Genomic DNA, 57,671 nt, shown 5'->3' with positions numbered 1-57,671 from the left:
ACCCCGCGCCTGACCCGGCGGCAACGGACGACTCGGGCACCCCCACGTCCGACGACCGCCCCCGCACACCGGGCGAGGAAACCCCGCGCGCACAGGACGACGGGCAACCGCGAAAGCCGGAAGACCAGCGGACGCACACCCCCGGCGAGGACCAGCCCCGCACGCCCGACGACGGGCGACCGCGCACGCCTGACGAAGAACGGCCGCGCACGCTCGAGGAGAGCGACCGGGACGCTCGGCCACGGGACGACGACCGGCCCCGTGGTGAGGGCGATCCCGAAACGGCCCGTGACCGGTCGGGCGACGACGGGTCGGCGATGCCGCGCGGGGACGTGCCGCCAAATCTGCCAGGCCCCCTGCACGAGGTCTGGCGCGGCAGCCAGGAGACTCCCTCGGGGCGTACCTTCCTCGATCCCGGCGACCCTCGGCGGGGTGGCGCCCGCCACATCGCCCCCGACCCCCGCCGGTTCATGGTCAGCGGGAACGGGGATCACGGCGGCCTGATCGTGAACGGCCGCCGGCTGAGCGTCAGCGAGGTCGCCGACCTCGTCCGCAACGACCCCGGCTGGGACGGCCGTGACGTCCTGATGCTCTCCGACCGCATCGGTCAAGGTGACGTCCCGGCCCGGCTCGCGCAGGAGCTCGGCGTCCGCGTCATCGCACCGACCGGGCACATCGGGATCGATGGGAACGGGCGGATCGGGTCGAGCGGCTGGGCGACGCACGATCCGGCACCCGTTCCGCCGGCAGGCGGTCCGGTGCCCACCCCCGTCCACCCGGCGGCCGGGCAGAGCCTCCCGGCGCACGATCCGCGTCCAGGCCATGTGGACCCGGACGGTGTGCGCCGTTTTGACACCGACTCAGATGGGGCCGCGTACGGCGAGAACCATCTGGCTCACGTCTACAACAACCTGCCCCCGGAACTGCAGAACGCGCTCAGGTGGTACACGCGGCAGTCAATGCCCAACCTGTATCTGCGTCCGGGCGCGGACCTCGCGGGTAACCTGCAGCACCTGACGGACGAGCACTCGCGCCTTTGGCACATGGTGCAGCTCAACGACAAGAAGGTCCCGAGCCTCGCGGACGTGGAACGCATGGCGGCGCGGCCGGACCTCCAGCCGCATCAGCGCGACATCGTGAACCAGGTGCTGCACTCCCCCGACCCGGGGCGCCGGCTCAGCGAGATGGTGAGCGCCGCGAGGCACCGGCGTTTCCTGCGCGGCTACTTCGGCGAGCAGCCGACCGTCGAGGCCTTCAACCGCCGGATCGGCGAGCTGGACCGGGCTCTGGGCCAGCCGCTCCCGGAGGCCGTCCAGGCCACGCGCGGGTTGCACGACATCGACTTCCTGCGCGCCCTCGACGGCGGCGCGCTCGCCGGACGGGATCCGTCCTGGCTGGTCGGCACCACGCAGACGGAACCGGGCTACATGTCGACGTCCCTCGGCGAGAACCCGGCCGTCGTCGACAACAACCCGTTCGAGTACCGCATTCGCATCAACCTCCCGGAAGGCGCGCACGGCGTCTGGATGGGGACCAACAGCATTTACCCGGACCAGCGGGAACTGGTCCTGCCACGCGGAACCCGGTACCAGATCACCAATGTCGTGCAAACGGGCTTCGACAGTCTCGGACGCGCGACCTGGGACATCCACGCCACCGTCCTCCCGCCCGGCTCTCCTGGCACTCCGGGTACAGGCGCGGGGACGACCTCACACGCAGGCCCATCCCCACACCCCGCTTACACGTCACCGGCAACGCCCCACGGCACGGGCCCGGTCCCCAACAACCCCTACGCCACGCCGACAGCCCCGGCTCCGAACCCCATAGCCGGAGCCCCAGCCCCAGGCATCCCTGGCACCCCCTCACCGGCGACCGCGCCCCACACACCGACGACCGGAGCCCCAAGCCCCGGCCCCGCACCCCACACACCCACCACAAGCCCACCAAACAGCACCCCGAACACACCCGCGCCCGGCGTCGGCCCAGCACCCCACGCACCCACCACCGGCACGCCATCCCCGAGCACCACTCCCCATACGACCGGAGCCCCAAACCCCGGCACCGCAGCCCACACACCTGCGGCGGGCGTGCCGGGCAGCCCCTCGCACACGCCCACATCTGGCGCCCCAAACACGCCCCACGGAACCGCGCCCAACCCCCCGAACCCCACCCCGGCACCCCATGCACCCGCGACCGGCGCGTCCTCCCCAAGTGCCGCGCCTCACACGCCTTCAGCGGGCGTGCCGGGTGGTGCCTCGCACGCACCCATGCCCGGTGCTCCAAGTGCGCACCACGTACCCGCGACCAACAGCCCCACCCCGCACACGCCGCCTCATGTACCTGGGGTCGCGCCCCACACTCCGGCCAGCGGCGCACCCGGTGCGGGCCCTGGGCCTCACGTGCCCTTGGCCGGAGCCCCAGGTACGGAAACGGCACCGCATGTGCCGGGTGCGGCTCCGCATCACCCGGCGTCCAACCCTCCAGCGACCCCGCACGACTCAGGGCCCGTCCCGCACAACCCGTACGCGACGTCGCCCGGGGCAGGGACGCCGCCGCACCGGCCGCCCTCGACCCCCCACCATCCCGCCGGAGGGACCTCCGACCCCGGCGCCGCACCACATCACCCCGCGTTCAACCCTCCGACTCCGCACGGCGCGGGTCCCGTGCCCCACAATCCGTATGCGACGCCGCCAGGCGCGGGTACCGCGCCGCACCATCCAGGGGCCACGCCGGACGCGCCGGGCACACGTCCTCATACGCCTGCCGCCCCAAGCCCCGGCGCGGCGCCCAACGTGCCGTTCACCACCGGGCCCGTTCGCCCCGAGACGACGCCGTCCGCCCCTGGAGCGCCACCGACGCACCTCGCCCACGACCCGGCGGCCCCTCCGCACGGCGCGCCGGTCGCGGACGGTCCCTCCGGAGCGCCTCGGCCCGGCGGCGCTGGTCTCGCCACGACGCCGCACGGGGCGTGGAGCGCGCCGCTCCATCCCGGTCCCACTCCGCCGGGCGGGGCGGGGGCGCCGCACACCAACGCGCCCGGCACGAACGCCCCCGGTGGTACCACGCATCGGAGGAGCGGCCCGTTCTTCGAGGCGCCCCACCAGACGTCCGGGACGCCCCGTCCCGACCATGGGCATGACGGCGGGGCACTGGCGCACGGCGTGCCCGCCGGTCTTCCCGAGCACCTGCACGACCTGTACCGCCTCAGCGAGCGCACGCCCGGCGGGATGTCGCTGTACGGCGAGGACGACGCGCCGATGCGGGACCTGGCGCGGCGCGTTCCGGCCGATCCGCACCGGTTCATCCTCGACGCGCACGGCGGGCCGGACGGCCTGCTCGCCGGCGGGCGGCCGCTGAGCGTCGACGACGTCGCCGAGCTGGTCCGCCACGACCCGACGTGGGACGGGCGGGAGGTGCTGCTGCTGTCGTGCCGCACCGGTGAGGGCGATTTCGCGGCGCAACTCTCCCAGCGGCTCGGCGTTCCGGTCACGGCGCCGACCGGGCGTGCCTGGTCCGACGGCGACGGCAACGTGTACGCCTCGTCCGGCCGCCCCGGGCCGGACGGGCGGGAGCGGCCGACGATCCCGCCGGACGGCACCTGGCACACGTACCACCCGGACGGCACCAGGACCCCCGCCGGGCAGGACGGGTACGCGCCCGGCCACGAAAGCACCCGGGACGACCCGGACGCGCCGCGAGCCGGTGCCGGGCACGCGGCGCCGCGCGGTCCCGATCCGGACGCCGATCCGCTGCCGGGCGAGGTCCGCGACGGGTTCCGGCGCTTCGCCACCAACGGCGAGGGCTCGAATTACGGGGAGAACCATCTCGGCCGGGTCTTCCATGATCTTCCGCCCGAGCAGCGGCGGGCGATCCTGGAATACACCCGCCATTCCTGGCCTTACAACGATCTCCTGCGCCCGGACGGCACCCTTGACATGGCGCAGGTGCGGCAGCGTCTCGCCGAATGGCATGACAGCGTGTACCCCGGCTGGTCGCTCTATGAGCTGACCGGCGGGCGCGTTCCGACCCTCGACGACATCTACGACGCCATCGGACGGGACGATCTGACCCCCGACCAGGAGCGGCTGATCACCGAGATCATGGACGACGCCGACCCGGGGGCCGCGCTCGACTACCACGTCCGGGAGGGGGCCGGCGACCGAGGGTTGATCACGGCGTCGTTCGGGCACTGGCCGACGCCCGAGGAGTTCGCGGAGCGGGTACGGCTCATGGACGCCGCCCTGGACCAGCCGCTTCCCGAGCCGATCGAGGTGCAGCGGGGGCTCCAGGACGTGAACTTCCTGCCGGGCTTCGACCCGGACAACCCGGACGGCCTGCTCGGGGCGCGCTGGACGGAGCCGGGCTTCACCTCGGCCGCGCTCGGCCGCGTCCCGCCCGAGCTCAACGGAATGCGGCCGCCCGTCTACCTCCATCTGGAGGTGCCGGCCGGGATTCGCGCGCTGTGGATGGGCACCGAAAGTGTTTATCCGACACAGCGTGAACTCGTGCTGGCGCGATTCCTCACTTATGAGATCACCGACGTCCGGCAGTTCGGTACCGCACTTCACCTTTACGCCCGAGCCATTCCTCCGGGCGACTGACCCGCTGTGGATATGATGGAAGCCATGACAGATCGCGGAGCCTCGGCCGGCTCCTATGCCCGCGATACCGACCAGCCCGTCCGGTATTACCCGATCACGCTGCGCGGGGAGACGGTCGGTTACCTGTGGGCGTCGGTGACCGACGACGCCGCGAGCTGCCTGCGGCGGCTGGCGAAGAAGGACGAGAGCCTGCGCGCCTACCGGGTGTGGGACGGGCGGCTGCGGGCGGCGAAGGCGCGGGGGCTGCGCCCGCTGGAGGCGCTGCGGCAGTGGGCGGGCGCGCCGGAGGAGGACGGTCCGGGGCGGCTCGACGACGGCGCGGGCGAACGGGAGGCCGCCGGTCTCGCGGAACTGCGCGAGATCGCCAATCCGGGTCATGCCGGTCCGCTCGATGAGCGGCGGCGCCGGAGCCGGTCGTCCGCCGTGCGGCGCGGGGAGCGTCCGCCGGTACCGGCGGGGCCCGGCCCCGGCGACTATCCGATGACGGCGGAGGGCGCGGTCCGTTACGTCCCCGTCAGCAAGGGCGGTGTGGTGCTCGGCTACCTGTGGGCGTCCGCTGCCGGTGACGCGGCGTCCTACGTCATCCGGCGGGCGGCGGGCGACGCCGGGTTCGACTCGGCGGTCCCCTGGCGGCGGGCGCTGCGCGCGGCCCGGGAGTCGGGGCTGACTCCACTGGAGGCGCTGGAGCGGGCGATCGGCACGCCGGAGGACGAGCGGGGCGGCGGCGTTCCGGCGGGCACGCCGGTCTCCGAGGCCCCCGGCCTGGCCGTCCTGCGGGACCTCGCCGCTCAGTGACCAGTGTCCGCCGCGCACCGGGCCAGGCTCGCCAAACCCGGAGCCAGACCCCGGTGACCTGCAGCGCAATAGACTTTCAGGGACAGGAGGATCACCAGCGATGACCCAGCCCTCCGCAGGTTCTCACGTCCCACGGCAGGAGCCCCACGCGCCGCGAAGCGGGTTCGTCCAGCGGATGAGGCAGGGCCTCGTTCAGGTCACAGGCGACCCACGGTCGTGGCCGGGCGCGGTCGGACACAGCGGGCCGGTGGTCCGGGGCAGGCCCGCAGCCGCCCGGCGCACGATCCGCGGCGGGGCCATGTGTACCCGGACGGCGTGCGCCCTTTCGACACCGACTCCGCATTCGTCCGGATCCTGAGGACATCATGAACGCCAACGGTCAGCACGGTTCCGGCGTCCCGGCGTCCCCCGGTCTTCCGGCGGCGCCGGAGAACGCCGACATCCCCTTCTCCGAGAGCGCTCCCCAGCGCGGCTACGACTCGGCGACCAGGAAGCCGGTCATCTATCTTCCGGTCGTCCTCGGCGGCGAGCCGATCGGTTACCTGTGGGCGGCCGTCACCGACCACGCCGCGGGCTTCGTCCGGCGCGCCGAGGCCCTGGAGCGGGCGTTCCGCGCCCCCATGGTCTGGGACGCGCGTCTCGACGAGGCGCACGAGCGGGGCGTCCCGGCCAGGGACGCCGTCCGCCGCTGGATCGGCGCCCCCGAGGACCCCGAGGCCGGAGCGATCCCGGCGGGCACCACCGAGCGGGAGGCCGCCGCGCTCGCCGAGGTCGATCTGCTGGCGAACCCGGACCTGCCGCCACCGGCCGGTCCGCTCGTCCAGGACGGCGAGTTCCCCGACGGCACCCCGGTGGACCGGGCGAAGGGCTGGGGGCCGCTGACCCTCTCGGTACCGCCGTCCTACGCGTCCGAAGCTCGTGGCCCGGTCCGCTATCTGACGGTCGTCCGGGACGGTGTCGTCCTCGGCTACCTGTGGGCTTCCCTAACCGGCGACGGGGCGTCCTACCTGGAGCGCCAGGACGCGGGCCTGGCGGGCGTCAACGCCGGTGTGCCGCTGATCCTCAAGCTGCGCGAGTCCTACGAGGCCGGGCTGCCCCCGCTCGACGCGATCCGCCGCTGCGAGGGCGGCCCCGTGGGCGTCGACGCCGAGGAGCGGGAGGCGGCGAGCCTCGGTGACCTCCGCGCGCTCGCCGCCGAGCACACCCAGTCGCTGCGCCTGACCTTCCCCCCGGTCGGCCCGGACGGCGCCGTCCCCGGCGGGCGGCCGCTGGTCCCGGAGGTGGAACGCGACGCCGTCCAGCGCTATCTGGAGGAGGCCCCCGTCGTCTACGAGGGCTCCGGCCCCGCCGCCGACCTCCGCGACCCCGGTCACGCCGCGGGCGTCCCGACCGAGTACCGCACCGACGGGACGTGGGTGTGGCCCGGCGGCGTCCCCTACTACCTGCGCGTTCACGGCGTGCCCCCGGAGGCGGACCTCCTCGCGCACATCCGCGCCAACGACCACCGGCTTCCCCCGCTGGGCGAACCCGACCTCGCCGCCGCCGTCCGCACCCTCGAATGGAACGGCATCCTCACCCCGCCGCCGGAATGAGTTACGGCCGTTCGGCCTTGAAGGACCGGTCGGCGCGCCACGAAGACCGGGGTGACCGCAAGCGCTTGACCCGCCCCCGGTCAAGCCCGCTCAGCCGTCCGACGCCCGCTCGGCGCGCCGACGCCGCAGGGCGCGGAACGCCTCGTAGGCGTTGAGGACCCTCTCCCCACCCTGCCGCATCTCGAACCGGACGCCGTCGTCCCCCTCGTAGGGCTGTCTATGGTCGAAGCCGCCGACGTAGATCTCACCGGGGACGCGCTCGGGGAACGCGTCGCAGTAGGGGATCCACGCTCCGGCCGACGTCAGCGCCTCGGGGTCGGCGCGCTGCCGCAGCCGCGCGCAGGCGTCACAGATGCTCGGACCTCTGCGCATGGTCGGCGTCCTTCCTGGTGTTCGTCCCGGCTCCGCGAGCGGACCGGTCTCCGAGATCTCGGGGTGTTCAATTTCTGTTCACCTGAACCCGGACTTCGGACGGACCGAATGGGTTGCGGCAGAGCAGACAAAGATCATATAAAGATCATTCCCTGTCCGTGATCGTGCACCGTCGCGGGCCCGGCCGACCAGAGGGGTCCTCGTGCACGCTGAGTGGCAGGCGCATATCGACGAGCGCCTGAAGGCCTATCACGAGGTGCGCGAGCGAATCCAGGACATGCAGGCCCGGCTTGAGACGACCGAGGCGGCGGCGGAGGCCGCCGACGGCCTGGTGAAGGTGACGGTCGACCGGCAGGGACGGCTGACCAACCTCGAACTCGACCCCCGGGTGTTCCGCAAGCTCGGCTCCGAGGAGCTCGCCGAAGCGATCATGACGGCGTCGAAGAACGCGTCCGGGCAGGTCGCCGAGCAGGTGCGCGCCGCGATGCGGGACCTGGTACCGGAGGGCACCGCCGAGACGGGCTTCGACCTCGGCAAGCTGCTGCCCGAACGGCCGGACGACATCGACGCCGTCCGCGAGCGCCTCGGGGTCCTGCCGCGATGACGGGCGGCGGCTATGTGAGGGTCAACACCGAGAGCCTCAGACGGGCGGGCGAGGGCTTCCACGACCGCGCCGTCGCGCTCGACGGGATCCTGCAGCGGCTCAACGCCGCGCTCGCCTCCGAGGGCGACTGCTGGGGCGACGACACGGTCGGCAAGCGGTTCGAGGAGAACTACATCGAGCCGCGCGACTCCACCCTGAAGATGTTCGGCAAGCTCGTCAAGGGGCTCGACGGCATCAAGGCGCGCGTGGACCAGATGGCCCAGAACTACCAGGTGGCCGAGGAAGCCTCCAGGCCGAAGTGAGCTGAGCCGTGGGTCTAGAGATACCGGACTCCGTCAAGTGGCTGGGGTGGGTCGTCGGTTCCGACTGGCCCGTGGGCGACGAGACGGCGATGCGCCGCGCCGCCCGCTTCTGGCTGGACGCGGCCACGGCCATCTACGAGCTGATCGATGACATGGCCGACAACGTCGGGGACGTCCTCAGCGCCCTGGACAGCGGGGCCGCGGACGAGTTCCGGCAGTACGTCGCGCAGTGGATCGACGACGACCCGCGGATGCTGGCCACGCTCGCCGAGATGTGCGAGGCGAACGGCGCGAACCTCAAGGACGGCGGGAACAGCGTCGAGTACGCCAAGTATCAGTGGATCTTGATGCTGATCCAGCTGGCGATCGATATCGCCATCCTGATAGCGCTGGCGTACGTGACCCTGGGCTCGTCCATGGCGGGCATCCCGCTCCTGGAGGCGGGCGCGCAGATCAGCTCGCGGAGCATTCTCCAAGACCTGCTGATGAGGCTCGGCGAGAACCTCTTCGGTTCGATGATGCGGGGCATGGTTTTCGGCGTTCTGCAGGGCGGTGGATTCGACATCCTCGCGCAGGGTGTCCAGATCGTGCGGGGGGACCGCGACGGCCTCGACCTGGAGATGACCGGCACGGCCATCGTCGACGCCGCGATCGGCGGCGCCCTCACCGGCGCGGCCGCCCACGTCCTCGAAAAGATCCCCGGTGTGGAGGGCGCCACCGCGAGCGCGGCCGGCAGCATGTTCAAGGGCATGGCGCGCGAGGCCGCGTCCGAGACGGTCGGCGGTCTGGCCGGCACCGTCGCGAGCGCCGTGATGCACGGCGACGAACTGGACGTGGACGACCTCGCCAAGGGCGCCGTCTCCGGCGCGGTCGGCGGCGCGGCGGGCGGCGGCAAGAGCGGTCTCCAGGAGTACAAGGCCCTCCCCCCGGGCGGCGAGTCCGGCTTGCCCACCGGTGACCCGACCACGGTCACGACGGTCACCCCGGTGTCGGACGACGACGTCTCGTCCCCGGAGGGCGCAGGCGCCCACGCCTCCGGCGACGGCTCGGGCGGCTCGCACAACGGCGCGAACACGGCAGGTGGCGGCACCCACAGCGGGAGCAACGGCACCGGCGGAGGCAACGGCGTCTCCTCCCCGAACACCAGCGCGCAAGGCGGCGGCCAGAGCGGCGGCGCCCACGCCGGCGGCGCGCAAGGCGGCGGCTCTCAGAACAGTGGCTCTCAGAACAGTGGCTCTCAAAGCGGTGGGGGCGGCGAGTCCACGCCGCGAATCCTCACCGGCGGGACGGAAGGCGGCGGCAACCGCGTCGCCACGCTCCTCGGCGACGGCGGTGGAACGAGCCATGCCCCGTCCTTGGCGTCCACGGCCCCCGAGGGCTCGTCCGCGCCGTCGGGCGGCAACCTCGGTGCGAACCCGGCGGCCTACGGCGGTTCGCCCTCGTCCTCCGGCTCCGACGGCGGCTCTCCCAACTCCTCGACGTCCACGAGTGCGCCGGCGGCAAGCGCGCCTTCGGCCAGTGCCCCCGCGAGCAGCCCCATACCGTCCGGTCCGGGCCCCACCACCGGCACCCCCATGAGCGGCGCCCCGGTGGGCGGCGCTCCCAGCGCGGGCAGCACCCCCTCCTCGGCCGGCTCATCCGGTGGTGCGCCGACCCCAAGCTCAGCGACCAGCGGCCCCACACCCAGCGGCTCGTCCGGCGCTCCCTCTTCAAGCGGCTCCTCGACCCCGGCTTCCGGCTCGCCGTCCAGTTCCGGTTCGACCCCTGCTTCCGGCTCGCCCTCCAGTTCCGGCTCGACCCCAGGTTCCGGTTCGAGCACGGGCGCCGGGAACCGCAGCGGCGGTACCTCGACGGTGGCGAGCGGCGAGGCCCCGGAGCTTCGTCACCCCGATGACTCGCCCGCCGTCCCCTCGGACGTCCTGACCAATGTGGCGCCGGGCATGGTGCCGAACGCCGACCCGGGCTTCGTCCCGCCCATCCCCGTGCCGGTGAACCCGATGTACACCGGCGGCGCCGCTCCGCCCTCAGGGTCGGGTACGCCGGGCGGCCGCCCGCCTGCGTCGTCCTCCACCGGACGGCCCGAGCCGTCCCGCACGCGGGAAGACGCCCGGAGCCCCCTCACCCAGGAATCGCTGGGCCTTGCCGCCCGGAGGACGATCCCGGCCGACCCGCCCCCGTCCGACCGCCTCGCTCCCCCAGACGACCGCCTCGCACCTCCGGACGACCGGGCGGAGCCCCCGGCCGGCCGTCCGGACGACCCGGCCGAGCGGACCACCGCCGAACCCGTCCGCGAGGCCGGCCTCTTCGAGGGCGACCCGGGCCTCGCCCCGATGGCGAACGTCGACGACCAGGGCCTCGTCGGCCGCCGGCACGACGGCACGCAGCAGGGCGAGGACGACGCGGCCGGGCAGCAGTCCGGCGAAGAGAGCGCCGCTCAGGACGACGACGCGGCCGGCGACATCGTGGAGGAGGCCGCGGCGGAGGCCGCGAGGGAGGCGACGGACGCCTCCGAGACCGAGGACGAGCTTCCCGAGGAGCTCGCGCAGGACCTCGCCGCCGCCGAGCGCGAGATCCAGGAGATCCTCGCGGGTCTGGGGGACGACGCGCCCGCCGTCGACTTCACGTCCCACCCGATCGCCCCGGACGCCGTGCGCGGAGTCGGCGAGGCCGCCCGGGAGCTCGCGGCGGACTATCCCGCGACGATGCGACAGCTCGGCCGCATCGGCTCCGTGCCCGACGCGGAATTCCGCCGCCTGCTCGACACCGACGACAACGGGGTCATCGCGGGGGCCGTGCACGTCGGCGACGAAGCCGGCGTCTACCTCAACGCGGACGCCTTCGCCGACGCCGCCCAACGCGCCGACCTCGCCGAGCTCGAACAGAGCACCGGCTACATCGTCCCCGGCGGCTCGTCCCCCGAAGGCGTCTTCACCCACGAGTTCGGCCACCAGCTGGGCTTCCAACTGCTGGACGACCCGCAGGCGGTGCGCGAGCTCAACCAGGCCGTCTCCGAGGTCCTCGGCATCCCCTACGACGCCACGCAACAGCACGACCCCCGCACGAAGGTACTGATCGACGAGGCCCTGTCCTACTACGGGTCCAGCCATCCGCACGAAATGCTGGCGGAGGCGTTCACCGAGTACCGGCTCGCAGAGAACCCGCGCACGCTTGCCCAGGCCGTCGGCGGTCTCATGGACCGCTATTTCCACGTGGCCGAGAACGCCCCGACCCCCGCCGCCTCGACCGATTCCGCGCCGGACGGCCGGAGCGCCGCCGACCCCACTCCGGTGACAGGCGATCGAACCGGTACCGAACACCCGCACACCCCGGCCGAAGCACAGGCATCCGCGCCCGAGGAGCCGGCGAACACACCAGAGAGCGAAGGGGAAACACCCCAGCCCGAGACGAGGTCTGAGGACACCTCTCCCCCGCTGGAAGAGGAAGCCCCTCGCACCCCCGAGGACGAACCGCGAGCAACGCCCGACGACGAGCCGCACGCACCGTCCGACGAGCGACCTCAGCGGACGCCGGAAGCCGAGTCCCAAGAACAGCCCGCCACACGCAGCCTGCGGCGCTCACCCGAAGCCGAACAACGCCCACCCACCGAGGACGGACGCCCTCCCCACCCCGACGACACCCGAACGCCCCCCGCGACACCACAGCACGGAACCCGCGCCCGGCCAGGCGACCCGCCCACTCCGGCGGAAGGCGGCACCAGGCCGACCGACACCACGCCCGTGCGCGAAGAGCCGCGCGGCGAGCATCCGGCCCCAAAGACGGACGAAGCCTCGCCCACGGCCCCGGACGCACCCAGTCCCGAACACCAGTCGGCGGACACCGTCCCCGAGGGCCTGCCGTCGCACCTGCACGAGGCTTGGCGCACCAGCGAGGCGACCCCCCACGGGCGCTCTTTCTACGACCCGGCCGACCAGGCGGGGCGGGAGAGAGCGCACAGGTTCGACGACCCCGACTACGTCGTCTACGCGAATGGAGACGCCGACGGCATCGTGGTGGGCGGGCAACGGCTCAGCGCCGCCGATCTCGCGACCATCATCCGCACCGACCCCAACTGGGGGGACCGTCCGGTCCGGTTGCACTCCGACAATGCGGGCGCAGGGCAGTTCGCCGACGACCTCGCCCAACATCTCGGCGCCCGTGTCCTGGCCCCGAGGAGTTCCCTCCGGTTCAGGGAAGGGGGCCGGAGGGTTCTCGCCAAGGGGTGGATCGAACACGAGGCGCGGAGCCCTGTCCCGCCGGGGCTCCCCACTGAGCTGCACCGCGTCTTCGAGCTCAGTTACCGCACCCCCAGCGGACGCGCGTTCTTCTCGCCGGACGAGGGCGTGTTGCGCCTCAAGAGCAGGCGCATCTCGGTCGGCCCCACCGTCTTCGTGATCGACGGCCACGGCGTCCCGTCGGGTCTGCTGGGCGGCGGACGAATCCTCACCAACGACCAAGGCGTCCCGTCGGCCCCGGCGGAAGGGGGGCGGATCCTCGGCGTCGACGAGCTCGCCATCCTCATCGAACATGACCCCGCCTGGGACGGCCGCCACGTGCTCATGGCCCCGTGCCTCACCGGCCAGGCCGACTACGCCGCCCGGCTCGCCGTGCGGCTCGGCGTGCCGGTGACCGCGGGAACCGACCTGGTATGGAGCGACAACACCGGCGCCACCTTCGTATCGTCCGGCTCGGCTGACAGCGGACCGACCCTCCCCGCGGACGGAGCGTGGAACACCCACTATCCGGACGGGACGGTCGTCCGCGCCGACGTTGACGGCTACCTGCCGAAGAACTTCGGGGACGACCCGGCCACCACTTCCACGCCGCCCCCGCCGGACAACGGCGAGGCGTCCGAAGTACCCACCGCGCCCCCTGGCGGGGAGGCCCCCGAGACGGCCGCGCCCCGGCCGGGCACCCCAGTCCCGGATGCGGACACCAATCCCCAAGACCCCCGCATCGGGTACGCCGCCGCCCACACACCCCCTCCCACCGACCCGCGCATCGCCTACGCCGCCGCCCACACACCCGCCCCCACCGACCCGCGCATCAACTGGAGGCGGCCGGACACCCCCGCGCCCACGACCGGCACGGGCACCCGCCCGAACGAGACGCAGTCCGGGGCCCGTCCGGAGACCCCCGCGACGCCACCGCACGGCACCGGCGTCCGGCCAGGCGACCCGCCCACACCGGCGGAAGGCGGCGCCAGACCGACCGACACCGCGACGACACCGTCCAGCGAGCGCACCGCCACCACGCCGGTGCGCGAAGAGACGCCCGGCGAACACCGGAACCCGCGGCAGGACGACGGGCCGGACGAGCCCGCGATGCGGGACCCGGCCCAGCGCGTCCCGGCCGACCGGTCTCCGGCCACGCCCACGACGACCGCCGCCACGCCACCACCCGCTGCACCGGACGCGCCCGTGCCGGACGGCGCGACGCCGCGTCCCACCCCGTCCACGCCACCCGTGATCGGAACAAGCGGATCACTCCCGGCCCCAGGGGCGCGCTCCGCCGACGACGCAACCGCCCATCCGTCCGGCTCGCACCCGCCTGCACCGGCCTTCGGGGGCGCCGCCGCGGACGCTCCGTCACCGGCGGCGCACCCGGACGGCGACGACTCGGCCACGACGGCCCAGCGCCCACCGAAGAGCCACCGGGAGGTGCGCTACACCGAACAAGCGACCGACGGCTCCCGCCTCGTACCCGCACTGCCGGATAGATTGCGCCCTTTCTGGGACAACAGCCGCTCAGGGGTTTCGGGACGACGCTTCGCCGGCCGGGACTGGGACCTCGACGACCGCACCGCGAGGCTCAGGCACGACCCCGACCGGTTCGTGGTGGTCGCCCACGGCCTTTCGGACACGGTACTGATCGACCGGCATCGCCTCAGCCCCGAAGACTTCGCCGTGCTCGTCGCCCAGGACGAGAGGTGGCACGGCCAAGAGATCCTGCTGGTGTCGTGCTACACCGGCGAGGCCGACTACGCCGCGCACCTGTCCCGGCTCCTCAACGCCCCCGTCACGGCACCGGCCGCTGTGGCATGGACCGACCTCCATGGCAACGTCTTCGCGTCGTCAACGACGAGAGACCGATTCGGAGAGAAGATCCCCGTCCTTCCTCCGGACAGCGTCTGGTACATCTACTACCCGGACGGCACGAGAGTCCTGTGCGACACCGCCGGCTACGCCCCCGGGCAACCGCGCGGCGCGTACGGCGAGGCCAACCCACCCGAACTCGCCGAACCGCGCGCCCGGGCGGAGGCCCCGGAAACTCGTCCGCCCACGCCCCGCCCACAACCCGAACAAACCGCGCGATCGCCCTTCCCCGGAACACTCACGCCCGGGCCGCCCGGCCGACCCCCGGCAACGACCACCCCCGCGCCCACGACGCCGGACAGCCCACCCCGCCGGCCCGGCGAACAAGCCACGGACGCGCACGAAGCCGCGAAGCCCGACCGGCCCGAACGACACGGGCAGAGCAACGAACCTCACACCGGCACGCCCAGCGAGCCCGTGCCCACCCCCGACCTTTCAGGCGACGTCCCCGCGGGCCTGCCGCCCGAACTCCACCAGGTGTACCGCGCCAGCGTCGAAACACCCTCGGGACGGGCGTTCTATGACCCGGCCGACCCCCGCGCCGAGCACTCCCAGAACATCCCCGCCGACCCGCGCCACTACGTCGTCAGCCTGGACGGCACGCCTCGGGGGATGAGCGCCGGCGACCAGCGCGTCACCATCGCCGAACTCGCCGACCTCATCCGCAACGACCCCAACTCGCTCGACCACGACGGCAACCCTCGCCCGGTCCTGCTCAACTCCGGCCACACCGGCATCACCGGCGAAGCCCGCGCACTGGCACGAGAGCTCAACACGACCGTCACGGCGCCGGGCGCCCACGTCTGGACCGCTCCCGACGGAACGATCTACGCGTCCTCCGAGATCACCCACCCCGGCGGACGCAAGAGTCCCGTTCACCCGCCCAACGGCACCTGGCGCGCCTACACCCCCGACGGCCCCGCCCTCGGACTCCCGCAAAAAGCCGGCAAAGACGGGTACGCCCCCGGGCACCACCCCGACGAACGCACTCCCACCACCCAGCAGGACACCGACCCCAGAACAGCACCGCCTGGGTCGTCCGACCCACCCCCACCAGGGGCCACCTTCGCGTCCGCAGCACCGGACGGCCCACCCCAGCGACCGGGCGAACGAGCCACCGACACGCACGAATCCGCCGAGCCCGCTCCCGCCGCCGTCCCGCACGAGAGTCACCCCATGGGCGATCCGGGCACCTCGCCGGCCGGGGGTGACACCGGGCCGACGTCCCGAACCGCGGGTTCGCCACCGGCCCCGGAAACCGCGGGCACGACACCGTCCACGCCCCGGGAGACCACGGCGGGTGCGCCGCCCGCCTCCGGGAAGGCGGCACCGCCGGATCACGGCGGCACCCCCGCGCGGTCGCGCCCCGCCGACGACGCGCCCGCCCAGCTCTCCGGCTCGCGCCTGCCGACGCCGGCCCCCGTGTCCACCCCGGGCGCCCCCACTCAGGAGGCGCACCCGCGCGGCCACGGCCCGGACTCGTTCGTCCGGGCCGGTGAGAGCCGCGCCGGACGGCTGTGGAGGCAGCGCGACACCTCGGCCAGTACGCACGACAACGCCAGGGCGGGCGGCCCGGAGGACCACGTCCCCGCGAAACTGCCGCGCAAGCTGCGCCGCATCTACGACGAGAGCAGGAAAACGAACAGCGGACGCTGCTACGCGGCCCAGAACACCCGTCTCGGTGAACACGCGGAGGCGTTGGGGGGCCATGACGACTGGTACGCGGTGATCGCCGAAGGATCTCGGGACGGCATGTTCGTCGGCGGGCGTCTGCTCAGCCTTGACGAGACGGCCGAGCTCATCCTCCACGACCCGCGTTCCCGAGACGACCGAGACATCCTGCTGATTTCGGACCACGCGGCAGCGGGCGACTTCGCCCAGCGGCTGGCGGAGCGGCTCGGTACCCCCGTCCTGGCCCCGCGTGACACGGTCTGGATCGACGATGAGGGATACGTCTACACGACGTCGATGGATCCGGAATCGAAACCCACCCTTCCTCCGGACGCCCTCTGGTACCGGCACTTCCCGGACGGCACGAGAGTCGCGTGCGACACCCTCGGTCACGCCCCGGGGATCACGCCTTACAAGTACGCCGAACCTGACTCGGCGCAGGGCACGCCGCACCGGCCCAGCGAGAGAGCGACGGACACGCCCGACCTCGGCGATCGCGGCCGTCCCGAATCACCCGACCCTTCAGACCGCATGCCCGAGGGCCTGCCGCCCGAACTGCACGACGTCTACACCGCCAGCACCGCCACACCCTCCGGACGTTCGCTCGTCCACGGGGACGAGCGCCTGGGAAGGTTCGCTCCGCGCATCCCCGCCGATGAGCAGCGGTACGTGCTCGTGGGCCACGGCGGCGAACACGGCCTGATCGTCAATGGACGCTGGCTCACCGGCGACGACCTCGCGACCTTCATCCGCACCGACCCCGACTGGAACGGCCGCGGCGTCGTGCTGGTCACCAACGAGGGATCGGCGAGGTGGGCCCAAGACCTGTCCGACAGGCTCGGCGTGCCGGTGACCTCACCCGACGGCGTGGCCTGGATCGACCACGACGGAACGGTCTACTCGACATCGAGGAACCCCTCCTCGGCAGGGGGAGCCGGGCCCCGCATCCCACCGCGCGGCACCTGGACCACCCACACCCCGGGGCAGGAACCCCAAAAGGCAGGCCAGAACGGCTACGCGCCCGGACACCACCCGGAAGAACGCGCCCGCACCGCCCGACCGGACAAATGGGCCCGGGCACACGACGACATTCCCCGGACGGACGGCTCACGGCCCTACAGGGGGGAAACCGCGGCGCCGGTAAGACTGCCCAGCTCCCTCATGCCGCCGGCCCCCGGCGATTCCCCGGTGCCGGACGGCTCACCGCACCAGCCGAGCGGGGACCGTTCGCAAGGACCCACCGAACCCGAGCGTCACGAGCATGGACTGCGCTGGGTGAGGACGGCCTCTCCAGAGGAGAGCCACAAGAGCCTGCCGCCCGAGTTGCGCGCGATGTACGACGCCAGCATCACCACGCCCGCAGGCCGTGCGCTGCACAACCCGCAAGCCCTGTCCTTGATCCACTCGGCGCAGGCCGTGCACGCCGATCCGCGGGTCTTCGTGATCGACCTTCACGGCAATACGAACGGTGTCCTGATCGAGGTCAGCCGCGCCGAAGACGGTGCCACCGTCAGGAAGCAGCCCACCCCCGGGGAGTTCGCCCAACTCGTCCGGGCCTTCCCGGAATGGGACGGCCGCGCGATCCATCTGGTCTCGTGCAGAGTGGGGCACGCCGACTGGGCCCAGTCCCTGGCCAGGGAGCTCGGCGTGCCTGTGACGGCGGCGACCCGCGACACCTGGGCCGACCTCTCCGGGATCGTCTTGTCATCGCCCGGCGTTCGGGGCCCTGATGGCAAGCAGGTGGCCAGCTACCCCTACACCGGCGAGTGGATCACTTTCTACCCCGGCGAGAACGATTGGCCCGTCCCGGTGGGCAGGGAGGGCTACGCCCCCGGATACCACCCGGAGGAACGCGCCCGCCACGCCCAGCCGGGCACCATCCCCGGCGGCGGCACGCACCATGTCGACAGCGCGGTTCCCCGAGCGGGCAACCTGGAGCCCGGCCCAAGGGATGCCTCCCCGCAGGACGGCACGCTCCCGCGCGCAGTCGACGGCGAGCCGGCGCAACGTCCGCAGACCACGCACACCAAGAACACCGAGCCCGCTCCGGCAGCGGCGAGGACACACCCCGACGGCAACGAAGACCTGCCCGCGACCGGAGACACCCCGCCCGACAGCACACCCGCAGACACCACGCCCCGTCCCGCGCCCCCGCCTGAGGAAACCAGAGCGCAGGCACCACCGCCGGCAGACGGGCCCCCTCCGCCCGGAGCCGAGACCACCAACGATTCGGCCACCGGCCCCGAAGAGGGCCCACGACCGGCCAGGAACACGCAGGCCGACGAAGCCGAGCCCCAGAACGACCGGACAACGTCACCGGACCCGCACACCGACCAACACGAGCCGGACGCCCCGAACCATGAGCCGGACACGCCCACGCCCACGGCACCGGACGCGCCCGTGCCGGACGGCGCGACGCCGCGTCCCGCACCCGAGCCGGACGACGCGGTCGCCAGGCCGGGCGGCTCAGGGGACCGCGCCCCCACGAACCTGCCGGACGGTCTGCGCGGCATCTACGACCAGAGCTGGTCAACGGACTCCGGACGCAGCTACGCGGCGCCGGACAGCCGTCTCGGCTTCGACGCGGGGGCGGTGAAGAGCGATCCTGACTTCTACACGGTGATCGCCGACGGATCTCGGGACGGCATGATCGCCGGTGGGCGTCCGCTCAGCGTTGACGAGGCGGCCGAGCTCATCCTCCACGACCCGAAATACCGAGCCGGCCAAGACGTCCTGCTGATTTCGGACCACACTGGCGCGGGCGACTTCGCCCAGCGCCTGGCAGAGCGGCTCGGTACCCCCGTCCTTGCCCCGGGCGAGACGGTCTGGATCGAGGCGAGTGGATACTTCTTCACGACGTCGATGAGGACGAGATGGAAGGAGCCCACCTACCCCCTAGACGCCCTCTGGTACCGGCACTTGCCGGAAGGCACGAGAGTCGCCTACGACACCGCCCGTCTCACCCCGGGGATCGAGCCTTACGAGTACGCCGCTCCTCAGTCAGCAGACGGCACGCCGCACCAGCCGGGCAAGGGGACGGCGGGCCGCGACGATCGCGGCGGTCGCGAATCGCGCGCCCCTTGGGCCCACATCCCCGAGGACCTGCCGCCCGAACTGCACGACGTCTACACCGCCAGTACCGCCACGCGGTCCGGACGTTCGCTCATCCATCCGGAGGGACGCCTGGGAAGGTTCGCCCTACGCATCCCCGCCCATGAGCAGCGGTACGCGCTCGTGGGCCACGGCGGCGAACACGGCCTGATCGTCAATGGACGCTGGCTCACCGGCGACGACCTCGCGACCTTCATCCGCACCGACCCGCGCTGGGAGGGCCGCGAAGTCCTCCTGGTCACCGACGAGGGATCGGCGAAGTGGGCCCAAGACCTGTCCGACAGGCTCGGCGTGCCGGTGACCTCACCCGACGGCGTGGCCTGGATCGACCATGAGGGTGCGGTCTACTCGACGTCGAGGAACCCCGACTCGCCGGGAGGGGCGGAGCCCGACCTCCCACCGCGCGGCAGCTGGACCACCCACACCCCCGGGCAGGAACCCCAAAAGGCAGGCCAGAACGGCTACGCGCCCGGACATCACCCGGACGAGCGCGTCCCCGCCGCCCGGCGCTTCAGGCCGGACACTCCGACGCCGGTCAGAGCGCCCCGTTCCCTCATGCCGGCGGCCCCCGGCGATTCCCCGGTGCCGGACGGCTCACCGCACCGGCCGAGCGGGGACCGTTCGCAAGGACCCACCGAACCCGAGCGTCACGAGCACGGACTGCGCTGGGTGAGGACGGCCTCTCCAGAGGAGAGCTACAGGAGCCTGCCGCCCGAGTTGCGCGCGATGTACGACGCCAGCCTCGCTACACCGGCAGGGCGTTTGATGTACAAACCCGAAGAGGTACGCCATATCCGCATGACGCATGCGGTGCCCGCCGAAGCGGAAACGTTCGCGATCTTCGTACACGGCAACCGGAACGGTGCCGCCTTCAAGGGGGAGCAGCCCACCCCCGAGGCGTTCGCGCAACTCGTCCGGGCCTTCCCGGAATGGGGGGGCCGCCCAGTCCGGATGCACTCGTGCAAGGTGGCCGAGGCCGATTGGGCCCAGTCCCTGGCCAGGGAGCTCGGCGTGCCAGTGACGGCGCCGACCCTTTTCGCCGTCGTCACCACTTACGGGATTGAGTACTCAGCGGACGCCCATCGAGGACCTGATGGCGCGCATGTGATCGATCCCGGCCCGTACAAGGGCGAATGGGTCACCTACTACCCGGGCGAGAACGATTGGCCCGTCCCGGTGGGCTGGGAGGGCTACGCCCCCGGACACCACCCAATCGAACGCGCCCGCACCGCCCTGCCGGACACCATCCCCGGCGGCACGCACCCCATCGAGGTCGGTCGAGCGGGCAACCTGGAGCCCGCGACCGGAGGCACCACCCCGCCCGACAGCACGCCGGCGAACCCCGCCACGCCGCAGCCGGCGCCCTCGCCCGACGGAACCGCACCGCAGACGACTCCCCCGCCGGGCACGCCCCACCCGCCCGTGTCCGAGACGGCCGCAACTCCACCGGCGTCCAACGAAGCCGTCCACGAGCCACGGGCCGGAGAGCCTCCCGCCGGTCCCAGCGACCCGCACCCGCCGGCACCCACGCCCGGGAACTCGGCCCCGGACGCTTCACCGCAGCGTGCGGCGGCGGCCGAGACGCCCGAGCCCACCGGGAGCCGCCGACGTGGATGGCGCTTTTGGAGGAGGGACTCCTCTACCGAGACGCACAGCCCGTCCAGGGCCCCGGTCGATCCTTCTGGCGGCATCCCCGAGGGCCTGCCGCCCGCGTTGCACGACCTCTACGGCGCCAGTCACGTCGTCCCTTCCGGGCGTGCCCTGTACGCGCCCGGCGACCCGCCGCTGGACTTCTCACACCGCATTCCCGCCGACCCGCAGCGGTACGTGCTCACCCTGCACGGCAACGACAGCAGCACGATGGTGGGGGAACGGGTCCTCTCCGTCGAGGAACTCGCGGACATCATCCGCAACGACACGAGCTGGGACGGCCGCGAGGTCCTCCTGAACTCGTGCCGCACGGCGTCCATCGCCCAGGAGCTGGCGGTGGCGCTCGGGGTGCCGGTGACGGCGCCGACCGACGACACCTGGACGAACAGCGCCGGGGAGATCTGCTCATCGTCAGCGATCACGCTGCCCGATGGTGACACGATTCCCACGTTCCCCCCGGACGGCAGGTGGGTCACCTACTTCCCGGATCCGTCGACGGCGCCCGTCTACGCGAGCGGGAACGGATTCGCGCCCGGACAGCGCCTGGCCACGCCCAACGATGCGGGCACGGGTCCTGGGGACGATGCGCGACCGGGCAGGAACGCGCAGGGTGACGACATCGCCCACGAGAACGACCGAAGGATGTCACCGGAGCCGCCCGTCGGCCGGCACGAGCCGGACGCGCCGAAGGACGAGCACGGCGCGACGCCCTTCCCCGACGCCGCCGAGCCGCGCACCCCGGACCACGGTCCGGAAACGCCACCGGCCACGGCCCCGTCCCGAAGCGCCGAACCACCGCTCACCACCGAGCCGGTACCGACGCGCACCTCTGAACCGGCGCAGGCCCCCGACCCAGCGGGCGCCACTGAGCCGACGCCCGTAAGCGAACCGACTCACGCCGCCGAACCGCCGCTCAGCACCGAGCCAACGCCGACGCCCACGTCCGGCCCGGCGACACCGGACGCTCCCCCGCACCCGCCGGGCGACACGGAGACCGGCCCGCACGATCTCGCCGGACCCGACGACCGCGGATGGCCTCAGAAGGAGGCCCCCGCCAACGCGCACGGCGACCCCGGGTCCGACTCCGACCTTCCACGTGGCACCCCCGAGGACCTTCCGCCCGAACTGCAGGAGCTCTATCGCACCAGCCTTCCCTCACCCGCCGGACGTGCGCTGATCGATCCCCTTGACCCCGTTTGGGACCCTTTCCTGCTGATCCCCGCCGATCCACAGCGGTATGTGCTCCTCGTCCACGGCGAGCGCGACGGGGCGGTCATCGGCGATCGGTTCTTCACCATCGAGGAGCTCGCGCAGATCGTCCGGCATGACCCGAACTGGGATGGCCGCGAGGTCCTGCTGGTCTCGTGTGACTCGGGTGTCTTCGCCCGGGACCTGGCGCTGGCGCTCGGTGTGCCGGTGACCGCACCGCTCACCCCTGCATGGGTCAGGGACGACGGGATGGTGTACTCCTCGTACGAGTACACCCATCCCAATGGGAGGACCCTCCCCGTATTCCCGCCGAACGGCGCCTGGGTGACTCATCCGCCGCACGTGAGCGGCAACTTCTTCTACACCGGCAAGGCCGGGTACGCCCCCGGACACCACCCGGACGAACGCGCCACCGCAGGCGGGCGGGACGGCGCCCCTGGGAGCGACTGGCGTCTCGGCAACGGCATGGGCGACGACGGCACCCTTCCAGCCGACGGTGAACACCGCGAGGCCACCGGGCCCGAACCTCTCAATCCGGACACCCTGCCGACCGCAGAGCCGGGCCAGACCGCCCGCATCGAACCGGACACCGCCCCCGTCCGGCCGGACGAAGCGCACCCACCGGCACCCACGCCCGGAGAGGCGCCGGCCGAACCCGTGTCCGGGGCGACCGGATCACTGCCGCACACGTCCGGGACGGTGACACCGGCGCCGCATGCCACCGAGTTCCCGTCCTCCGCGGACGACGCGCACACCGGGCGCCGGAGGCTGCGGCTGCGGCGGCCCGAGCCGGAACGCTCCCATGACGTGCCGGGCGGCCCGATGCAGCCCCCACGGAGGTTGCCGCGCGCACTGCGCCGAATCTACGAGGAGAGCAGGGAGACCTTCGGGGGACGCGACTACGCGGGCCCGTACGTAGGCCGGCGCTCCTGGGAAGTCCCGACTTTCGGGAGCGACGCCGTCAGGTACGTGGCGAGCGTCCACGGCAATCCGAACGGCGCGGTGTTCGACGGCAGGCCGCCCGACCCGGCAGAGGCCGCCCAGCTCATCGCCTTCGACCCGCGCTGGGACGCCCGTGAGGTCCTCCTGGTGTCGTGCTACACGGGCAATACCGCCTACACCACGCAACTGGCGAGGCTTCTCGGAGTCCCTGTCACGGCTCCGGCTCCTTCCAGCTGGGTCACCCCTGAAGGCGACATCTTCGCGTCGTCCAGGCGGTGGGACGAGGAGACGGAACAATGGGTTCCCAGTGTGCCGCCGGACGGTGCCTGGTACACCCACCACCCGGACGGCACGATCGTCCGCTGCGAGACCGGCGGGTGGGCCCCCGGACACGGGCGGGACCCGAATCGCCTGCCCGACTCCTGGCGCGGCATCGAGATGGACACCCCGAACACGCGGCCGGACACGCCACCGACCACGGCTCCGTCCCGAACCACCGAACCACCGCGCACCATGGAGCCGCCCCGGCTGGACTCCACCCGACCGGAAACACCGCGCACCTCTGAGACGGCGCACGCCACCGAACCGGCGCAGACCGGCGAACCGACCCGCGCCCCCGAAACCCCGAGCACCTCAGAACCCCTGCGAACCGCCGAGCCGACACCGGACGCTCCCCACCACCGGCCCAGCGGCCCGGAGACGGACACACGGGAACCGGCCGAGCGCCCCCGTCGTTCCGGGCGCTGGCAGAGGGACGAGCCCGCGACCGGGTTCCGCGATGAGCCCGTCTCCTTCCCCACCCCGCCGGTCGATGTGCCCGAGGGTGTGCCCGACCACCTGCGGGACGTCTATGGCGCCAGCCGCGAGATCCCGTCCGGGCGTTCGCTGGTCGAGGCCGGGGACAACGAGTGGAGGCAGACCCAGTCGATCCCGCCCGATCCGCAGCGGTACATGCTCGAGATCCGCTCCGAGTACGACTTCGCGATCGTCGGCGGACGGCGCTTGGGCGCCAGGGAACTGGCGGAGCTCATCCGCAACGACCCGAACTGGAACGGCCGCGACGTCCTGCTGTTCGCCGACACCGCCGACAACGCGGGCCACCTCGCCTGGGTCCTGGCGATGAGACTCGGCGTCCCCGTCACCGCCCCCAGCCACTCCACCTGGACCGACGACGCCGGACGAGTTCTCACCTCGTCCGAAATGACTCTTCCCGACGGCCGGTCGGCCCCCAGGCTCCCACCGAACGGCGAATGGACGACCTACCCGCCGGACGGGGAGGCGGAGCCGGTCGTCATCGGTCAGGACGGCTACGCGCCCGGACATCGCCCGGACACGACCGACACCGGCCTCTTGAGTGGCCTGCCGCCGGAACTACGCGACGTTTACGATGCCACCCGCGCCATCGCGGCCGGTCGTTCGCTGGTCGACCCCGGCGACGCCCCGGAAAGGCGGTCGGGGTGGATTCCCGCCGACCCTCGGCGCTACGTCCTCGAAGTGCGCTGCGACGACGACGGCGCGATGGTCGGGGACCGGCGCCTCACCGCCGGACAGGTCGCCGGCATCATCCGCAACGACCCGAACTGGGACGGCCGCGACGTCGTCCTGTTCGCCCATGCGCCCGCGCCGCGCTTCGCCTCGGCCCTGGCGATAGAACTCGGCGTCCCGGTGGCGGCATCGAGGCACCCGGCCTGGACCGATGAGGCCGGGCGGTTGTTCTCCTCGTCCGAGATCGCCCTCCCCGACGGGCGGACGGCACCCGCCATCCCGCCCGACGGCAGATGGACGGCCTATCCCCCCAACGAGTGGGACGACCCGGCCGAGGCGAGCTGGGGCGCCTACGCTCCCGGGCAGGCCCCCGAGAACTCGTCCGGCGGCGTCCCCTCCAGCCTGCCGCCCGAGCTCCACGAGCTCTACCGCGCCAGCACCGCCATCCCGGCCGGACGTTCGTTGCTCGAACCCCACGACCCCGCGATTCCGTGGACGCATCATCTGCCGCCCGATCCGTACCGTTACGCGATCGCTTTGCACGGCAGTCCCGAAGGCGTATTCCTCGGCGGGACGCCCATCACCGTCCAGGAGTTCGCGGAGATCATCCGGCACGATCCGAACTGGAACGGCCGCGAGGTCCTTTTGGTCTCGTGCAACGTGGGCAGACTGGACTGGGCCCAGGCCTTGGCCGATGAGCTGGGCCTACCGGTGACGGCGCCGACCCAGATCGCCTGGGGCCTCGCAGGCGGGAAGGTGATCTCGGCATCCTCGATAATCGGCACCGATGGGAAGCAATGGCCGAATATCCCACCGGACGGCAAATGGGGAACCTTCTTCCCGAACCGGCAGGCCGATCCCGTCTTCACCAGGGACGGGTACCCTCCGCCCCCCATCCCCGACCACATCCCCTTGGGGCTGCCGCCCAACCTGTACGACATCTACCCCGCCAGCAGTGAAACGCCGTCGGGACGTGCGCTGTACAGGCCCGGCGACCCAGGGGCGGAGTACGCGCAACACATTCCCGCCGATCCGCATCGGTATGTGCTCAGCGTCGGCTCCATCTTCCATGAGCCGGGCCTCGGCGATCGGGAGATCACCACGGCCGACCTCGCCGACCTCATCCGGCACGACCGGAACTGGGACGGCCGAGAAGTCCTGCTGAACACCCCCTACGGGGATCTCTGGGGTCGCGGCCAAGCGCTCGCGAGACTGCTCGGCGTGCCCGTGACGGTGCCGAGCGGCCAAGTCTGGCTCGACAGTGACGGGACGGTCTACGCGTCGTCCGAAGTCGACCTGCCCGACGGGCGAAAGATCGCCGCATACCCGCCCGACGGCAATTGGAGGACCCATTATCCGTACGACGAGACGCCCGTCGAGGTAGGCAGAGACGGGTACGCCCCCGGCCACCACCCGGACGAAACCGGCCGCCCCCACGCCGACACGTCCGGCACCCCACCGACGGCGGAGCCGCCCCGAAGCGTCGAACCGCCGCACGCGACGGAGCCGCCGCAGGCAGGCGGGCCGACTCCGTCCACCCACCCGGCCACCGTAGCCGGACCACCGCGCACCCCCGAGCCGGCGCGGCCCGCCCAGCCGACGCCCGCCACCGAACCGGCGCACGACGCCACGCCACCGCTCACCACCGAGCCGACACCCGTCAAGGAACCGAACCACGCCACCGAGTCCCCGAGCGCTTCGGACCCCCTCCAGAGTGCTGGGCCGGACACCCAGGTCCGGACGGACGACTCGCACACGCCGGCGCCCACGTCCGGAGACGCGACACCGGCCCGGCCCGGCGACACGGAGATGGGCACGCGCGAACCCACCGAACCTCCGCATCTCCCTTGGCGCTGGCGGAGGGACGAATCCCCGCCCGGTGAGCACGTGGCCTTCGGCGCCTCGTCGCACGACATCCCGGAAGGTGTGCCCGACCACCTGCGGGACGTCTACGACGCGAGCCGCGAGGTCCCGTCCGGGCGGTCGCTGGTCGAACCCGGGGACGACCCGTGGAGGCGGCCGGAGCAGACCCCCGCCGACCCGCAGCGCTACGTCCTCGAAGTGCGCTGCGACGGCGACGACGTCATGGTCGGGGACCGGCGCCTCACCGTCGATCAGGTGGCCGCCGTCGTCCGCAACGACCCGAACTGGAACGGCCGCGACGTCGTCCTGTCCGCCGACGGTCCCGCGCTGCGCCTCGGCTGGGCCCTGGCGATAGAACTCGGCGTCCCGGTGGCGGCATCGAACCGCCCGACCTGGACCGATGAGACCGGACGTGTGTTCTCCTCGTCGGAGGTCACCCTCCCCGACGGACGAAGGGGACCCGCCATCCCACCCGATGGCAGATGGAAGTCCCTTCCCCCCAGCGAGTGGGACGAACCATCCGAGACGGGCTGGGGCACCTACGCTCCCGGACAGACACCCGCCCCCGGCACCTCGTCCGGCGAGTTCCTCCCCGGCCTGCCGCCCGAACTCCACGACCTCTACCGCGACACCATCGTCACCCCCTCCGGACGCGCGATGTTCGATCTCGATGACCCCTTGTCGGGGTACGAGCAGCGCGTTCCCGCCGATCCGCGCCGATATGTGATCAGCGTGCACGGCGGTCCTGGAGGCGTGACCTTCAAGGGGCGGCCCCTCACCGTCCACGAACTCGCGGAGATCATCCGGCACGATCCGAACTGGAACCGCCGCGAGGTCCTCCTGTCCTCGTGCTATGTGGGCAGAGGGGACTGGGCCCAAGCCCTGGCCGTTGAGCTCGGCGTACCGGTGACGGCGCCGACCCGCCTCGGCTGGGTCACCGTGGACGGGCGGACGTTCTCGTCGTCCTCGGTCCCGGGCCCGGACGGGAAGCCGATACCGAGGACGCCGTACGACGGCAAGTGGGGGACCTTCTACCTTGATCGGCGGATTCCCCCCGTCTACACCAAGGACGCGTATCCTCCGCCCCCCATCCCGGCCGGCGTCCCCTTGGGCGTGCCGCCCAGCCTGTACGACATCTATCCGGCCGGCCGCGAAACACCGTCGGGACGCTCGCTGTACGAACCTCAGGACCCCCGGGAGGCGTACGCGCAACGCGTCCCCGCCGATCCGGACCGATACACGATCAGCGTTAACGGCTCAATCGACGGGATGAGCATCGGCGATCGGCGCCTTAGTGTCGAGGAGCTCGCCTATCTCATCTGGTTCGACCCGAACTGGCACAGCCGCGCAGTCGTGCTGAACGCGGACTTCGGAGACGTTTCAGGCAGCGCCTGGGAGCTCGCGAGATGGCTCCGCGTGCCCGTGACGGCGCCGAGCGACCAGGTCCGGATCGACAGCGACGGGACGGTCTCCACATCGTCCGAAGTCACCCTGCCGGACGGACGGAAGATCGCCGCGGACCCGCCCAACGGCACCTGGAGAACCCATTACCCGACCGACGACCCGCCCGTCGAGGTGGGCAGGGACGGGTACGCCCCCGGGCACCACCCCGACGAAACCGGCCGCCCCCGCACCGTCCCCACATCCGAGCACTCCGGCACGGCGCCCGGCGAGACCACCCCGCTCGACCCCACCGACCCGCACACCCCACCGCCCGCAGAACCGGACGAGACCGCCTATCCCCTGAGCAGCGACCTGACACCGGCACCCAAGCCACCCCGGCCCGGCGAAACCGCCCACCCCACCGAACCACCGCGCACGACCGAACCGCCACGCACCACCGGGCCCGTCCAGGTCGGTGAAACCCCGCGCGGCGAGGCGCGCGACGGCCGGGCCGACGAGCCGGCACCGGCGGAAACCGGCACCCGGACGCCGGCGGCGGACATCCCCGAGAAGCCGGACGGTTCAAGGCCACCGACCTCCACCACCGGCTCGGCGGCACAAGACGGCCCACCGCACCGGCCGGGTGAGACAGCGTCCCGCACGCCTGACTCCACCGAGCCCGAACGGCTCGGACGGAACGGCGAACTCCCCACGGACCCGCACACCGAGCCCGCCTCCCCCGATGGGACCGCGCGGAGCAGGGGTGAGTCCCCACCCGAGACGGCCCCCGAGCCCGGTGTCTCCGACCCTTCGGGCGGCATCCCCGAGGCCCTGCCGCCCGAACTGCGGGACGTGTACGGCCACGACATCCCTTCGGGACGTTCACTGTGCGAGCCCGGCGGAAGCACGTGGAAGGTCCCCGAGTCGATCGCCGCCTCCCGGCGGTTCTACGTCCTCGCGTTGGACGTCGACCCGTTCGGAGACGCGATCGCCGGCGGTCGGGGGATCTCCGCCGGGGACCTCGCCGAGATCATCCGGAACGACCCGAACTGGCGCCATCAGAGCGGCGAGCCGCGCGAGGTCCTGCTGTTCGCCGACTTCTCGGCCGACCTCGCCCAGGGCCTGGCGAACGAGCTCGGTGTCGCGGTGGGCGCACCGACCCTCGACGTCTGGACGGACGGCCAGGGAGGGATGTTCTCCTCAAGCGACGCCTCCCCCTCCGGCCGGTCGCCGGCGCCCATACTCCCGCCGCTCGGCGGCTGGAAGATCTGTTACCCGAGCGTGGAGCGGCAGAAGCCCATGAGCTCGGGCAAGGGCGGCTACGCGCCCGGATACAATCCGCCGTCCAGGCTGGACGGCGCACATCCGCCGACGCCCGGCCCCGGTTCCAAGGCGCCGGACGCCTCCCCGCCCCGTCCGGGCGACGGGGGGACGGACGCCCCCGCCTCCGCCGAGCACCGCGACCCCTTGCCACCCGAACTGCGCGAGGTGTTCGACGCGAGCACCGACGTGCCCGCCGGACGTTCGCTGTTCGACCCGGACTCTCGCCTCGCGAGGTACGCGCGGCGCACCCCCGCCCATTCGCAGCCGTACATGCTGGCCGGCCATGGCGGCGAACACGGCATGATCGGCAATGGGCGCTGGCTCACCCCCGACGACGTCGCGCGGCTCATCCAGGCGGACCCGAAGTACAAGCCGGGCATGAAAGTCACGCTGGTCACCGACGAGGGCATGCGGGACTTCGCCGAGCAGCTGTCCAGCAGGCTCGGCGGCGTCCCCGTGACGGCACCGGACGGCGTCGCCTGGCTCGACCACGACGGCGGGCTCTTCGCGACATCGAGGGACCCCGACTCCCACGGGTACGCGGCCCCCCGGATCCCACCGGACGGCGGCTGGACCAGCCGGACCCCGGGCTCGGCGCCGTCCTCCGTCGGCGAAGACGGATACGCGCCCGGACATCACCCGGACGAACGCATCCCCGCCCGGCGGCTGTTCGGCTACGAGCCCCACCGGGAGGAAGCCCCTGCCCCGGTCAGGCTCCCCCGCTCGCTCCATCCGGCACCTCCCGGTGGCTCCACGGCACAGCACGAGGCGCCGCACGAGGCGCTGCCCGCCCCGAACCCGGCCGAACCCGAGCGTCACGAGGGCGGCTGGCGCTGGCTGAAGATGCCCCTCGCCGAGATGCCGGCCGGCCTCGGTCGCGCCACCGCCCCGGACGGCTACTACGACCCGCACGAGCTGAGAGCGCTGAAGGCCGCCAGCGTCGCCGGCCCCGCGGGACGTTCGCTGTTCGACTTCAAGGAGCCGCTGCCCCGCGTCGTGCCGCAGCGTTTCGTGATCAGCGTCCACGGCAACATCAGCGGTCCTCGATTCAGGAGACTCGACACCGATCTGCTCGGGCACCTGATCCGGCGCGACGCGGGCTGGGATGGCGAGCGTGTCCTGCTGGACTCGTGCCTGGCGGGCCGAGGCAAGGAGAACCAGAGCTGGGCCAAGGTGCTGGCCGGGAAACTCGGCGTGACGGTGGGGGCGGCCACCGAGCTGGTCTGGTGCACCGAAGACGGGTTGCTCTTCACCTCGTCCTTGGAGACCATCCTCCCCGATGGATCACAGAAGCCCACGTGGCCGCCGGACGGCGAGTGGCTTGATTTCTCCCCGGACGAGGACGACTGGCCCGTCCCCATAGGCAGGGAGGGGTGGGCGCCCGGACACCACCCGGACGAGATCGACCTCGATCACGACGCACGACCGTCCGCGAACGCGTGGGGCAACGCGACCTCCCGAGACGACCGGACACCGCCGCCAGAGCCGCCCCGGACCACCGAACCCCCGCAGGCAGCCGAACCGGCGCGGCCCGCGGAGCCGATCCCGGCCGCCGAACCGCCGGCGGTGCCCGACCCCCGCCCCGACGGCGACACGGCGCCGGGCGATGAGCCTGCGCACGATGACGGCCCTCAGCCCGCCGGCGGGCCGGAGCGGACCGGCCCCGGCGACGGAACGCGCGCCGGAGAGCATCCGGCCGGGCCGGCCGGCCCACATGAGGCGACGCCCGCCTCCGAATCCGAAGCACCGGACGGCCCGTCACACCGGCCGGACGAGGCACAGGCGGACGCCCCCGCCCCCACCGAGCACCACGACGCCCTGCCGCCCGAACTGCGCGAGGTGTTCGACGCGAGTACCGACGTGCCCGCCGGACGTTCGCTCTTCGAGCCCGGCGACCGCCTCTCTAGGTTCGCGCAGCGCGTCCCAGCCGACCCGAACCGGTTCGTCTTCGCCGCCCATGGCGGCGAACACGGCCTGATCGGTAATGGGCACTGGCTCACCCCCGACGACGTCGCGCGGCTCATCCGAGAGGACCCGAGGTGGCGGGACGGCATGGAAGTCACCCTCGTCACCAACGAGGGCATGCAGGACTTCGCCGAACAGGTGTCCAGCAGGCTCGGCGGCGTCCCCGTCACGGCACCGGACGGCGTCGCCTGGCTCGACCACGACGGCACGGTCTACGCGACATCGAGAGACCCCCAGTCCCGCGGGCACGCGCGGCCCCGGATCCCACCGGACGGCGACTGGATCAGCCGGACCCCGGCCCCCTGGTCGTCCTTCGCCGGCACTGACGGATACGCGCCCGGACACCACCCGGACGAACGCGTCCACCCCGTGCCGCCGTACAAGAAGGAAGCTCCGGCCCCGGTCAGGCTGCCCAGTTCGCTCCAGCCGGCACCCCCCGGCGGCTCCACGGCGCCACAGGACCCGCCGCACGAGCCGAACCCGTCCGAACCCGAGCGTCACGAGCACGGCTGGCGCTGGCAGAGAGAGGAACCCCCCGCCGAGGCGCCCACCGGACCCGATCACGCCATCGCCCCGGACGACTCGTACGACCTGGACGAACTGAACGAGCTGAAGACCGCCAGCGTCGTCGGCCCGGCGGGACGTTCACTGTTCGAGCCCGAAAGAATGGTCCGGCCGCCGCACGTCGTGCCGCAGTACTACGTGTTCAGCGTCCACGGCAACGTCAACGGTCCCAGTTACAAGGGGAACTTCGGCGTCGAAAAACTCGGGCGCATGATCTGGCACGACGAGATATGGGAGAACGAGCCGGTCCTGCTGGACTCGTGCGAGGCGGGCCAGGGCGCGGAGCACCAGAACTGGGCCAAGTGGCTGGCCGGAAGGCTCGACGTGCGCGTGGCGGCGGCGACCGAACTGGTCTGGTGCACATCGGACGGGTTGCTCTTTTCGTCGACCGTGGACCGCGTACTCCCCGATGGGGAAATGGTGCCCACATGGCCACCGAATGGCGAGTGGCTCGAATTCTCCCCGGGCGAGGACGACTGGCCCGTCCCGGTGGGAAGGGAAGGATGGGCGCCCGGACACCACCGGGACGAGGTCGCCCTCTGGGACCCCTGGTACAGCGCGCAACCGGACGCGCCGGGTGACAACGCGGCCCCCCGGGACGACCGGACACCGCCGCCCGAGCCGCTCACCGCCGACCCCGCGCACGGCACCGAGCCGGGGCAGGACGCCCGGCCAGCGGACGCCGAATCCACACCGGCCGACGAACCGGCCGACGAGCCACGGCCCACCTCCGACGCCGTCCAACAGGGCGAGCCCTCACCCAACGACCAGCCGACGCGAGGTGAGCCGAGCCCGACGGAACCCGGGAACCGCGCCACGGAGACCCCTGACACACCGGGCGGCTCGCACCTGGACACGTCCACCCCCGGATCCGAGGCACCGGACGGCCCGCCGCACCCGCCAGGTGAGACGGTGGCCGACACATCCGCCTCCACGGTGCACCACGAGGGCCTGCCGCCCGAACTGCGCGAGGTGTTCGACGCGAGTACCGCCGTGCCCGCCGGACGTTCGATGTTCGAGCCCGGCGACCGCCTGGGGAGGTTCGCGCAGCACGTCCCCGCCGACCCGAACCGGTTCGTGCTGGCCGCCCACGGCGGCGAACACGGCATGATCGCCGACGGGCGCTGGCTCACCCCCGACGACGTCGCGCGGCTCATCCGGGAAGACCCGCGATGGCGGGACGGCATGGAAGTCACCCTCGTCACCAACGAGGGCATGCACGACTTCGCCGAACAGGTGTCCAGCAGGCTCGGCGGCGTCCCCGTCACGGCACCGGACGGCGTCGCCTGGATCGACCACGACGGCACGGTCTACACCACATCGAGAGACCCCCGCTCCGAAGGACGGGCCGGCCCTCGGATCCCACCGGACGGCGCCTGGACCCGCCGAGCCCCGGGCGAGCAGCCCGGAACAGTGGACCGGAACGGGTTCCTGCCCGGACACCACCCCGACGAACGCGCCCGCGACACGTCCGCCCGGGCGGGTGACCCGCGACCCGGCGGTGTCGTCGAAACTCCGGCCCCCGTCAGAATGCCGCGCTCGCTCCAGCCGGCGCCGCCCGGCGACTCCGTGGCACCGTACGGCCCGGCGCACCGGCCGGGCGAGCCCGAGCCGGCCACGCCGCAACCCACCGAAGCCGAACGCACCGAACCCGAACGCACCGAGGACGGGATGCGCTGGGAGAGGACGGCTCCTCCAGCCGACCTCCCCCCAGATCTGCCGCGCTATCTGCTCGACGTGTACGAACAGGGCATCGCCATCCCGTCGGGGCTTGACCTTTTCTGGGACACCGAACCGGCTCCGGACGGTACGCCGTCCATCCCCGCCGACCCGCACCAGTACGTGCTCGGCGTGCACGGCGACGCCGACGGCGCTTTCTTCGAGGACTTGGTCCTCACCCCGCGGGAACTCGCGGCCGTCATCCGGCAAAACCCGAACTGGAACGGCCGCGCCGTCCTGCTGGTCTTGTGCGAGGGGGCCTCTCGCGACTACGCCCAGTCCCTGGCCGGGGAGCTCGGCGTGCCGGTGACGGCATCGACCAAGAAGGCCCACGTCCTCGTCGGCGGTGCGGTCATCTCGGCGTCCGAGGGAACCCCGGACGCCGATGGAGACGTGTACATCACACTCCCACCGGACGGGCAGTGGATCACCTTCCACCCCGACGAGGACGACTGGCCCGTCCCGGTGGGCAGGGACGGGTACGCGCCCGGCCACCACCCGGACGAACACGCCGCCCCACCGGACACCGCCCCCGAACCCGAGCCCACCGAACCACAGGAACCGGCTCGACCGGCACGAGATGTCGAACCCGCGCGAGACGGGGAGCCATCGCCCCCCGCAGACCCCGCGCACGGCACCGAACCGACGCGAGACGAACCGGACGGCTCACACCTGTCGACGTCCACCTTCGGACCCGCGGCACCGGACGGTCCGCCGCTCCGGCCGGCCGAGACGCACGCGCACCCCCCTGGCGGCGCCGAGCCCGCCACCCCACCCGGCGGCCTGACCACCGGACCACCCCGCACCGGCGAACCGGCACGGACACCTGAGCCGACGCCGCCCGCCGACCCGGCGCACGTCGGCGAGCCGACGCCGGACGCCCGGCCGACCTCGGACGCCCAGCCGACGGCGGGCACGGAACCGGCACCGGCCGACGGATCGGCGCGCACCTCGGAACCCGTCCAGGACGGCGCGACCCCACGGAACGGTGAGCCGGCGCGCAACGGTCAGCCGGCACAAAGCGAGCGGGCCGGCGCACCCGAGCCCGGCCGGCCCGAAGGGCATGGTCAGGCCGACGAACCTCGCACCGAGTCCGCGCCCGGCGCCGACTCCTCGGACGGCATCCCCGAGGGTCTGCCCGCCGCGTTGCGTGACGTGTACGGCGCGGGCACCGCCATTCCCTCGGGGCGTTCGCTGTTCGAGCCCGGCGAACGCCTGAGCAGGTTCGCGCAGCGCATCCCCCCCGTCCCCAACCTGTACGTGCTGGCCGGCCACGGCGGCGACCACGGCATGATCGCCGGCGGACGCTGGCTCGACGTCGACGACATCGCGGCCCTCATCCGCAACGACCCGACCTGGGACGGCCGCCAGGTCGTCCTGATCACCCGGAGTAGCGAGGACATGATCAGGGGCCTGGCCGACAGGCTCGGCGTGCCCGTCCTGGGGACGGAGGAAGTGCCCTGGATCACCTACGGCGGCTCGGTGTACGCCACATCGAGGGACCTCGACTCCGTCGGAGGGGCCCGGCCCCGGATCCCACCGGACGGCGTCTGGCTCGGCCGCGTCCCAAGCGAAGGGTCCAAGCCGGTGGACAGGGGAGGGCACCTGATCGGCGACCCCGGCGAGATGGCCCACGACGCCCGAACGGAGGCGGTCACCGACGTCGCCGCGGATCCCGGGACACAGATGCAGGGCTACGACATGCGCGGCCCTGTGTTCAGCGGCCCGCTGTCCGGCCTTGTCGTCGAAGCTCCGGCCCCGGTCACGCTGTCCCGTTCGCTGTGGCCGGCGCCGCCGGGCGACTCCGCGGTGACGCACGGCCCAGCGCACCGGCCGGGCGAGGCTGAGCCGGACGCGCCGCGCCCCACCGAACCCGAGCGTCGCGAGGGCGGGATGCGCTGGGAGAGGACGGCCCGTCCGGCGTCCGAGGTCGGCGACCCACCAGCCATCCTGGGTGACGTCGAAGGTTTCAACTACCGCACACCGTCAGGAAGTGGGATTCACCTCCCTGACGACCCGTCCCGGATGGTTTCGCAAGCCATCCCCGTCGACCCACGACGGTACGTTCTCGTCACTCACGGCGCGCCCGAAGGCAGCGTTCTCGACGGAAGGCTCTTTACTCCCAAGGAACTAGCGGACGTCATCCGGCACGACCCGAACTGGAACGGCCGCGAGGTCCTGCTGATCTCGTGCGACGTGGGTGAACGCGTCTTCGCCCAGGCCCTGGCCAGGGAGCTCGGCGTGCCGGTGACCGCGCCGACCAAACGGGCCGGCGTCACCCCTGAAGGCGTCCTCTTCTCAACGACCGCGTACCAACGCCCCGATGGGAGCTGGTACGTCAAGACCCCGCCGGACGGCGAGTGGATCACCTTCTACCCGGACGAGGACGACTGGCCCGTCCCGGCGGGCAGGGACGGATGGGCGCCCGGCCACCACCCGGACGAACGCGCCGCCCGACCGAGCACCGCCCCCGACGACGGCACGCCTCACACCGCCTCCCTCCGAGACCAAGACCCCCTCATCCAGGACGACCGGAGACCGCCGTCGGAGCCGCACACCGACCAGCGCGCCCCCGAGCAGCCCAACGGCGAACGCCAGAAGTCCACCACACCCGAACCCACCGACCCGCCCCACGCCTCCGGCCCCGTCCAGAACGGTGAAAGCCCGGGCAGCGACGAGCCGGCGCAGGACGACCAGGCCGACGAGCCAAGACCGGCCGAGAACGGGAACCGGACACCCCCCACGGACACCGCGGATACGGCGGACACGACCCACCCGCCCGCGGCCGAGACGGCCACGACTCCACCAGAACCCGAGGGAACCGCACACGAACCACCGACCGGACAACCCCCGGCCGATCCGGACAGCCCGCCCTCGTCCATGTCCACGCCGGAGCCACCGGTACCGGACCATCCGTCGCGCCGTGCAGTGCCGGCGGACACGCCCGACCCCACTGAGCGCCGCCCGCGTAGCCGACGCTGGTGGAGAAGGGAGCACGACTCCACCGGAACGCACACCGAGCCCGCGGCCCCCGCCGACCGCTCGGGCGGCGTCCCCGACGAGCTGCCACGCGGGTTGCACGAGGTGTACCGCGCCACCGTCGAGACGCCCTCGGGACGTGCGCTGTACCAGCCGGACTCACCCCTGTGGGGATTGGCCGAGCGCATTCCCCACGATCCGCAGCGATACGTGCTGGTCTTCCGCGGAGACGAGTGGGAGGCCCACAGCAACGGACAACGGCTCCTGTCCGACGACATCGCGCTCATGGTCCAGAACGATCCGAACTGGCGCGGCCGCGAAATCGTCCTGGTCACCAACGAGAACATGGGCGTCTGGGCCAACAGGCTGTCCGGGGTCCTCGGCGTGCCGGTGACGATGCCGGACAAGCCAGCCTGGATCACCCACGACGGGAGAATCTACTCGGCATCGGAGAACCTCCAACCCGACGGGCAGACCGGACCCCAGATCTCACCGGACGGCTCATGGAGCACTACCCGAAGGCCGGGCGAACCGTCCGAGCCCGCAGGCAGGGAAGGCTACGCCCCCGGACACCACCCGGACGACCCGACGCCCACCTCCGAACCCACCGAGCGCCGCCGGCGTAGCCGGCGCTGGTGGAAGGATCCCTCGGACGGCGTCTCCGAGGGCTTGCCACCCCACCTGCGCGAGGCTTACGCCGCGAGCACCGCCACGCGGTCCGGACGCTCGTTCATCCCCCCGGGGGATCGCCTGGCGAAGTACGCGCAGCGCATCGCCCGCGATCCGCAGCGGCTCGTAGTGATCGCCTACGGCGATCAGCGCGGCGGCCTGATCGTCAACGGCCGCTGGGTCGGCCCCAAGGACTTCGCGGCCCTCATCCGCAACGACTCGACCTGGAACCGCCGCGAAATCCTCCTGGTCACCAACGAGATGATGGGCGACTGGGTCCAGGAGTTCGCCGACGAACTCGGCGTGCGGGTAACGGCACCGGATGGCGTCGCCTGGATCACCCACGACGGCGCGGTGTTCACCTCACCGAGGGACCCTCGGTCCGACGGGGGCGTGAGCCCCTACTTCCCACCGATCGGTAGTTGGACCACGCATCAACCGAGAGCCTGGGCCAGGTATGCGACCGAGCGCGGGTACGCGCCCGGGCACCACCCGGACGAGCGCGCAAGCTCAGGCCCCCCGGGAACGGACACGGTTCCACAAGGGACTGCCAGTACTGAGCCCCCGCCAACGCCGAGGAGGGATCCCAACCCGGCGCCGGTCAGGCTGCCCGACGCGCACCTGCCGACATCCGTCCTCGGGTCCACCGCACCGGACGCGTCCAAGCCTTCTACGCGTTCCCGGCGCTGGTGGCGCTGGGGGAGGAACGACCCTCCGGGCGGCACACCCGAAGGCGTCATATCCGAGGACGGCATACCCGAGGGCCTGCCGCCCGAACTGCACGAGCTTTACCGTGACAGCCTCATACCCGCCGGGCGTGCGTGGTTTGCACCCACCGACACACTACGGCGGTCCGCACAACAAATTCGCCCTAATTCGGAATGGTTCGTGCTCACCGCTCATGGCACCCCGAGAGGTCCGTACTTCAACCACCGGAGTCGCGAAGTCGAGGAAACCGGGAATGCCATCCTATATGACCCGAATTTGAACGGCCGTAAAGTTATCCTCATTTCTTGCGAGGTGGGCAAATTTAGATATTGCCAGGACCTGGCCAACAAACTTGGCGTCACGGTAAGGGCAACGCCCCAGTATGGCTGGATGTCCCACGAGGGGGAGGTTTACGCGGCGAGCGCCGATCCCGTGAAGAAGCAATCCAATGGCGAACCCGCTCCCGTGTGGCCGCCGGACGGTTTCTGGGTCGATTTCCACCCGAACGAGGAATGGACTTTCCAAGCTGGCGACTCATGGTATGCGCCGGGATTCGAGCCAGTTAAGCCAAAACTCAAAAGGAAGTTCACATACACGCCCTATATCGTGTACTATTACCGGCAGTTTCGTAACCGATGACGCTCAGCACTCCCCGGGAGATCGGCCTTTGTCCGGGCCTGCGTTCGTGCGCAGCCACAGCGGGCGGTCTCCGTCATGATGGACGCCTGCGAAATGGAGAGGCGCTCCCGGCCACCCGCGCCTTACCGCTGGAGGTCACGCCCGGCCTGTTCACCGCCACGCCGATCTTCGGCGGCGCGGCGACGCCGGACGAGCCCGAGGGCCGCGGCTTCCGGCCGCCCGCCACCGTCGCCGCCCTGCCGGACGCGGGGCGGATCATTGAGATCACCGGGCCGGGCGGCGGCCCCTCGCCCCCGGACCGCACGCCCGAAGGGCCTCCCGCCCCCGATCACAACGCCCCCGGCCACGCCGGACAATAGACTCGCCCCAGCTAGGAGGACCACACGCGATGACCGAGCCCGATGCCCACGCGAACTTCCCCGATCAGGCGCCGCAGCCGTACGACCCGCAGGAGTACGAGCAGCTCACCCAGCGGATGGGGCAGATCCTCGTGCAGATCGCCCCGCCCGACTGGCGGCGGATCGACCTGAAGATCCTCATGGTCGTGGACGCGACGGACGTGGCGCTCACCGTCATCCTGAAGGACGGCTCGTCCCCGGAGCTGGACCCGACCCGCGAGCTCGTTCACATCGCCGCCCGGCTCCGGTCGATCATGTATCGCGAGAACGAGGGCACCTGGTTCGGGATGCGGTACATGATGGATCCGCCGGGCGCGTTCTGGGTCAGTTTCAACGACCGGTTCGACCCGCACTGGGACCCGCCGGTCCCGGCCCGGCTCTTCGCCGCCGACGTCGCCGTGTTCCCACGCGCCGGGGAGCACGTCCCGGCGTGGCTGCGCACGACGCTCATGCAGGCCGGAATCCCGCAGAACTGAGCGGCCCGCCCTCGCTCTGACAATGGAAAGAGAAGACGTGGTGAACGAGAACCGGCCTCTGGACCCGGCCGAGCAGAACCATCTGCTGGACGGCATCACCCTCCTGCTGACGCACACCCTCCCGGCCGGCTGGGAGCAGGCCACCGTCCAGTACGCAGGGCTCGGCTCCCGCACCGAGACGCGACTCCAGTACAAGCATCTGGCCCAGCAGTTCCCGACCCGCATCGAGCCGCCCGCGGAACTCGAAGAGCTGTTCACGGCGTTGCGTTCGGGGATGTACAGCCCCGGCACGGGAACGTGGTTCACGGCCGTGTTCACGCTCGACTTCCCCTTTACGTACAACATCACTTACGAGCGCCAGGCCGAGCCGGACCTCTCGGCTCCCCCGCCGGCGTCGGTGTACGAGAAGGAACTGGAGGCGTTCCCGCGCGACCCGGAGCACACGCCGTCCTGGCTGTCGGAGGCGGCCGCGCAGGGGGGCGAGCGAATCCGTAACGCGAAGCTGTTCGATTCCCTAACCCCCGAGGGAACCCCGGTCGTGGACCGGGCCCCGGTTCCCGCCGAGCAGCGCGAGGCACTCCTCACCTACCTGGAGAAGTGCCCCATCGTGCTCGCCGCCCACAGCTACCAGGAAGACATGATCGACCCGTCGCTCACGCCTCGGGTTCCGCTCACCTTCCACACCGATGGCGTCTGGGTGTGGCCCGGGGCGTCCGCCTACTACCTGCGCGTCCACGACGTGGCTCCGGACCCCGAGTTGGTCGAGCACATCCGGGCCGTGGATTTCCTGGTCCCGCAGCCCGGTCGTGACGAATTGAACGAGGCCCTGGAGGTCATCACCGGGCCCCGGGGCTGACGACACCATGACCGGCCCGGACGTCCGCGTGTTCGTGTGGGAGTCCCGTGTCCTCTGAGCGCGACCTGATCGGGCGCCTCTCTCCAGAGAGTCCCCTGCACCTCGCCCGCGCCCGTCGCATCCTGCGGGACGCGACGGGCACCTCGTCAGGGTTCGATGCCGCGTCCGGGCGCTGGGCGATCGGTCTGGAGGAAGCCCTGACGGTCTATCCGTGCTTCCCCTATGAGACGACGACCGTTCCCACAGAGAAGACGTCCCGAGGGGGGCGCGGCTATTACCTCGTGGAACCCCAGCCGAACTCGTGAGGACCGGGCGTCTCACCGAGGTGCTTCCCGGCGGCAGGCTCAGAGCCCCACGTCCCTAGACGGGTCAGGCCAGGTGGTGCTGTTCGTTGCGCCATTCGGCGATGCGGTGCCGCTCCACGAAGGCGCGGACCGCGTTCACGCGCTTGACCGGGATCCCTCCCGGCAACCGGCCGGACGGGCCGCCATCGACCAGACCCAGCCGGATCCGTCCCGGTTCGCCCCGAGCCTTCCCCCAGAGGCCCGGCAGTTCCGGGTGGACCACATGGTCGTACCAGACGGCCAGTTCCGTGTGGCCCGCCCGTCCGACGCACAGGCCCACGGCCTCGATGACACCCGCCGGGAGGACGTCCTCCTTGCCCCGGCCGAAGTGCACGAAGCCCCGCTCGGTGAGAACGCAGCGCCCGGACTGCCCGGGACGCGTCAGCCCGACGAGGCTCACCACGGTCACGACGAACAGCAGGAAGGCCACCGCGTAGAGGGCGACGCCGCCCCATCCGCCGAGCACGATCCCGATGCCCGCGACGACCACCGTGGCGGCGGCGAGACCGGCGATGACACGGGTGGTCAGGGGCCCGGACTCGACCATGACCATCGGTTCCTTGAGCTTCATGCGCACGCCCCTCGGTCGGAGGAGGCGACCGCCCGCCCTCCAAACCCCAGAAATCCGTCGGAACATCATCTCCCGCCGCGCCCGTGGCCGGGAAGACGAGCCACGCTCATCTCACCCCCGCGCCCAGCCCGGCCCGGCAGCGCGCCCCGGCGTCCCGCGCACCGCGCCCCGCCGACCACATCCGCGCCCCGAACCCCGCATCCCGCTGCCCCCGCACCGCGACCCACGCACCGCGCCCCCGGTGCCCCGCGCACAGCACCGAGCACCGGGACGAGCGTCCCCGGACGATCTACGCGGGCGGCAGCTCCAGCGTCCTGCCGATCGTCTCGGCGGCCTGCTCCGCCGTGACGCCGAGCTGGGCGCCGTGGTCGGGCCCGCAGTACCAGAGGTACGCCGACCGGTGGCGCGCCCAGACGACGTAATGCGGACCTAGTCCGGAACGGATGAGATGCAGGATCTCCGTCCCCCGGGGCAGTATCGGCGCCACACCGGAGAACCGCCTGCTCACCAGCAGCGCCAGCTCTTCCAGGCGCTCGCCGGGTGAAGTGGACGCGGGGGGCTCTGCCGCGTCACCCGTCCCCCCGCGTCCACGCTCGGACTCACTCACCGGCGTCGGCCTGTTCCGTCGGCGCGCCGAGAGTGGTGGCCACGATCAACGCCGCGTCCACGATGCGCTCGGCCTCGGCGATCGGCTCACCCCACGACGTGAAGAACCACAGGCGGGCCCCGTCGTCGTCTCGCGGCCGGCACATGATCGTGTCCGCCGGACGCCGCACGTCCGGGCAGCACCCCGGCGGATTCGGGTTGATCACGAGCAGCTTGCGCCGCTGCAGAACGGTCTCCAGCCCGTACACCTGCAGCCGGGACATCAGGGCACCGAGCCGCGCGTGAGCGTCCGGGTGCTCCGGCTCCGGCCGGGCTCCGTCGCCCTCCGCCGAGGGTTGCATGATCGTCTCCTGCGTTGAACGAAGGCAATTCGGTCACTCCAAGTGAATCCCTGCGCACCCGCCACCAGAAGACCGATACTGCCGATGGGAGATTGACATCACTTCATCAACGACAATGGCCGAGCGAGGTGCACCCATGACCGATTCCCTCCCGAAATGGGCCCGTCAGATCAAGAGCGAGCGCGAGTCCCGGGGGTGGACCAAACCCGACCTGGCCCGCCGCATGTACCGCACCATGGGCATAACCCAGGGCAACGTCACCAGCCTGGCCCGCCAGATTACGTGGCACGAATACGGACAGCACCGCCCGACCTTTTGGGCCTCGGCTTATGCGGCCGTCTTCGAGACCACCGTCGAAGAACTATTCGACATACCGGACACATCCGCCATACCGAGCGGTACCGTGAATCCGAGTCCCACTCCCGACCCGGAGGACGACGAGGTGAAACGACGCGCCACGCTTCAGATCATCAGTGCCATAGCCGCCGGAACCGTCATCCCGCCCCGTGCCCTGGAAAACATCCTGTCCGGTGTCCAGGACGCCCTCGGCAACCCGCTGAACCTCGATGCATGGGAGGCAGCGGTCCACGAGCACGGACGGCTCCTCGAACTCCGTCCCATCGGAGACGTGATCGGCGCGCTCCTCACCGACCTCGTCGCCGTCGGCGATCTACTCAAGCGCCACGGCGGCACCCCCGCCACGTCGGGCCTCTTCCGTGTCAGCGCCGGACTCTCCGGCATGCTGGCCATCAAGATGAGCGACTTCGGCGACCAGCGCGCCGCACGCCTCTCCTGGACCAACGCCAGGCAAGCAGCCGACGCGTCCGGGGATCAGGATCTACGCGTATGGGTGCGTGGACGCGCCGCGCAAGAAGCCTTCTGGGCACAGCAGTCAGGTGAGGTCGTCACCGAACTGGCCACCGAGGCCATCGAGGTCGCGGCCGGAAGGCCGTCCGGCGGACTCGCCGGCGCGTATTCCGCACGCGCCTTCGCCGCCGCCGAGCAAGGCGATGTCCGACAGGTGCCCGTCGCACTCGCGGAACTGAAACGGACCGTCGACCGCCTGCCAGAGCCACGCGGCCTACTGGCTCGCACTCCGCTCGACTTTCGGGAGCCCCAACTCCACTGGACAGATTCCTACGCCCACAGCCGCATAGGCGCCAAAAAAGCGGAAGCGACCATTACCCGGGCTCACGCGGCTTACCCGGCAACGTCCTTTGTCCCCCGCGCGAACCTCTCGGTGATGAGGGCGGCCGTTCTCGTCAAAGAGCGAGACGTCGACAGTGGCCTGAACGAAGCGGTGACGACCCTTCGCAGCCAGTTCGAGGCAGAGGTGGGAAATATCCCCTGGGCCCGACGCCTGGGCCGAAACGTCCTGGACGCGCTTCCCGAAAAGGCGCGGGCACTCCCGGCCGCCCGCGAGCTGCACGCCCTGTCCTCCCCCCAGAACCGTCCCGCCGCCCTCCTCTGACCCAGCGGCAACACACAGAAAGACCCCCCAACCGACCACCCGAACATGGGGCCGTCAAAACCCATCCCCCGAGCACATCGCCCTAGCCAAATCACCCGCTGATGGTTTGGTCACCTGATCGCGTCCAACGCCTGACCACGGCACCATCCATCGCAATCAAGGAGACGGCCCCCATGCTCAAACCCTCCAGAACCCGCCGCGCAATTGCCATGACAGCGGCGACCCTCGCGCTCACCGGCGGCATGACCGCCGCTACCACCGGAACCGCCCACGCTGACGACTGGCGCTGCGGCCCATTCCAAGGCGGCGACTACGAAGCACCCTGGTACAGCTGGTCCCTGAGCCCCTGCATTGAGTACGACGCTGAAGCCGGTGGCTATCGGGCCTACCTCCAGGGGCACCTCGGCACCACAGACGTACGCGCCTACCTCGGTATCTATAACTCCTGCAACGGCGTTACCTACGGCATCAACGGCGATTCGGATGCCAACCACTGGGTTCCGAGAAGCTACCCCGACCACTGGCTATGGAGCCCTGCCGTGAACATCACCTGCTCCTCGGGCGTATGGGCCATCGGGCGGATCTTCGAGTCCGGGCATGGGTCCCCCTGGGCTTGGTCCACGCGCGCCCCCGTCTGACCACGACATGCGGAGCCCTCGAAGAGGGACCGACGTCGTGGTCACCCGCCCCGTGGGCGCCTGGGTGATGGTGAGTGCCCGCTCAGCCGTGAAGGCGGGGGGAGGGGCTGGCCATCGTCGGCTGTGGAACCCGTCGCAGCCGAGAGCACCGTTGGCGAGTCGTCTCCAGTGGGCGGGTTCCCAGTAGGCGGTGTCCTGGAGAAGCAGCGCTTCGGCAACGTGCCGAGGGGCCGGGCCGGTGGTGGCGCGGCCCCACGCTGCGGTGAGGACCGCGATCGCGTCGTCGGGCAGGTCGGTATCTCCCAGGACGGGCAGCAACAGGAGGAGTCGCCGGGGGTCCCGGCTGTGCAGGGGTGCGCCCACGCATGCGGCACCATCGGATCGCGAGGACCGGCCCCCAACACAGGCACCCGGCTCAACGACCCACCACCCCGGCAGGGATGACCGCGCCCAGGCAAAGCCCGCAGACACGGCACACCGACCGTTAGCGGCAGATCACGCGGACCGGCCCACGCACCCCGCCCCCAACACACGCACCCGGCACGACGACCCCCGCCACCCCAGCAGGGATGACCGCGCCCAGGCAAAGCCCGCAGACACGGCACGCCGACCGTTAGCGGGAGGACGAGGCCCCCTGACCGCGCGCCCGCGCGCATCGAACCTCCGGCAAGTGATCGGCCGCGTAACGCATGCGCCGGAGCCTCCGGACGGGGACGCCGAGGGCCCGCGCAGCGCGGGTGCGGGACGTGGCCGGTCCTCCGGACATCTGGAACAACGCGGGCACGGCGTGCCGCGCGCGGTTTCATCCCTCGGGTTCTCGGGACGTGCCACCGATGGTCGCCCGTCGGCCGTGGTCGCGCCGCCGAATCGACCGACGGCGGCGGCAGGACGACGGCCCGGTCTGAGGCGCGGGCGTGGCGCGACAAGCAGGCCATGTCCACCAAGATCCGCCCGGCGGCGCGCTGCGCCTCAGGAGTCGCCGTGCACACGTCTCCGGACCGCGATGCCCACGCGGGAACGGCCCCGTCCTCGCCATCATCTGCGACCGCCGAGTGGCCGCCAAGGTGAGGCGAACCCGGGCCGGACGGCCCTGGCCGTCCGGCCCGCGCACGACTCAACCCACCGATTCCAGGGGCCCTACCGGCAGCGGCGTCACCAAGCCCGCGCCCGCGAAGGCCGTCGACCGAAGGCGAATTCGTCAAAGGCCATGAAACTGAGCCGTCCATGGCCTTGTACGAGGTCATTCGACGGGTGGGCTCACGATTCGAAATCGTGATACCCGTACTCGACCCAGCCCCGGTCGATCAGCTCGTCCTCCAGGTCGTCCTCGTCGAGCCCATCGAGGTCATCGAGGTCGCCGAGCGGGCCGTCGCCCAGCAGGACGTAGTCACAGACCTCCACGATCTCGCCTACCAGCGGCGGGGCGGAGATGCCGTCCCAGTCCACGGTGAACTTGAGCCTGCCGTCGAAGTCACCGGCGGCCATCCCGTCTTCGATGACACTCATCTGCTCTGGATCACCCGCACCGGCGGAGTCGATCGGCTCGCCCGGGCCGCGGAAGGTGATGTCCGGACGGCCGTCGATTCGAATCGTGATGAACGGGTGAAGGCCGATCGAACGGACTCTTTTGCCCTGCTGATATACGTCCAGCGCCAGATCGGCGCTGGAGTAAAATAGCAGGTACCCATGGTGCTCAAGCTCGGAGTCCAGCGCGGCCATGACCTCGTCGAGACTGCCGCAGATGTGGTGCGCGTCCATCCTGAGCGCACCCGGAGGCACAACGAACCTCAAATCATAGAAGCTTTTAGGCACCATGCCCGGAACCCTACCTTGGGGGTCCGACAACCGACGTCCACTGCGACCCCGACACCAGCGGCGATAACGCCCACCGGTGGTCAAGTACCGCTATTCACACCTATTCCCAGAAACCGCCCGCCGGACGCACTCGTCGTGGTGTGAGGGCGACCTTTGACAGCCTCCCTCTGAACGCGGTGAATCACCTGGAATACCGAATGACCTGCGCGAACGTTGCGGTTCCGGTGGTCACACCGAAAGCAGGTAATCGAGCGTCGGCTCACCGATTGTCGGCGGACCTGTTTTCTTCAGGAGGGTGGCGGTGCGGACCAGGGCGGCGACGGCCCGTGATCGGCTGTGGGACGGCCACGCGATCACCGTGGTGATCGTGGGGGCGTCGAGCACGGGGACGGTGGCCAGGTCGCCGCGCAGGTGGGTGCGGCAGGATTCCGGGAGGACGGCCGTGGCGCGGCCAAGGGCGATCAGCTGGTAGAGCTGTGCGGTGTCGCGGGCCTCGGGGCCGGGGCCGTCCGGGTAGGTGCCGTCACTGCGGGGCCAGCGCGGCATCGGGAGGCCGGGCAGATCGGTGACGTCGGCCATCGTGACGTGGTCGTGGCCGGCCAGGGGGTGGCCGACCGGAAGGACGGCGACCTGGCTTTCGGTGTGCAGTTCCTCGGTGTCGAATCCGGCTGTGGAGTCGAACGGCCGATGCAGGAGCGCCACGTCGGCGCGCCCGTCACGCAGCATGTACTCCTGTTCGCCGATTCCACAGAGCCGCACGTCGACGGGGACCCCGTCGGGGGCGGCGGCATAGGCGTCCAGGAGCTTGGCCAGCAGCTCGCCGACCGCCCCCGCCTTGGTGACGAGGACCAGGCCGGGATCGTCCTTCGTGGCGCGACGGGTACGGCGCTCCGCGGCATCGACCGCGTCGAGGGCCGCCCGGCCCTCGACGAGCAGGACCGATCCGGCCTCGGTGAGCGAGACGGTGCGGCCTGCACGATCCAGCAAGGTCACCCCCAGGCGCCGTTCGAGCTGCTGGATCGCCCGCGACAGCGGAGGCTGCGCGATTCCGAGGCGCTGTGCGGCCCGGCCGAAATGCAGTTCCTCGGCAACCGCGACGAAGTACCGCAACTCCCGCGTTTCCATGCCTGTCACGGTACCCGGCTGGATCGATACCCGTGAGGTATCACCGCCCACCCAGTCGGTGTTGGAGGTCTCGGCGCGGGACGGGTCACGATCGGGACATGAGCGAACAGAAGATCGCACTGGTGACGGGCGCGAACAAGGGAATCGGGTTCGAGATCGCCGCCGGGCTCGGCGCTCTCGGATGGAGCGTGGGTGTCGGCGCCCGGGACGCGGGCCGCGGGGAGGCCGCCGTGGACAAGCTCCGGGCAGGCGGCGCCGACGTGTTCGCCGTGCCCCTCGACGTGACCGATGACGCGAGCGTGACAGCGGCGGCGGCCCTGATCGAGGAGCGTCATGGCCGCCTGGACGCCCTGGTCAACAACGCCGGGGTGACCGGCGGCATGCCGCAGAATCCCACCGCGGTCGGCGTCGCCGCCATACGGGCCGCTGTGGAGACCAACGTGATCGGCGTCGTCCGCGTCACCAACACGATGCTGCCCTTGCTGCGTCGCTCGCCATCGCCCCGGATCGTGAACATGTCCAGCACCGTCGGCTCCCTCACCCGCCAGACCTCGTCTGCGGGGCAGGAAACCACGGGCCCGCTGTCAGCCGCCTACTCCCCGTCCAAGACCTTCCTCAACGCCGTCACGATCCAGTACGCGAAGGAACTGCACGGCACCAACATCCTGATCAACGCCGCCTGCCCAGGCTACGTGGCCACCGATCTGAACGGTTTCCGCGGCGTCCGCACCCCGGAACAGGGCGCGGCCATCGCCCTCCACCTGGCCACCCTCCCCGACAACGGTCCCACCGGCGGCTACTTCGATGACGCAGGCCCCATCCCCTGGTGACGCCACCGCCCGGCCCCAGTAACCCGGTAGCGACATGGCAGGCCCGTGCCGCCGCTGCCGCGCCGCTGCTGGGCGAGGCGGCCGGGGCGCAGGACGGCGGTGACGCGGACGCGCTGTTCAAGGCCGGGAAGTTCGAGCAGGCCGGACGCGCGTACGAGGAGATCCTGAAGGCGGGCCCCACGAACGTGCACGCGGCTCGTCAGCGCGGCTATGTCGGGCTCTTGGCCAACAGGTTCGCCGAGGCGGAGAAGTACCTCACGATGGCTCTCGGGTCAGCGCCCGGCGACAAGGAGACCAGCCGGCTGATCGCCGCGACCACACGGGTGGGCTTCAGGAGCTGCGGCGGTGCAGCAGCCATAGCGTCGTGCCGAGGAGGGCGGCGGCGAGGCCGACGAACAATGCGGCTTCGATGATCTGGAACGTCCAGAACCGGTCGGCGGGCTGATAGACGACCTTGAGATGCAGCCCCAGCTCGCGCAGGTGGGCGTCGCCCTCGGCCGTGCCGCCGAAGGCACGCCGGGAGATCTGCTCCGCCAGCGCCGGGGATATCGGGTGGCCGGACTTGTCGACGAGCCCCTGGTCGAGCACCCAGGGCCGGGTTCCGGGTGTGGTCGGAACGGAGCGTGGGCCCCTGCTGTAGTTGACCGTCGGAGGCAGGAGCCGGGTGACCGGGGCCCGGTAGTGCTGCCGCAGCCAGAACTCCACCGGAAGACGTACCGCCATGAAGGCGGCGAACGCCGTGACGATCGCGGGGACGGTGCGGCGCAGCAGCAGCCCGGCCAGGACACCGGCCGCGAAGGCGAACAGCGTGTACCCGGTGAGGGACAGCCCTTCGAGATCGAACGCGCCCGGGGCGAACCGGCCGGAGACCTGGTCGACCGGGCCGCGGAACCACGTGAAGACGGCGCTGAGAGCGGCGGTCACCGCGACGATCCCCGCGCCGACCAGCAGGATCTTGATCGTCAGCCAGCGGACCCTCGGGACGGCCTGGGTCCAGGCCAGGCGCCAGGTGCCCTGCTCGTACTCGCGGGCGAGCAGGCTCGCGCCGACGATCGCGCCGATCAGGCCCGGCAGCGGGCTGAACCACGTCGACAGGTGGTTGGCGATGCCGTTGAACCGGTCCATGAAGGCGGTCATCGCCGACTGGCAGTGGTCGCCGCCGGTGTCCTGGCGAAGGCAGGGACCGACGCCGTCGTCCACGTACGCACCACGGATCACATGGCCGTACGACAGGAAGGTCAGGGCGGTGAGGGCGACCAGCGTCAGCCCGGCGAATGCCTGGGCGCGGTGCTGCCGCCAGGTGAACCAGATCATCGGACGGTCTCCCTCGGTCGCTCAAGATAGGCCAGGATCAGCTCTTCCAGGCCGACCGGCTGCGATCGCCAGGTCGGATGCAGGTCGGGCCGGTCCGGGCCGGTGCGCACCAGCAGGTCGATGTGGCGTTCGCTGTGCGTGACGCGGACGAGTCCGGGCATCGACGGTTCGGCCCCGGTGCGCGGCCCGGTCAGCATCCGGTGGCCGTCCAGGACGTCGTCGATCGCCCCGGCGAGCTGGACCGTGCCGTCCTTCAGGAGCACCAGCCAGTCGCAGACGGCCTCCAGGTCGGCGATCACGTGGGACGACATCAGGACGGTGATCTGGTCCTCGGCGACGGCGGTCATCACCGCGCGCATGAAGTCGCGGCGCGCGATCGGGTCGAGGTTGGCGAGCGGCTCGTCCAGGACCAGCAGCGCGGGACGCTTGGCCAGCGCCAACGCCAGCGCGACCTGGGCCTGCTGGCCGCCCGACAGGCTTCCGGCCCGCTTGGCGAGCGGGATGCCGAGCTCCCCCAGCCTGCGTTCGGCCAGGTACCGATCCCAGTGCAGGTTGAGCCCGCGTCCCATCCTGAGCAGGTCGGACACCGAGAACCCTTGGTACAGCGGGTGCTCCTGGGCGACGAAACCGACCTGGGCCAGCGCTTCGGCCGACCCCGCTCCGGCGTCCTGGCCGAAGACCTCCACGGTGCCCTCGGTCGGACGCAGCAGACCGGTGATCAGCTGGAGCAGCGTGCTCTTGCCCGCGCCGTTCGGGCCGACCAGCGCGATCACCGACCCGGCGGGCAGCCGCAGGGAGCAGTCGCGCAACGCCCACGTCCTGCCGTACCGCAGGCCGAGGCCCTTGATCGCCAGCGCCGGTTTCACGCCACTCCCTCGGCCCGCAGCTCGGTGCGGACGGTGGCGAACATGGCTGTGACCATGTCGTCGTCGAGCCCCGCCGTGTAGGCGTCCCGGACCCACTGTTCGAGCGAGCGGCGCAACCGGGCGTGCGGCCCCGGCGCCACCGGCTCGATGGTGGCGGTGATGAAGGTGCCCTGCCCCGGCCGGGCGGTCACCATCCCCTCGTTCTCCAGCTGGCGGTACGCCTTCACCACCGTGTTCGGGTTGATCGCCAAGGACGCCACCGCCTCCTTCACGGTCGGCAGCTGGTCGCCGGAGCGCAGGTAGCCCAGCAGCAGGGCCTGCCGCACCTGCTGGACGAGCTGCAGATAGGCCGGGACCCCGCTGGAGCCGTCCAATCGGAACTGGAACACTCGCTCGTACCCTTCTACTATGAAGTTAGTACAAGGGTAATGACCGCTCTCTCGCCGCGTCAAGGCGGGCCGCCGCGCGCCGACTTGGCGAGATACAGAAGTACGTACTAATCTCAGTTTTTACTATGAAGGACGTACATAACTTCGAGCGTGATCCCGACGGTTTCCTCTACGACCCCAAGGCCAGGGCCGCGATGACCCTGTTCGCCGGTGGCGAGGCGGACCTGCCCGCCTTCGAGGCGGGCGCCGCCGTCCGCACCGCCTACCACGCCATCGAGCACATGCGCGCCCACGGCTCCGAGGGCCGGGGCGTCAGCGCGGGCGCCCTCGACGTCCTCCTCCGGCTCAGCGCCGCCGGTCAGGGCATGAGCATCGGCGGCCTGGCCCGCGCCGCCGGGGTCAGCTCCCGCAACGTCACCGGCCTGGTGGACACCCTGGAACGCGACGGGCTGGTCCGCCGGTCCCCCGACCCCAAGGACCGGCGTTCGGTCCTGGCCGAGATCACCCCCGCCGGACAGGCGTGGATCGAGAAATTCCGCACACCCTCACAAATGGCGATGCGGGCACTGTTCCAGGGCTTCACGCCCGACGAAGTCGTCGCCTTCCGCGACCTCTGCCTGCGGCTGGCCGCCAACCAGCAGCGCATCGCCGACCACCTGCGCCAGATCGGATCCCCGTCATGACCCTGACCGCCCAGGAACGGACACGCCGCGCCGTCCGCGGCTACCACGAGGCCCGCTTCCGCGGGGACGCGCAAGCGGCCGCGGCGCACGTGGGAGAGCCGTTCAGATTCCAGAGCCCGTTCCTCGACTCCGAGGACCGCGAAGGCCATCTGGCCACATTGCCGGCCTTCGTCTCGATCGTGACCGGGGTCGACCTCATCAGCGAGCTGTACGGCGAAGCCGAAGCGACGCTGGTCTACGACGTGCACACCGCCACGCCCGCCGGCACGCAGCGCACGGCCGAGCACTTCCGCCTGGACGGCACCAAAATCGTCTCCATCCTGCTGGTCTTCGACGCCGCACCCTGGCAACCGATGAAAGCCCACATCGAAGGGTGAGGCGAACTTCAGCGTTAGCGGCGCGCCGCGCTTGACCGGAAATCCGGAGTTATTCGCTTCACACGCAGTCTCTCACCGGGTCGTCGTGGGTGAGAGCACAGATCATCGCGTTACCGCGCTTATCGGTGTACCGCTGACGCAACTCGGCCTGGAAGTCGTTCCACTGGCGAGTGATGTCCGCGGTGGCGGTGGAGACGGCGTGATCGAAATTGTGGTCGATCCGGGAGCGTGGGGTATCGGGCGTGTCCTTTTTGAGGACGTTCTCGTGAGTGATGCGTCCGGTGCAGTCGGCCAGCACGCCGGTGGATTCGAAGTCGGGGTAGCAGCCGGTGGTCAGGTCGGACGGAATGGCGGTGGTGGCGGCGTTGATCCAGTCGGCTTCGGCCATGGCACTGTAGTCACGGATGGTGAAGAAGGGCGCGGGTACGGTCCGGGCCAGCCCAGGAGGGTTGGTGATGCTGGGCTCGGTGACCTGCTGGTCCGTCCAGTTGCTGTGGGAGTAGAAGTCCTCGATCGGGTGCCAGCCGCGGCCCAGTTGTTCGAGGACCTCGCATTTGGCCCGACCGCGCTGGTCGTTCCATAGGCAGGGCGATGTCAGTGAGACTTCCTCTGGATTGACCTTTCCCTGCGCGTCGACGAGGTCATCGGCGAAGGCCACCGCGTTGCGGAATCGGGCGATGGAGCCCCGGATGCAGGCGATGATCTCGGTGGTGGCCTGTTCCCGGGTCTTCGGGTAGTCCTTGGCGTGGAGATAGTCGCCGTTGTCGCAGTGCAGCGGTCCCAGGTCGAAATAGGTGCCATGGTCGTCGGCGACGACGGCACCGTCGCTCTGGTCGGCCATCGCGGCCAGTGAGCTCTTCTGCCACGACGGCAGCGCGTTCTCCGTGATGACCTGGTGGTAATAACCGATGAACGCCGAGGTCGGCGTCGCGCCGAGCGGTGTCACCGCCATGAGCAGCGCCGTGGGAATCGCGGCGAGCAGCACGCGCGACGGTCGTATCGTGCGATCGGACGGCATGAGATCCAAACCTCCAGTAGGTGGATCCGGTGCTCTCGGCAACCGGGCGCCGGTCACCGGCGCCCGGTTGCCGCTACGCCAGTGCCGGCGGTGGCGGTGAGCGCGGTCGAGGCGGCCATGACCGCCAGGGCAGTGGTGAGACGGCGCATGAGTGATACTCCCTCTGAAGGGCGATCTACAACTCAGAGTGTATGTCTAACTACTCAGAGTTGCCTAGATGGATGAGGAAACCACGAAGACGACCAGTGGGAGAACCTCACCGCACAGCTGCGCCAGGCGGGCCGAGCGGTCCTGGCCTCGACCACGCCGCCACTGGGGCCCCGCAAGTACTGCGGAGCGGCCTGCCGTCAGCACGCCCAGCATGCCGCCCAGACTCACGCCGACGACGGCGACGCATCCGAGGAGCGTCAATTACAGGTTGACGATCGAGCGTCGTCAATCTACGGTTGACGCATGAGCCCACTCAACATCAGCCTCGCCGACCTGATCGCCCGTCTCGACGAGGAACTCCCCGACGCCGGCGACCTGGCCCGCATCAGCGAGGCGCAACTGCGCAACCAGACCCTGTCCGACCTGGGCGACCAGCTCGTCGGCCACTACGTCGGCAAGGCCAAGCAGGCCGGTGCGTCGTGGAGCGAGATCGGCGAGGCCATCGGGGTCTCGAAGCAGGCCGCCCAGCAACGCCACGCGTCCGGCCCGTTCGACCGGTTCACCGACCTGAACCGGCACGGCATCGTGCTGGCGCAGGAGGCCGCCCGCACGTACAAGCACGACGCCATCGGCACCGAGCACATCCTGCTCGGCCTGCTCGGCGAACCGCGGGGCCTGGCGTACGAGGTGCTGATCGCCAAGACCGAGTCGGAGCAACGCGTGCGCGACGCGATCGAGGAGGCGATGCCGCCGGCCGGGACGAAGGCGCAGCGCGGTCACATCGCGTTCCGGCCGGAGAGCAAGGAGGCCATCGACCAGGCGGTCCGCGCGGCGGCCGACCTCGGCCACGACCAGATCGGCACGGAGCACTCGCTGCTGGGCCTGATCCGCCTAGAGGCGAGCCCGGCCGCGCGGATCCTGCGCAACCTCGGTTTCACGCCGGACGAACTGCACGAGACGGTCAAGGCCGCCCACGAGACCGGCCCGAGCCGTTGATCGATTGATCGGCCTTCTCGACGATCATCGCCCGTGGTCCTCGACGGCGTAGCGGCGCCGGGATCCACCCGCATGTGATCTCGTCGCGGAACCCGAGGGCCAGGTGCGAACCCCGGCGACCCAGAAGCCGGACGCCCCGTCCGCTCCGCCGGGAGCCGTCATGCGGCAGGCGCCCGCCGTCCCGTCCCCCTCTGCCCCCCAGCCCGGAGGAGGTGCGCGTCCTTCGACGGGGCCGCGGGCCAGGTCGCCGAGAGCATCGTCCCGGACCCCGGCGGCGTGATGCTCGCCCGGCGGGTGGTGCGGGTCGCGCAGGACTGAGCCGTCCAGATCCTCGCCACCCTGCCGCCGCCTTCGGACGGCGACGGCGCCACCCCGGTCGATCCTCGCGGAGCCGCCGAGACGGATCAGGCTGAGCGGTCGTCCTTGGCCAGCGTGATGGCCGCGGCGACGACGATGGCGGCCGCGGTTATCGCCGCCGTCGCAGACCAGCCGAACCGTTCGACGGCGGTGGCGCCGAACGCCGTCCCGAGGCTTCCGCCGACGAAGTAGACGAGCATGTAGGCGCTGTTGAACCGCGCGGGCGCCTCGGGATCGATCGCGAGAATGGTGCTTTGGTTCGCCACCTGTGCGGCGAAGAGCCCCGCGTCGAACAGCGCGAGACAGACCAGGGCCGCGGCGGCGCTCGCGAGGACGAACCCGGCGATCGCCGCCGCGGCTCCGGCGATCACCAGACCCGTGAGGATCACACGGCGCGCGCCGACTCGATCGGTGTAGGCGCCCGAAATTCGGGTGGCGGGAATGCCGAGGAGACCGGCGAGCGCGTACAGGCCGATACGTTCAGCCGAATACGAATATGGGGGCTCTGAGAGTGCCACCGCGAGCCCCGCCCACAGCGCACAGAAAGCGAAGAACCACAGGGCGCCTCGGGTGGCGGCCCACCGCAAGGCGGTGTACCGGACGAACAGTCCCGGAATTGACTTCAGCGTCGCGAGATAGCCACGCCCCGCCCCTCCCCCGGCGCCCGGGACGGCCAGCAGCAGGCCCACCGCGACGGCCGCGCAGGCCGCGGCGAACACCATGAGCATGCCCCGCCAGCCGATCACGTCGGCGAGCCAGCCGCCGACGATCCGGCCGACGAGGATCCCCGCCGATATCCCGGCCGTGACGATCCCCAGCGTCGCCGATCGCCGCTGCGGGGACGCGAGCCGTCCGACCACCGAGCTGAGCCCGGCGCCCACGGCCGAGCAGGCACCGATCACGCCGATCGCCGCGCCCAACGTCCACACGTCGCCGACGACGGCGCTCACGAACAGGGCGGCCGCCAGAACCCCGACCTGCGCCGCCAGCACCCGCCCCGGCGGGAATCGGTCGACCAGCGGGACGAGCAGACCGAGCCCGACCATGTACCCCATCGGCCCGCAAGCGAGCGCCACCCCGACCGCGGCGAGCGAGGCGTCCAGCGAGTGCGCCACATCGGCGATCGCGGGCTGCAACGGGTAGATCGTCGCCGTCCCGAGCGCGGCGGCGAGCGACATGAACCAGACGACGGGACCGGACAACGAGCTGTGCTGATCGACACTGGCGAGATCGGTTTTCACGCGCCCACCGTAGGAAGCGCCGGTGCGACCGTGCTGGCAGGAAACAGACATTGACGTCACCAGCGGATGCGGGCCGCCCCTCGGCCGGAACGTGATCACCATCGTTACGCTGAGGTCGGAGAGTTCGACGCCTTCCCGGCCCCCACCCAACGAGGTACGACGATGGGCATAGACCTGCGGAGTGTCCCTGTCCTGCTGGACTCAGAGCCGCTCCAGGCGATACGCAGTGACGCGGCCGTGTGGGAGAACGCTTCGTGGCGACCGCCCTTCGGCTCCGGCAGCGGCTTCGGCGAGCCCATGCCTGAGGTCAATAAGGCGATGCTGGCGGACCGTCCCAGGAGCTTCGACACGTTCAAAGGCCCCTGGCATTCAGGCTCGCGCAGTTATGGACAAGCCGAGTACGCACTCGACCCGGCGGCCTACCGCCAGTTGAACGGCTACGAAGAGCGGGAACGTTCACTGCCGTATCGGATCGTCCATGGTGACCGGCGCTTCGCCGACCACGCACTCGCCACACAGGGCATACCGTGGCGCTGCTCCACCCGGACATTCCTCCTCGAAGCCGCCGATGTGATCGAGGCTCGGGACGAGGCGGCCATCCGCCGCGAATTCTCGGTCAAAGAGATGGCGGAACGCGGCGTTTACAAAACACGCCCGGACGATGACGAGGACGAAGTATTCGCGCACGCCATGGACAACCTCCAACGGCTGGCGCACTACTACCGAGACATCGCCGACCACGACTACGACCTGATCGTGATCATGGACTGACCAGATCACGGCCCCGCGGCACCGAAACCATGGCGCGCCGCCCGCGCCAGCTCGTCCACCCAGATCCGACGCCCACCCAGGGGACACCGCACGCTGGGGCCATGGCCACGTCCCGCAGATTCCCGGTCGTCGACTCGGGAGCCTTCTATAGGCTCCCGAGTTTCCGTAGTGCCTGCTCAGATGCCGTGCCGGGTTCGGCGGCGAACAAGTCCAGTCCGCAGCAGGACGGTTCGTCGGGCAGGGAGATGAGCTCGCCGTGCAGGGTCAGTTCGCCCACGACCGGATGGTGCAACGTATACGCCCGCGAGCGGACCTGCGCCACCGGATGCTCCGCCCACAACCGAGCGAAGTCCGCGCTCAGCTCCCGCATGAGGTCGATGTGCGCCGCGAGCGCGGAATCCCCGCGATACCGTCCGAGCAGGACACGGAGATGCGCCACGTGCTCGCGCGCCGCCCGCTCCCAGCCGGTGCGGTGAAGTTCGCGCTGGTAGGGCTCGGTGAACAGCAGGTGTGAGAGCGTGCGGCGGTTCTCCGGCAGCGCGGGAAAGTCGCCGAACACCGCCACGGCGAGCCGGTTCCAGCCGACGATCTGCGTGTGCGGGCCGACCACCAGCGCCGGCGTCATCGCGAACGACTCCAGCAGGTAGCGCAGGCCCGGAGGCACCTGCGACGCCGCCCCGTCCGCACACGGCTGAGGACGCCGCGAAATGCGGCGAAGGTATGCCATTTCATCGGTGTCCAGGCGCAACGCCGCCCCGACGGCGTCCAGGACCTCGTCCGAGACGCCGTTGCCCTTGCCCTGTTCCAGACGCGTGTAGTGGGCGATGCTCACCCCCGCGACCCGGGCCACCTCCTCACGCCGCAGGCCCGCCACCCGGCGCGCTCTGCCGTAATCGCGCAGGCCGACGTCCTCCGGGCGCAGACGAGCCCGGCGTGACTTGAGGAACTCGCTCAGCTCGGTCCGATCGTCCACGCGAACAACCCTACGTGCGGGCACGCGGAAGGTGATCACGAGATGAGTACGCAGGACACGGGCCTGGTCCGGGCACCGCCACGGTTCCAGGCTGGCGAGGCGAGCCGGTCGGCGCGATTGCCGCCGAGCTCATATCGCGCAACCACCACCGAACGGAGACATACCGTGTCCCACACGCTCGGACTCATCGGCAGCGGAATGATCGGCTCATCCGTCGCCCGCCTGGCCGTCGCGGCAGGTCTCGATGTCGTCCTCAGCAACTCGCGAGGCCCGGAGACGCTCGCTGATCTCGTCGCCGACCTGGGCGATCGCGCCAGAGCGGCCACCCCCGCGGAAACCGCGCAGGCCGCGGACCTGGTGGTGGCGGCCATCCCGTTGACGGCCTTCGACCAGCTCCCGGCCGAAGCCCTGGCGGGCAAGACGGTCCTGGACACGGCGAACTACTACCCCGAGCGGGACGGTCACCTCGCCGTACTGGACACCGGCGAGCTGACCTCAAGTGCCCTGCTGCAGCGCCACCTCCCCGACTCCCAGGTGATCAAAGCGTTCAACAACATCACCCCGCACCAGCTACTCTCCCTTGCCCGTCCCCCCGCCGCCCCGGACCGCAGCGCCCTACCCATCGCCGGAGACGACGCGAACGCCAAGGCAGAGGCCACCCAGCTCCTCGACACGCTCGGCTACGACGCGGTCGACACCGGCACGCTCGCCACCAGTTGGCGCAGCGAACTGAGGTGCCCTAGATCTTCCGGACAGCCCCCCGGCTAGAGTCGGGGATGACCGGAAGGAAGTAGCAGTTGACACGGCGTAAGGGCCCGTACTCCCGG

The 57,671-nt window shown here is 71.3% G+C and carries 31 protein-coding genes (1 of these 31 running past the window's edge); 19 read left to right on the top strand and 12 right to left on the bottom strand.

The features are described 5' to 3' along the window. The 3 genes from E1291_RS44505 to E1291_RS04370 form a co-directional block, all read left to right on the top strand. Positions 1-4,601 carry the 3' portion of a DUF8616 domain-containing protein gene (locus tag E1291_RS44505; protein ID WP_131736236.1) on the top strand. 2,386 nt of this gene lie to the left of the window's left edge, so 4,601 of the gene's 6,987 nt are visible here — the last part of the coding sequence; its start codon lies beyond the left edge, outside the window; the stop codon is at positions 4,599-4,601. 24 nt (positions 4,602-4,625) lie between these two features. Next, a complete protein-coding gene (locus E1291_RS04375; protein WP_131736235.1) occupies positions 4,626-5,396 on the top strand; it encodes a hypothetical protein in 771 nt (256 codons plus the stop codon). A 365-nt stretch (positions 5,397-5,761) separates the two neighbouring features. Then, a complete protein-coding gene (locus E1291_RS04370) occupies positions 5,762-6,988 on the top strand; it encodes a hypothetical protein (protein ID WP_131736234.1) in 1,227 nt (408 codons plus the stop codon). Between the two features lie 90 nt (positions 6,989-7,078). Here the strand turns inward: E1291_RS04370 and E1291_RS04365 are convergent, their stop codons facing one another. After that, positions 7,079-7,360 carry a hypothetical protein gene (locus E1291_RS04365; protein ID WP_131736233.1) on the bottom strand — a complete coding sequence of 94 codons (282 nt, stop codon included), beginning with the start codon at positions 7,358-7,360 and terminating at the stop codon, positions 7,079-7,081. A 202-nt stretch (positions 7,361-7,562) separates the two neighbouring features. Between E1291_RS04365 and E1291_RS04360 the strand changes: the two genes are divergently transcribed. From E1291_RS04360 to E1291_RS04330, 7 genes are read left to right on the top strand one after another with little or no spacing between them, the layout of a single operon-like run. Beyond that, on the top strand, positions 7,563-7,964 hold the full coding sequence (locus tag E1291_RS04360) for a YbaB/EbfC family nucleoid-associated protein (RefSeq protein ID WP_131736232.1): 402 nt from the start codon (positions 7,563-7,565) through the stop codon (positions 7,962-7,964). Beyond that, the gene (locus E1291_RS04355) at positions 7,961-8,266 is read left to right on the top strand and encodes a WXG100 family type VII secretion target (RefSeq protein WP_131736231.1); all 306 of its coding nucleotides are present in this window, start codon (positions 7,961-7,963) and stop codon (positions 8,264-8,266) included. The genes E1291_RS04360 and E1291_RS04355 overlap by 4 nt, the downstream gene beginning before the upstream one ends. 8 nt (positions 8,267-8,274) lie before the next feature. After that, positions 8,275-38,238 carry a DUF8616 domain-containing protein gene (locus E1291_RS04350; RefSeq protein ID WP_131736230.1) on the top strand — a complete coding sequence of 9,988 codons (29,964 nt, stop codon included), beginning with the start codon at positions 8,275-8,277 and terminating at the stop codon, positions 38,236-38,238. Continuing rightward, positions 38,235-38,597, top strand: coding sequence for a hypothetical protein (locus E1291_RS04345; protein ID WP_131736229.1), 363 nt, complete (start codon positions 38,235-38,237; stop codon positions 38,595-38,597). The genes E1291_RS04350 and E1291_RS04345 overlap by 4 nt, the downstream gene beginning before the upstream one ends. Before the next feature lie 29 nt (positions 38,598-38,626). Beyond that, positions 38,627-39,112, top strand: a complete 486-nt coding sequence (locus E1291_RS04340; RefSeq protein WP_131736228.1) for a hypothetical protein — start codon at positions 38,627-38,629, stop codon at positions 39,110-39,112. A 37-nt stretch (positions 39,113-39,149) separates the two neighbouring features. Continuing rightward, positions 39,150-39,968, top strand: a complete 819-nt coding sequence (locus E1291_RS04335; protein ID WP_131736227.1) for a ferredoxin — start codon at positions 39,150-39,152, stop codon at positions 39,966-39,968. Between the two features lie 47 nt (positions 39,969-40,015). After that, positions 40,016-40,273 carry a hypothetical protein gene (locus tag E1291_RS04330; protein WP_131736226.1) on the top strand — a complete coding sequence of 86 codons (258 nt, stop codon included), beginning with the start codon at positions 40,016-40,018 and terminating at the stop codon, positions 40,271-40,273. A gap of 64 nt (positions 40,274-40,337) precedes the next feature. On the opposite strand, the gene E1291_RS04325 is transcribed toward E1291_RS04330, so the two are convergent. The 3 genes from E1291_RS04325 to E1291_RS04315 form a co-directional block, all read right to left on the bottom strand. Beyond that, positions 40,338-40,883: a hypothetical protein gene (locus tag E1291_RS04325; RefSeq protein ID WP_131736225.1), complete on the bottom strand. Its 546-nt coding sequence runs from the start codon at positions 40,881-40,883 to the stop codon at positions 40,338-40,340. A 289-nt stretch (positions 40,884-41,172) separates the two neighbouring features. Next, a complete protein-coding gene (locus E1291_RS04320; RefSeq protein ID WP_131736224.1) occupies positions 41,173-41,490 on the bottom strand; it encodes a hypothetical protein in 318 nt (105 codons plus the stop codon). Further along, the gene (locus tag E1291_RS04315) at positions 41,483-41,830 is read right to left on the bottom strand and encodes a hypothetical protein (RefSeq protein WP_131736223.1); all 348 of its coding nucleotides are present in this window, start codon (positions 41,828-41,830) and stop codon (positions 41,483-41,485) included. Before E1291_RS04315 ends, E1291_RS04320 begins: the two co-directional genes overlap by 8 nt. A gap of 136 nt (positions 41,831-41,966) precedes the next feature. Here E1291_RS04315 and E1291_RS04310 point away from each other — a divergent pair, with 136 nt between their 5' ends. Both E1291_RS04310 and E1291_RS04305 read left to right on the top strand, forming a co-directional pair. Beyond that, positions 41,967-43,301 carry a helix-turn-helix transcriptional regulator gene (locus E1291_RS04310; RefSeq protein WP_131736222.1) on the top strand — a complete coding sequence of 445 codons (1,335 nt, stop codon included), beginning with the start codon at positions 41,967-41,969 and terminating at the stop codon, positions 43,299-43,301. A gap of 173 nt (positions 43,302-43,474) precedes the next feature. Further along, the gene (locus E1291_RS04305; RefSeq protein WP_131736221.1) at positions 43,475-43,939 is read left to right on the top strand and encodes a hypothetical protein; all 465 of its coding nucleotides are present in this window, start codon (positions 43,475-43,477) and stop codon (positions 43,937-43,939) included. 1,257 nt (positions 43,940-45,196) lie between these two features. Here the strand turns inward: E1291_RS04305 and E1291_RS04300 are convergent. Both E1291_RS04300 and E1291_RS04295 read right to left on the bottom strand, forming a co-directional pair. Then, the gene (locus E1291_RS04300; protein WP_131736220.1) at positions 45,197-45,754 is read right to left on the bottom strand and encodes a hypothetical protein; all 558 of its coding nucleotides are present in this window, start codon (positions 45,752-45,754) and stop codon (positions 45,197-45,199) included. 228 nt (positions 45,755-45,982) lie between these two features. After that, positions 45,983-46,879, bottom strand: coding sequence for a LysR family transcriptional regulator (locus tag E1291_RS04295; protein ID WP_131736219.1), 897 nt, complete (start codon positions 46,877-46,879; stop codon positions 45,983-45,985). Positions 46,880-46,977: 98 nt separating this feature from the next. On the opposite strand from E1291_RS04295, the gene E1291_RS04290 reads away from it, so the two are divergent. Together E1291_RS04290 and E1291_RS45015 are read left to right on the top strand one after the other, a co-directional pair. Continuing rightward, positions 46,978-47,709, top strand: a complete 732-nt coding sequence (locus E1291_RS04290; protein WP_131736218.1) for an SDR family oxidoreductase — start codon at positions 46,978-46,980, stop codon at positions 47,707-47,709. Further along, positions 47,706-48,122: a tetratricopeptide repeat protein gene (locus E1291_RS45015; protein WP_165494956.1), complete on the top strand. Its 417-nt coding sequence runs from the start codon at positions 47,706-47,708 to the stop codon at positions 48,120-48,122. The genes E1291_RS04290 and E1291_RS45015 overlap by 4 nt, the downstream gene beginning before the upstream one ends. Here E1291_RS45015 and E1291_RS04280 read toward each other — a convergent pair. The 3 genes from E1291_RS04280 to E1291_RS04270 are packed head-to-tail and all read right to left on the bottom strand — an operon-like array spanning position 48,040 to position 50,278. Continuing rightward, on the bottom strand, positions 48,040-49,023 hold the full coding sequence (locus E1291_RS04280; protein WP_131736217.1) for an ABC-2 membrane transporter-related protein: 984 nt from the start codon (positions 49,021-49,023) through the stop codon (positions 48,040-48,042). The two genes, E1291_RS45015 and E1291_RS04280, sit on opposite strands and share 83 nt — an antisense overlap. Continuing rightward, a complete protein-coding gene (locus E1291_RS04275; RefSeq protein WP_131736216.1) occupies positions 49,020-49,889 on the bottom strand; it encodes an ABC transporter ATP-binding protein in 870 nt (289 codons plus the stop codon). Before E1291_RS04275 ends, E1291_RS04280 begins: the two co-directional genes overlap by 4 nt. Then, positions 49,886-50,278, bottom strand: a complete 393-nt coding sequence (locus tag E1291_RS04270; RefSeq protein WP_131736215.1) for a GntR family transcriptional regulator — start codon at positions 50,276-50,278, stop codon at positions 49,886-49,888. Before E1291_RS04270 ends, E1291_RS04275 begins: the two co-directional genes overlap by 4 nt. Positions 50,279-50,403: 125 nt before the next feature. On the opposite strand from E1291_RS04270, the gene E1291_RS04265 reads away from it, so the two are divergent. Together E1291_RS04265 and E1291_RS04260 are read left to right on the top strand one after the other, a co-directional pair. Beyond that, positions 50,404-50,961 carry a MarR family winged helix-turn-helix transcriptional regulator gene (locus tag E1291_RS04265; RefSeq protein ID WP_131736214.1) on the top strand — a complete coding sequence of 186 codons (558 nt, stop codon included), beginning with the start codon at positions 50,404-50,406 and terminating at the stop codon, positions 50,959-50,961. Next, positions 50,958-51,338, top strand: a complete 381-nt coding sequence (locus E1291_RS04260; RefSeq protein ID WP_207400545.1) for a hypothetical protein — start codon at positions 50,958-50,960, stop codon at positions 51,336-51,338. The genes E1291_RS04265 and E1291_RS04260 overlap by 4 nt, the downstream gene beginning before the upstream one ends. A gap of 58 nt (positions 51,339-51,396) precedes the next feature. On the opposite strand, the gene E1291_RS04255 is transcribed toward E1291_RS04260, so the two are convergent. After that, complete coding sequence (locus E1291_RS04255) at positions 51,397-52,323, bottom strand: hypothetical protein (RefSeq protein ID WP_131736213.1); 927 nt, start codon at positions 52,321-52,323, stop codon at positions 51,397-51,399. Between the two features lie 486 nt (positions 52,324-52,809). On the opposite strand from E1291_RS04255, the gene E1291_RS04250 reads away from it, so the two are divergent. Beyond that, positions 52,810-53,502 carry a Clp protease N-terminal domain-containing protein gene (locus tag E1291_RS04250; protein ID WP_131736212.1) on the top strand — a complete coding sequence of 231 codons (693 nt, stop codon included), beginning with the start codon at positions 52,810-52,812 and terminating at the stop codon, positions 53,500-53,502. Between the two features lie 404 nt (positions 53,503-53,906). Here the strand turns inward: E1291_RS04250 and E1291_RS04245 are convergent, their stop codons facing one another. Then, complete coding sequence (locus E1291_RS04245; protein ID WP_242613935.1) at positions 53,907-55,100, bottom strand: MFS transporter; 1,194 nt, start codon at positions 55,098-55,100, stop codon at positions 53,907-53,909. A 162-nt stretch (positions 55,101-55,262) separates the two neighbouring features. Between E1291_RS04245 and E1291_RS04240 the strand changes: the two genes are divergently transcribed. Continuing rightward, positions 55,263-55,871: a DUF1877 family protein gene (locus E1291_RS04240; RefSeq protein WP_165494955.1), complete on the top strand. Its 609-nt coding sequence runs from the start codon at positions 55,263-55,265 to the stop codon at positions 55,869-55,871. A 145-nt stretch (positions 55,872-56,016) separates the two neighbouring features. On the opposite strand, the gene E1291_RS04235 is transcribed toward E1291_RS04240, so the two are convergent. Then, the gene (locus E1291_RS04235; protein WP_207400543.1) at positions 56,017-56,844 is read right to left on the bottom strand and encodes a helix-turn-helix domain-containing protein; all 828 of its coding nucleotides are present in this window, start codon (positions 56,842-56,844) and stop codon (positions 56,017-56,019) included. A 165-nt stretch (positions 56,845-57,009) separates the two neighbouring features. On the opposite strand from E1291_RS04235, the gene E1291_RS04230 reads away from it, so the two are divergent. Next, positions 57,010-57,612, top strand: coding sequence for an NADPH-dependent F420 reductase (locus E1291_RS04230; RefSeq protein ID WP_131736209.1), 603 nt, complete (start codon positions 57,010-57,012; stop codon positions 57,610-57,612). Positions 57,613-57,671 lie beyond the last annotated feature (59 nt).

It is taken from the genome of Actinomadura roseirufa (genome assembly GCF_900659635.1).
GTDB classification, from domain to species: Bacteria; Actinomycetota; Actinomycetes; order Streptosporangiales; family Streptosporangiaceae; genus Spirillospora; species Spirillospora roseirufa.
This window is presented reverse-complemented; position numbering and strand designations above follow the sequence as displayed.

Bases quoted from the DNA above. Each gene is read 5' to 3' on its own strand.
- E1291_RS04290 (WP_131736218.1), top strand. From the start codon at position 46,978: ATGAGCGAACAGAAGATCGCACTGGTGACGGGCGCGAACAAGGGAATC.
- E1291_RS04355 (WP_131736231.1), top strand. From the start codon at position 7,961: ATGACGGGCGGCGGCTATGTGAGGGTCAACACCGAGAGCCTCAGACGG.
- E1291_RS04265 (WP_131736214.1), top strand. From the start codon at position 50,404: ATGAAGGACGTACATAACTTCGAGCGTGATCCCGACGGTTTCCTCTAC.
- E1291_RS04345 (WP_131736229.1), top strand. From the start codon at position 38,235: ATGACGCTCAGCACTCCCCGGGAGATCGGCCTTTGTCCGGGCCTGCGT.
- E1291_RS04295 (WP_131736219.1), bottom strand. From the start codon at position 46,879: ATGGAAACGCGGGAGTTGCGGTACTTCGTCGCGGTTGCCGAGGAACTG.
- E1291_RS04310 (WP_131736222.1), top strand. From the start codon at position 41,967: ATGACCGATTCCCTCCCGAAATGGGCCCGTCAGATCAAGAGCGAGCGC.
- E1291_RS04240 (WP_165494955.1), top strand. From the start codon at position 55,263: ATGGGCATAGACCTGCGGAGTGTCCCTGTCCTGCTGGACTCAGAGCCG.
- E1291_RS04315 (WP_131736223.1), bottom strand. From the start codon at position 41,830: ATGCAACCCTCGGCGGAGGGCGACGGAGCCCGGCCGGAGCCGGAGCAC.
- E1291_RS04300 (WP_131736220.1), bottom strand. From the start codon at position 45,754: ATGGTGCCTAAAAGCTTCTATGATTTGAGGTTCGTTGTGCCTCCGGGT.
- E1291_RS04250 (WP_131736212.1), top strand. From the start codon at position 52,810: ATGAGCCCACTCAACATCAGCCTCGCCGACCTGATCGCCCGTCTCGAC.
- E1291_RS04305 (WP_131736221.1), top strand. From the start codon at position 43,475: ATGCTCAAACCCTCCAGAACCCGCCGCGCAATTGCCATGACAGCGGCG.
- E1291_RS04370 (WP_131736234.1), top strand. From the start codon at position 5,762: ATGAACGCCAACGGTCAGCACGGTTCCGGCGTCCCGGCGTCCCCCGGT.
- E1291_RS04365 (WP_131736233.1), bottom strand. From the start codon at position 7,360: ATGCGCAGAGGTCCGAGCATCTGTGACGCCTGCGCGCGGCTGCGGCAG.
- E1291_RS04280 (WP_131736217.1), bottom strand. From the start codon at position 49,023: ATGATCTGGTTCACCTGGCGGCAGCACCGCGCCCAGGCATTCGCCGGG.
- E1291_RS04260 (WP_207400545.1), top strand. From the start codon at position 50,958: ATGACCCTGACCGCCCAGGAACGGACACGCCGCGCCGTCCGCGGCTAC.
- E1291_RS04325 (WP_131736225.1), bottom strand. From the start codon at position 40,883: ATGAAGCTCAAGGAACCGATGGTCATGGTCGAGTCCGGGCCCCTGACC.
- E1291_RS04375 (WP_131736235.1), top strand. From the start codon at position 4,626: ATGACAGATCGCGGAGCCTCGGCCGGCTCCTATGCCCGCGATACCGAC.
- E1291_RS04340 (WP_131736228.1), top strand. From the start codon at position 38,627: ATGACCGAGCCCGATGCCCACGCGAACTTCCCCGATCAGGCGCCGCAG.